At 63.0% G+C, this 56,922-nt stretch carries 52 protein-coding genes and 1 pseudogene (1 of these 53 only partly in view); 23 read left to right on the top strand and 30 right to left on the bottom strand.

Annotated features, from left to right (window positions below):
* Window positions 1-261 carry the 3' portion of a hypothetical protein gene (locus tag PO883_RS25960; RefSeq protein ID WP_289312324.1) on the top strand. 204 nt of this gene lie to the left of the window's left edge, so the window shows 261 of its 465 coding nt (coding positions 205-465); its start codon lies off the left edge, out of view; the stop codon is at window positions 259-261.
* Window positions 262-726, top strand: coding sequence for a hypothetical protein (locus PO883_RS25955; protein ID WP_289312323.1), 465 nt, complete (start codon window positions 262-264; stop codon window positions 724-726).
* A 126-nt stretch (window positions 727-852) separates the two neighbouring features.
* On the opposite strand, the gene PO883_RS25950 is transcribed toward PO883_RS25955, so the two are convergent.
* From PO883_RS25950 to PO883_RS25935, 4 genes are all read right to left on the bottom strand, one after another.
* Complete coding sequence (locus PO883_RS25950) at window positions 853-2,109, bottom strand: IS4 family transposase (protein WP_289312322.1); 1,257 nt, start codon at window positions 2,107-2,109, stop codon at window positions 853-855.
* 268 nt (window positions 2,110-2,377) lie between these two features.
* Window positions 2,378-3,271: a hypothetical protein gene (locus PO883_RS25945; RefSeq protein ID WP_289312321.1), complete on the bottom strand. Its 894-nt coding sequence runs from the start codon at window positions 3,269-3,271 to the stop codon at window positions 2,378-2,380.
* 91 nt (window positions 3,272-3,362) lie between these two features.
* Window positions 3,363-4,424 (bottom strand): hypothetical protein, encoded by a 1,062-nt coding sequence (locus PO883_RS25940; protein WP_289312320.1) that lies wholly within the window; start codon window positions 4,422-4,424, stop codon window positions 3,363-3,365.
* 107 nt (window positions 4,425-4,531) lie between these two features.
* Entirely contained in the window at window positions 4,532-4,939 is a 408-nt protein-coding gene (locus PO883_RS25935) for a hypothetical protein (RefSeq protein WP_289312319.1), read from the bottom strand.
* Window positions 4,940-5,084: 145 nt separating this feature from the next.
* Between PO883_RS25935 and PO883_RS25930 the strand changes: the two genes are divergently transcribed.
* From PO883_RS25930 to PO883_RS25905, 6 genes are all read left to right on the top strand, one after another.
* A complete protein-coding gene (locus tag PO883_RS25930) occupies window positions 5,085-5,354 on the top strand; it encodes a hypothetical protein (protein ID WP_289312318.1) in 270 nt (89 codons plus the stop codon).
* Entirely contained in the window at window positions 5,344-5,790 is a 447-nt protein-coding gene (locus PO883_RS25925) for an SUKH-3 domain-containing protein (protein ID WP_289312317.1), read from the top strand. Before PO883_RS25930 ends, PO883_RS25925 begins: the two co-directional genes overlap by 11 nt.
* Before the next feature lie 99 nt (window positions 5,791-5,889).
* Entirely contained in the window at window positions 5,890-6,570 is a 681-nt protein-coding gene (locus PO883_RS25920) for a haloacid dehalogenase type II (protein ID WP_289312316.1), read from the top strand.
* A gap of 100 nt (window positions 6,571-6,670) precedes the next feature.
* On the top strand, window positions 6,671-7,135 hold the full coding sequence (locus PO883_RS25915) for a hypothetical protein (protein WP_289312315.1): 465 nt from the start codon (window positions 6,671-6,673) through the stop codon (window positions 7,133-7,135).
* Complete coding sequence (locus PO883_RS25910; protein ID WP_289312314.1) at window positions 7,132-8,025, top strand: lipopolysaccharide assembly protein LapB; 894 nt, start codon at window positions 7,132-7,134, stop codon at window positions 8,023-8,025. Before PO883_RS25915 ends, PO883_RS25910 begins: the two co-directional genes overlap by 4 nt.
* The gene (locus PO883_RS25905; protein WP_289312313.1) at window positions 8,025-9,257 is read left to right on the top strand and encodes an ATP-binding protein; all 1,233 of its coding nucleotides are present in this window, start codon (window positions 8,025-8,027) and stop codon (window positions 9,255-9,257) included. The genes PO883_RS25910 and PO883_RS25905 overlap by 1 nt, the downstream gene beginning before the upstream one ends.
* A 55-nt stretch (window positions 9,258-9,312) precedes the next feature.
* Here PO883_RS25905 and leuA read toward each other — a convergent pair whose 3' ends face one another.
* Together leuA and PO883_RS25895 are read right to left on the bottom strand one after the other, a co-directional pair.
* On the bottom strand, window positions 9,313-11,004 hold the full coding sequence (gene leuA, locus PO883_RS25900) for a 2-isopropylmalate synthase (protein WP_289312312.1): 1,692 nt from the start codon (window positions 11,002-11,004) through the stop codon (window positions 9,313-9,315).
* A 385-nt stretch (window positions 11,005-11,389) separates the two neighbouring features.
* Window positions 11,390-11,752, bottom strand: coding sequence for a DUF1428 domain-containing protein (locus PO883_RS25895; protein ID WP_223165024.1), 363 nt, complete (start codon window positions 11,750-11,752; stop codon window positions 11,390-11,392).
* A 294-nt stretch (window positions 11,753-12,046) separates the two neighbouring features.
* On the opposite strand from PO883_RS25895, the gene PO883_RS25890 reads away from it, so the two are divergent.
* Window positions 12,047-12,772: a PEP-CTERM sorting domain-containing protein gene (locus PO883_RS25890; RefSeq protein WP_289312311.1), complete on the top strand. Its 726-nt coding sequence runs from the start codon at window positions 12,047-12,049 to the stop codon at window positions 12,770-12,772.
* A gap of 40 nt (window positions 12,773-12,812) precedes the next feature.
* Here PO883_RS25890 and selD read toward each other — a convergent pair whose 3' ends face one another.
* Together selD and senB are read right to left on the bottom strand one after the other, a co-directional pair.
* Window positions 12,813-13,871 (bottom strand): selenide, water dikinase SelD, encoded by a 1,059-nt coding sequence (gene selD / locus PO883_RS25885; protein ID WP_289312310.1) that lies wholly within the window; start codon window positions 13,869-13,871, stop codon window positions 12,813-12,815.
* A gap of 29 nt (window positions 13,872-13,900) precedes the next feature.
* Entirely contained in the window at window positions 13,901-14,863 is a 963-nt protein-coding gene (gene senB / locus PO883_RS25880; RefSeq protein ID WP_289312309.1) for a selenoneine biosynthesis selenosugar synthase SenB, read from the bottom strand.
* Window positions 14,864-14,899: 36 nt separating this feature from the next.
* Here senB and senA point away from each other — a divergent pair, with 36 nt between their 5' ends.
* A complete protein-coding gene (senA, locus tag PO883_RS25875) occupies window positions 14,900-16,096 on the top strand; it encodes a selenoneine synthase SenA (RefSeq protein WP_289312308.1) in 1,197 nt (398 codons plus the stop codon).
* On the opposite strand, the gene PO883_RS25870 is transcribed toward senA, so the two are convergent.
* The 6 genes from PO883_RS25870 to PO883_RS25845 all read right to left on the bottom strand — a co-directional run bounded on the left by PO883_RS25870 (window position 16,090) and on the right by PO883_RS25845 (window position 26,219).
* Window positions 16,090-16,638 carry a DUF2867 domain-containing protein gene (locus tag PO883_RS25870; protein ID WP_289312307.1) on the bottom strand — a complete coding sequence of 183 codons (549 nt, stop codon included), beginning with the start codon at window positions 16,636-16,638 and terminating at the stop codon, window positions 16,090-16,092. The two genes, senA and PO883_RS25870, sit on opposite strands and share 7 nt — an antisense overlap.
* Before the next feature lie 202 nt (window positions 16,639-16,840).
* Entirely contained in the window at window positions 16,841-19,351 is a 2,511-nt protein-coding gene (locus tag PO883_RS25865; protein WP_289312306.1) for an EAL domain-containing protein, read from the bottom strand.
* The gene (locus PO883_RS25860; protein WP_289312305.1) at window positions 19,348-19,725 is read right to left on the bottom strand and encodes a response regulator; all 378 of its coding nucleotides are present in this window, start codon (window positions 19,723-19,725) and stop codon (window positions 19,348-19,350) included. The genes PO883_RS25865 and PO883_RS25860 overlap by 4 nt, the downstream gene beginning before the upstream one ends.
* Before the next feature lie 12 nt (window positions 19,726-19,737).
* Window positions 19,738-22,662, bottom strand: a complete 2,925-nt coding sequence (locus PO883_RS25855) for a PAS domain S-box protein (RefSeq protein ID WP_289312304.1) — start codon at window positions 22,660-22,662, stop codon at window positions 19,738-19,740.
* A 367-nt stretch (window positions 22,663-23,029) separates the two neighbouring features.
* A complete protein-coding gene (locus tag PO883_RS25850; RefSeq protein ID WP_167086885.1) occupies window positions 23,030-24,436 on the bottom strand; it encodes a DEAD/DEAH box helicase in 1,407 nt (468 codons plus the stop codon).
* 415 nt (window positions 24,437-24,851) lie between these two features.
* Window positions 24,852-26,219, bottom strand: coding sequence for a transglycosylase SLT domain-containing protein (locus PO883_RS25845; RefSeq protein ID WP_289312303.1), 1,368 nt, complete (start codon window positions 26,217-26,219; stop codon window positions 24,852-24,854).
* Between the two features lie 471 nt (window positions 26,220-26,690).
* Here PO883_RS25845 and PO883_RS25840 point away from each other — a divergent pair, with 471 nt between their 5' ends.
* Window positions 26,691-27,260: a DUF1415 domain-containing protein gene (locus tag PO883_RS25840; RefSeq protein ID WP_289312302.1), complete on the top strand. Its 570-nt coding sequence runs from the start codon at window positions 26,691-26,693 to the stop codon at window positions 27,258-27,260.
* A 7-nt stretch (window positions 27,261-27,267) separates the two neighbouring features.
* Window positions 27,268-27,453 carry a DUF1289 domain-containing protein gene (locus PO883_RS25835; RefSeq protein WP_229423505.1) on the top strand — a complete coding sequence of 62 codons (186 nt, stop codon included), beginning with the start codon at window positions 27,268-27,270 and terminating at the stop codon, window positions 27,451-27,453.
* A 59-nt stretch (window positions 27,454-27,512) separates the two neighbouring features.
* Here PO883_RS25835 and PO883_RS25830 read toward each other — a convergent pair whose 3' ends face one another.
* Both PO883_RS25830 and PO883_RS25825 read right to left on the bottom strand, forming a co-directional pair.
* Complete coding sequence (locus tag PO883_RS25830) at window positions 27,513-28,019, bottom strand: DUF1993 family protein (protein ID WP_167086889.1); 507 nt, start codon at window positions 28,017-28,019, stop codon at window positions 27,513-27,515.
* 228 nt (window positions 28,020-28,247) lie between these two features.
* Window positions 28,248-29,072: a hypothetical protein gene (locus PO883_RS25825; RefSeq protein ID WP_289312301.1), complete on the bottom strand. Its 825-nt coding sequence runs from the start codon at window positions 29,070-29,072 to the stop codon at window positions 28,248-28,250.
* Between the two features lie 417 nt (window positions 29,073-29,489).
* On the opposite strand from PO883_RS25825, the gene PO883_RS25820 reads away from it, so the two are divergent.
* Both PO883_RS25820 and PO883_RS25815 read left to right on the top strand, forming a co-directional pair.
* On the top strand, window positions 29,490-32,618 hold the full coding sequence (locus PO883_RS25820; protein ID WP_289312300.1) for an EAL domain-containing protein: 3,129 nt from the start codon (window positions 29,490-29,492) through the stop codon (window positions 32,616-32,618).
* A 69-nt stretch (window positions 32,619-32,687) separates the two neighbouring features.
* A complete protein-coding gene (locus PO883_RS25815; protein WP_289312299.1) occupies window positions 32,688-34,982 on the top strand; it encodes a xanthine dehydrogenase family protein molybdopterin-binding subunit in 2,295 nt (764 codons plus the stop codon).
* 119 nt (window positions 34,983-35,101) lie between these two features.
* On the opposite strand, the gene PO883_RS25810 is transcribed toward PO883_RS25815, so the two are convergent.
* From PO883_RS25810 to PO883_RS25770, 9 genes are all read right to left on the bottom strand, one after another.
* A complete protein-coding gene (locus PO883_RS25810) occupies window positions 35,102-36,088 on the bottom strand; it encodes a hypothetical protein (RefSeq protein ID WP_289312298.1) in 987 nt (328 codons plus the stop codon).
* Between the two features lie 77 nt (window positions 36,089-36,165).
* Window positions 36,166-37,125: a hypothetical protein gene (locus PO883_RS25805; protein ID WP_289312297.1), complete on the bottom strand. Its 960-nt coding sequence runs from the start codon at window positions 37,123-37,125 to the stop codon at window positions 36,166-36,168.
* Between the two features lie 68 nt (window positions 37,126-37,193).
* The gene (locus PO883_RS25800) at window positions 37,194-38,051 is read right to left on the bottom strand and encodes a DUF2059 domain-containing protein (protein ID WP_289312296.1); all 858 of its coding nucleotides are present in this window, start codon (window positions 38,049-38,051) and stop codon (window positions 37,194-37,196) included.
* A gap of 31 nt (window positions 38,052-38,082) precedes the next feature.
* On the bottom strand, window positions 38,083-39,135 hold the full coding sequence (locus tag PO883_RS25795; protein ID WP_289312295.1) for a hypothetical protein: 1,053 nt from the start codon (window positions 39,133-39,135) through the stop codon (window positions 38,083-38,085).
* Window positions 39,136-39,292: 157 nt separating this feature from the next.
* A complete protein-coding gene (locus PO883_RS25790) occupies window positions 39,293-40,447 on the bottom strand; it encodes a tetratricopeptide repeat protein (RefSeq protein ID WP_289312294.1) in 1,155 nt (384 codons plus the stop codon).
* Between the two features lie 32 nt (window positions 40,448-40,479).
* The gene (locus PO883_RS25785) at window positions 40,480-41,517 is read right to left on the bottom strand and encodes a tetratricopeptide repeat protein (RefSeq protein WP_289312293.1); all 1,038 of its coding nucleotides are present in this window, start codon (window positions 41,515-41,517) and stop codon (window positions 40,480-40,482) included.
* Between the two features lie 56 nt (window positions 41,518-41,573).
* Window positions 41,574-42,359: a hypothetical protein gene (locus PO883_RS25780; protein ID WP_289312292.1), complete on the bottom strand. Its 786-nt coding sequence runs from the start codon at window positions 42,357-42,359 to the stop codon at window positions 41,574-41,576.
* Between the two features lie 255 nt (window positions 42,360-42,614).
* Entirely contained in the window at window positions 42,615-42,980 is a 366-nt protein-coding gene (locus PO883_RS25775) for a hypothetical protein (RefSeq protein ID WP_289312291.1), read from the bottom strand.
* Between the two features lie 79 nt (window positions 42,981-43,059).
* The gene (locus PO883_RS25770; RefSeq protein WP_289312290.1) at window positions 43,060-43,482 is read right to left on the bottom strand and encodes a thioredoxin family protein; all 423 of its coding nucleotides are present in this window, start codon (window positions 43,480-43,482) and stop codon (window positions 43,060-43,062) included.
* Window positions 43,483-43,560: 78 nt separating this feature from the next.
* Between PO883_RS25770 and tsaB the strand changes: the two genes are divergently transcribed.
* The 4 genes from tsaB to PO883_RS25750 are packed head-to-tail and all read left to right on the top strand — an operon-like array spanning window position 43,561 to window position 46,613.
* Window positions 43,561-44,268 carry a tRNA (adenosine(37)-N6)-threonylcarbamoyltransferase complex dimerization subunit type 1 TsaB gene (tsaB, locus tag PO883_RS25765; RefSeq protein ID WP_289312289.1) on the top strand — a complete coding sequence of 236 codons (708 nt, stop codon included), beginning with the start codon at window positions 43,561-43,563 and terminating at the stop codon, window positions 44,266-44,268.
* On the top strand, window positions 44,265-44,735 hold the full coding sequence (gene rimI / locus PO883_RS25760) for a ribosomal protein S18-alanine N-acetyltransferase (RefSeq protein ID WP_167086904.1): 471 nt from the start codon (window positions 44,265-44,267) through the stop codon (window positions 44,733-44,735). The genes tsaB and rimI overlap by 4 nt, the downstream gene beginning before the upstream one ends.
* The gene (locus PO883_RS25755) at window positions 44,732-45,670 is read left to right on the top strand and encodes a uracil-DNA glycosylase (RefSeq protein WP_289312288.1); all 939 of its coding nucleotides are present in this window, start codon (window positions 44,732-44,734) and stop codon (window positions 45,668-45,670) included. Before rimI ends, PO883_RS25755 begins: the two co-directional genes overlap by 4 nt.
* Complete coding sequence (locus PO883_RS25750; RefSeq protein ID WP_289312287.1) at window positions 45,654-46,613, top strand: DUF1853 family protein; 960 nt, start codon at window positions 45,654-45,656, stop codon at window positions 46,611-46,613. The genes PO883_RS25755 and PO883_RS25750 overlap by 17 nt, the downstream gene beginning before the upstream one ends.
* Here PO883_RS25750 and lplT read toward each other — a convergent pair whose 3' ends face one another.
* Entirely contained in the window at window positions 46,614-47,876 is a 1,263-nt protein-coding gene (gene lplT, locus PO883_RS25745) for a lysophospholipid transporter LplT (protein ID WP_289312286.1), read from the bottom strand.
* Between the two features lie 127 nt (window positions 47,877-48,003).
* Here lplT and alr point away from each other — a divergent pair, with 127 nt between their 5' ends.
* From alr to PO883_RS25720, 5 genes are all read left to right on the top strand, one after another.
* Window positions 48,004-49,110 carry an alanine racemase gene (alr, locus tag PO883_RS25740; protein ID WP_289312327.1) on the top strand — a complete coding sequence of 369 codons (1,107 nt, stop codon included), beginning with the start codon at window positions 48,004-48,006 and terminating at the stop codon, window positions 49,108-49,110.
* Entirely contained in the window at window positions 49,103-50,479 is a 1,377-nt protein-coding gene (gene radA / locus PO883_RS25735; protein ID WP_289312285.1) for a DNA repair protein RadA, read from the top strand. The genes alr and radA overlap by 8 nt, the downstream gene beginning before the upstream one ends.
* A 61-nt stretch (window positions 50,480-50,540) precedes the next feature.
* Window positions 50,541-50,861, top strand: a complete 321-nt coding sequence (locus PO883_RS25730) for a PilZ domain-containing protein (RefSeq protein WP_289312284.1) — start codon at window positions 50,541-50,543, stop codon at window positions 50,859-50,861.
* A gap of 155 nt (window positions 50,862-51,016) precedes the next feature.
* A complete protein-coding gene (fliD, locus tag PO883_RS25725; protein ID WP_289312283.1) occupies window positions 51,017-52,384 on the top strand; it encodes a flagellar filament capping protein FliD in 1,368 nt (455 codons plus the stop codon).
* An 11-nt stretch (window positions 52,385-52,395) separates the two neighbouring features.
* Entirely contained in the window at window positions 52,396-53,766 is a 1,371-nt protein-coding gene (locus tag PO883_RS25720; RefSeq protein WP_289312282.1) for a glutamine synthetase family protein, read from the top strand.
* 53 nt (window positions 53,767-53,819) lie between these two features.
* On the opposite strand, the gene PO883_RS35210 is transcribed toward PO883_RS25720, so the two are convergent.
* The 4 genes and pseudogenes from PO883_RS35210 to PO883_RS25700 form a co-directional block, all read right to left on the bottom strand.
* Complete coding sequence (locus tag PO883_RS35210; RefSeq protein WP_373890105.1) at window positions 53,820-53,972, bottom strand: gamma-glutamylcyclotransferase; 153 nt, start codon at window positions 53,970-53,972, stop codon at window positions 53,820-53,822.
* 301 nt (window positions 53,973-54,273) lie between these two features.
* Complete coding sequence (locus tag PO883_RS25710) at window positions 54,274-54,873, bottom strand: YdeI family protein (protein ID WP_289312281.1); 600 nt, start codon at window positions 54,871-54,873, stop codon at window positions 54,274-54,276.
* Between the two features lie 66 nt (window positions 54,874-54,939).
* Window positions 54,940-55,116 (bottom strand): annotated as a pseudogene (locus PO883_RS25705) (SRPBCC domain-containing protein); the annotation flags it as partial.
* Between the two features lie 280 nt (window positions 55,117-55,396).
* Entirely contained in the window at window positions 55,397-56,728 is a 1,332-nt protein-coding gene (locus PO883_RS25700) for a serine hydrolase (protein WP_289312280.1), read from the bottom strand.
* Between the last annotated feature and the right edge of the window lie 194 nt (window positions 56,729-56,922).

The raw sequence follows: 56,922 nt of genomic DNA, 5'->3' as shown, positions 1-56,922 counted from the left end.
ATGTTAAAACGCTGGCTAGTGTTGCCTATGTTGCGCTTGGCCGACCGGCTTCAGCGCGTGCAGATCGAGTACATAAAATGCGATCAATGCGATTGGGAGGGAAGAATAGCCAATCCGGTAGAGTCAACGCTGTATATGGGGGCTCCCGAAGAATTAGAGGCACTTCAGCGCGCCTACAATCTTCCCAGGCGTAGCTGCCCCCGGTGTGCGAAGCCGCTGGCTCGACCCGCAATTTGGACGGAAACTTGTTTGGAGGACTGAATGAAAACTTACCCTACATTAGCTTGGCGGCCACACATTGAGGCGACAACTGAATGGATAATTGACCATCTGCGCGCCTACTTGGGCGGAAAACATTTCGCATTGTTTAAATATGGAAGTTGTGTTGTCTGGGAGAGTTCAGAGGAATACTGCGATGCGGAATGTCGAGAGCGACTATTGTCGGTTGTGACACACTATCCCGACTTTAAGGTCAGGCGGCACAGCAGTGGCGATTTCTTGGTGACATTTAGGGGCGGGGTCGGAGGTTTGATGTCTGGAAAGCTGCTTGAGGAACATTTCGTGTCCTTGCGGGAGGACGCTCTTACAATCGGGAAGCTTAAATCCGAAACACTGCATTCGGCGGGGCAGATAGATGCGGATGAGGTAGAATTGGTTGCTGGAATTTATGTTCGAGCGCAACTTTATCGCGATGCCGAGGAATCTGTTATTGTCGCCAGAGTGTAAGAATAAAGAGTGTTAGAGTCACAAGGTAGTAGTTTGGCGTGAACAGCACGATGACTGGGCAAATTCATGATTCTGGCATGCCGGACGGAGAGCGCAATCCTCCCAAGTTAAGGAGTCCGCACCCGCTCAACATGGTTTTTGCGTCATGAATTTGTGCGGCTTCGGTCTGGATTTGCGCGGTTTCGATAGATTTTCTCGATGAAGGTATGTGTGCTTCCCAAGCAATTTGAGCAGTTTGTGCAAGTGCATGGCGATCTGCTTTCCCAGCAATAGTGCCGGCATCACGGGTTTCAGTGCGGTATGGGCGTAGGCGTGGTTGATGCGGTCGACGGCACGCAGGTCAGCCTGGTCATGGGCGGTCAGCGCAGCCAAGGTCTGCAGGTTGTCGCACATGATTTTGGCTGCGACATCCTGCACCACTGCCTGCTGGCTCAACCCGGACACATGCTCCAGGTTGAGCCGGCTTTTGAGCCGTTTGAAGGCTTCCTCGATGCGCCAGCGCTTGTGGTACAGGTCGCCAAAGGCGCTGGCCGGGAAGCGCGCGGTATCGAACAAATTGGTCATCAGCACGCGCACTTTGCCGTTCGGCGCGATGTGGCGCACCAGACGAACCTGCTGCGGCGCGCGGGTAAAATCGTAGTCGGCGGCATCGCGCCGCGACGGCGCTGTGAGCGTGACGACCTGCTCATCGAGGCCGGAGCGCAGAAACGCGCGCACGCAGGCGAAGCCGCCGTTGCCGGCTTTCTCCACCCGCATGCAGAACGAGATGGCGCGCTCGTTGAGCAGGGCGACGAGCCAGCGCGACGGATAGCCCCGGTCCAGCAGCAGCAAGTCCTTGCTTGAGAGACGGTCCAGATGCTGGACCAGCATCTGGCGTTCGCCGCATTCCTCGATGCCGTGCAGCGAGGCCGCCAGCATCAACTCGGCGCCGGGCAGGAACAGGCCGAAGAGAATCTGGTCCGGTAGCGCGGCGCGCGCGAGGCGACTGGCGCGCAGGCCGAAACGCACGGTCGAGGCGTCGGCGGCGATCAGGCGCAAGCCACACCAGCGCGGCACGAACCCGTGCTGCTCGGCGCGCTCGACGAGCCAGTCGTTGAGCGACGCGATGGCGGTCAGGGACAGCTTGGCGCGCGCTTGCGCGAACGCCTGCTCGGACACCATGCGCAGTAATTCGGCCTTCCCCGCCAGACGGCCGAAGAACGTGTCGAGTTCGGCCTGAATGCTCATGCGCATGCCGCTTAGCATGAGCGCCATGAGCGACGGCAACGGCAACTTGCGGCGCCGTGTGAACGCCGTCGGATGTTCCGGATGCCTGGCTGACTCGAGGAATTCGGGTGACTGCAATCGCAAAGCGAGGTCGATAAAAAGGGCAGTAAGGGACATGGTAGCCAGTGAGAAAAAAATCTCACTGGCGGCGCAGTTCACAATTGAAATGTCAAGCTATTTATCGCATTTTCACCATATTTCGAGGAGATTCCTTAACTTGGGAGGATTGTGCTGATACCGGGTGGGCGGTCCAGGCTGATGGCCGATCTGGTGGACGTACTGGCGGCGAAGCAGCTGCCTGATCCCGACGCCGGCCGAGAACAGGGGCCCGTGCGCGCAAGCGCCGGGCCCTTGTTATCTGCGCCGGCAGGGCCAGCGCTTGCCACTACGCGCCGGGCTGGTTGGTGACCAGGTACGTGGCGTACAGTTGCGAACTGGACGAGTCGGTATAGACCAGGCACAACTCGGTATCGGTGGCGGCCAGCGCGGGGACCGAGGTCCCCTGGCCAAGAATCTGCTGGGCGGCAGTCCAACCGGTGCCGTCGGGGAAGGTGCTGACCCACAATTGCGAATTATTGGCGTCGGAATACACCATGTACAGACAGTCCTGGAAGCAGGCCAGCGCTGGAATGGACGTGAATTGTCCATCGATGGTTTGTGCGCCGCTCCAGTTCACCCCGTCAGTCGACGTGGCCCAGTACAACTGTGAGCCGTCGGAACTGGAGTACACCATGTACAGTGTGTCGCCCATGGCAGCGAGCGCCGGTACCGACGTATACTGGTAGGGGATTTGCACCGCTTGTGTCCAGTTGATCCCATCGGGCGAGGTGCTGGCCCAGAGCTGGGAGCTGTTCGAATCGGAGTACACCATGCACAGCGTTTCCCCGAGTGCTGCGATCGCCGGGATCGAGGTTTGTTGTCCGATCTGATTTGCCTGGGTCCAGTTGGTGCCGTCCAGGGACTGCGTCTGATACAGCTGCGGAAAGTCGTCGCCGTAGCCGGCATACATCATGCACAGGGTCTCGCCCAGCAGGGCCAGCGCCGGCACATTCGTCTGCTGGCCGATTTCCGTGGCCTGTGACCAGTTGACCCCGTCTGCCGACAGCGTGGTCCAGATCTGCCCGTCGCCGTTGGAGTCGCTGTAAGCCATGCAAAAGCCGCCTTGCGGCGCTGCCGACAGCGCGGGAATCGAGGTAAATTGGCCGGAGATGGGGACCGGATTGGCAAACAGGATGACATTGTTGGCGCTGCGTTGGGGGATTTTCTCAGGCTTGTTCATGGCGATTCTCCGGTTGGTTGTGACACAGTGGTGGTACGTAAGTGCGCCAGCTGGCGCGTGGCCCTTGCGAAGGGCAAATTCGTGGTCGACTTCATGACTGGGAAAGCGGGATCGGCTCGCCTCCTGCCGGACCCCACACCACCAGCGAAAAATCCTGGCGCGTGGGAGTCAGGTGCGACAGGGGCAGCACGTTGCGGTCGCTCGCATACACGGTCACCGTGTCGGGCGAGGTAATGGCCAGCCCCTTGCCCCATCGAAAACTGCTATTCATATAGGTTTCCGCAAGCGCCCACAGGATCAGGACAATCGCATTGCCCAGCGGCGTCTGCGCGTTGAGCATGTAGCTCAGCAAGTCGGTCAGCGACTGGCTCACGCCCGGCACCGGCATGATGCGATGACCCACTCTGGACAAGGGCAAGCCGGCCGCCAGGTCGATGCTGTACAGGCACATGAGGTTGTTGCTGCCGTCGTCATCGGCGTTCAGGGTGAACATGAACATGCGGCCATCCGTCTGGGTAACCAGCGCCAGGCCGGCACCCGACTCGGCAAACGTGCATGTGTGATAGACCGGGTCGAACAGAATCTGTCCTTGCAGCAGGGTATCGCTGCGGGAGCGGTACAGGGTCAGGCTGTTGCCATTGACGCCAGCGACGATGTAGCGCCCGCCGGGCCCCGCTTCCTTGGTCATGCCCACACCGTTGATGCCTTCGGTGCGCGCGATGCTGCCCAGAACCCGCATCGGCTCGTTGCGCAGGGTCGCTTGCAGGTCGCATATCTGGATCATGGACTGGTCGCCGCTGGTTTCGGTCGGCTGGATGCCCATGGCCATGAAGCTGCCGCAGGCCTGTGACGAGCAGGGATGGCACCAGTCTTTCTCATCGGTGTCGTAGGTGGCGGCGATCGTGCCCTCGGCGCCGGCACGGAGCCGGTCGGCGATCAGGTATCTGCCGCTGGTCGCCCCGGCTTCCAGGTCGGTGTGGGTGAAAATGAGCTTGTCGGCGTAGGCGGCAATGCCCTTGAAATGCGAGAGCACCATGCCGCCGGGTGAGGTGGGATCGACCGGGCAGGCGTAGTAGTTGCGCGTGGCGGCGTCGGGAACGGCATGGAAGGCCGCCAGCACATCATGCATTTCGAGATTGGACGGGTTGATCATGCTGCTCTCCTGGTGGTGGGCGTTGGGCGCTCGGTCGTGAGCGGATGTATCCAGTGTGGCCGTCTCTCGTCTGCGCGATAAGTATCTTTACCGTTACAGTGGCCTTGTTACGGTAACTGGCCGGCGCCGTCGACATGCTGACGCGCGCCCGAGCAGATCTCGGCCGCCAGCAGCTCCTGCAGGGCGCTCGACCGGGGTTCGCAGAAGTCGAATTGACGCGACCAGACAATGCTTGCAGCCGCGCTCTCGAGCAGCCGGGCCACGACCCGCGTCTGCCGGCCCTCCAGCCGCAAGCTGCCTTCGATGGCATGGCTGGCGTGGCGCGGGATGCCGGGCGCGCCATCGGCCGGGCACAGCACAACGTGGCCAAACATACTGACCAGTTGGTGCTGCAGTTGTTCGTGCAGGCCGCGCGTAAACGCTGCGCTGTCGGGGTGCGCGCTCAGGCAGGTCAGCGGTAGCACCGCAATGGCCGGCCCGGCGGCCATGTGGGACAGATCAGGGGGTATCGTCAACGTTGCGGGCGTGCTGACGTGACGCGCTGAACGAGCCGGGACCGAGTACAAGAACGGCACTGCGCTGGAAGGATGGGGAATGTAATGTATCCGTAGCGGCGATGCTTATCAAGTCGCCCGGGTAACCGGGCCACAGCATGATCTGTTGGGGATCTCGCTCGGCGACGGGACCGATGCAGTGGACGTCGTGGCCTTGCCAATCAGGGTGGGCGAGCATGCCCGCGTCGACCGGAATGACGTCCTCGGTCAGGTCATGGCGGGCTTGCAAACCGTGAACCATGCGCTGGGTGAGCGCTACGCGATCTCGCGTATTCTGTTCGTTCCTTCCGATACGCCGTCACCGTCCGTCTATGCATTGCTCACTGTTGGACGGACGGGAGCAAAACGGGTTGTCGAACATGAATATGAGATTTGAAAAACCGACCTTTGATTTGCTGAGAAAAATGGGATGGACTGAGCATCGCGCAGTCGACCCGGCGCCTTTTCTTGCATGCCTGCTCGCGGATGGCTATGAACCTTTTCCGAAGATAAAGCCGTTTTTCCAGCGTTTTGGCGGACTCAGTGGCGACATGCCTGCTTACCGGGTCGCGGGCGCGTTTGACCGCATCGATTTTCACCCCGCGCACGCGATCAGCTGCACATGCCGCGAACAGGTGACAGCGTATGAGGCGCGCGTGCACGAAAAATTGCTTCCGGTCGGAATGGCTTATAACCGGCACATGACCCTGCTCCTGTCCCAGTCGGGCCGCTTGTTTGGCGGCTACGACGATTTTCTCTGCCTGATCGGAAACGATGTGGCGGAGGCGATGAGCAATCTGTTCGAGCGGCGCGACATGCCCGAAGTGTTGTAGCCGGTAGCGCGGCTGTTCGATTCGAACCACCGCGTTTGCCGCGTACGCGTGGATTTTTCTCCGAAAATGCTACATTGGCGCTACAGACGAGGAGCGCCCATGCAAAAAATCCATGCCATTATCTTTGACCTGTACGGTACCTTGTACGATGTGCACTCGGTGGCGCACGCCTGCGAGGAAGCCTATCCCGGCCACGGCACCGCCATCACCCATCTATGGCGCCAGACCCAGATGGACTACACCTGGCTGCGCAGCCTGATGGAGCGCTACGCCGATTTCGAGACCGTCACCGAAGACGCCTTGCGCTTCACCTGCGCCAAGCTGGGCCTGCCACTGCTGCCCGGCACCGCGCGCCAGCTGTGCGACCATTACCTGCAGCTGGACCCGTATCCCGACACGCCCGCCACCCTGCGCCGCCCGCGCGACGCTGGCGTGCCCCTGCTGATCGCCTCGAACGGCTCGCGCCACACCATCAACCAGGTGGTGTCGAACTCGGGCATGAAATGGGCCTTCGACCAGATTGTCAGCGTCGACGACGTCGAGGTCTTCAAGCCGCACCGCAAGATTTACCTGCTGGCCGAGCAGCGCGCCGGCCACCCGCGCGAACACATCCTGTACGTCTCCGCCAATGGCTGGGACGCGAGTGCGGCCAGTTTGTTCGGCTTTCCGGTATGCTGGGTCAACCGCGATGGCGCGCCATTCGACGAACTCGGCGCCACGCCCGCCGTGGTCGTGCCGGACCTGGGCGCGATGGCCGACTGGATGCTGGCACGGCGCTGATGCGCGCCTTGTGCGTGCAACTGGAAGGCGGCGGGAAACTTGCGTATGATGCGGTTTCTGTTTCGCGCCACCACTTTTTACTTACTCCAGACAACACGCTATGCGCGAAAGCCTGCTCATCCCGTCGCTCTCGCCCTCCCGGACGCCCGCGGCGATCCTGTATTCGACGCAATCGAGCTTCTTGCTGGCGTTTTTTGCCGGCCCGTTTGCAATCATCCTGTATTCGGCGCTCAATTCATGGAAGCTCAGGCGTCCGATGGATGCCCTGCTGTATCTGCCGGCGCTGGCGCTGAGCACAGCGTTCTTTGTCGCCGTCCAGACCGGATACGCGCCCTTGATGACGGTGGCCGATGCCATCGGTGCCGGCGGCGAACGTATCCTGTCGCGCGCGCTGGCGATGGCGCTGTTCGGCGTGGTGTACCTGATGCATCGCAAGCAGTACCGCTCCGCCGTCCTGTTCGGCGCCAAGCCGCCCGCCCCGTGGATCCCGGCCATTGCCTGCGGTGCGCTGGCCTACGGCATGACGTGGGTGGTGCTGTATTACGCTAAGGCCTTGTCGGTATGAATGACCATATTGTATTATCGCCGCGCGAGTTCAGCGCGCGCCTGCTCGGCCTGATCGAGCGCAAGCGCTATGCCCAGGCTGGCGATGTGCTGGCCGAGGCCCTTGCGCAGTATCCGGACGACAGCGATCTGCTGTACGGCTCGGCACTGCTCGATTACCTGACCGACCGGCGCGATGCCGCGCGCGCCACCCTGCACAGCGTGCTCAGCCGCGCACCGGACCATTACGCGGCGCGCTCGCTGCTGGCCACCTTGTACCAGGACAGCGAGGAATTGCCGGCGGCCGAAGCGATGCTGCTCGACCTGCTCAAGGATTATCCCGAGTCCGGCCATCAGTACGCGCGCTACGCCATGCTGATGTACCGCACCATGCACCTGGACAAGGCGCAAGCGCTGGCGCACGAAGCGCTGCGCCTCGATCCGGACGATGAACTGGCCCTGATCGCCTGCATGATGGGCGACCTGATCGAGGGACGCCGCGGCGCCGAGCAGGAACGCCTGTCGGTGATGATGAGCCGCCATCCGGAAAGCCTGAGCACGGCGCGCATGCTGATCACGCACCTGGTTCATCGCGGCAAGTACCGCGCCGCCAAGCGCATCGCCATCGAACTGCTCAAGCAGCATCCGGACTCGCCCGAGATCCTCGAACTGGTGGTCGACCTCGATGCCCTGAGCCACTGGAGCATGTTGCCGCTGTGGCCGCTGAACCGCTGGGGCTGGGGTGCGTCGATCGGGCTGTGGGTACTGACCCTGGTCGTGATCAATGGGCTTGGCCGGATCGCCCCGCATGCCGTCGGGCCGCTCAGTATCGGACTGATTGCTTATTGTGTGTACTCCTGGATTTTTCCCTCTTTGCTCAAGCGCTGGCTGAAACGCCGCGCAGGAATTTGATGACCATGACAATGTCGCGTGAACAATACGAAGCCTCGCTGGTAAGCGATCCCTTCAACAGCGCCACCCGGCTCGGCTACGCCCGGCTGCTGCTGGAAGAAAACGATGCCGCTGCCGCGCTGGTGCAATTCGAGCTGGCGGAGCGGCAGTCGCCCGGCGCGGCGGCGCTCTGCGGCAAGGCGCAGGCCTTGCTGGCGCTGGAGCGCAACAGCGATGCGCTGGCCGCGTACGGCCGCGCGCGCCAGCAGGATGGCTTTGCGCCGGTGCCCGCGCTGGAGCAGTTGCAGCAGAGTGCGCGGCCGGCGTCCGGCCCGGCGCTGTCGCTGGTGGGGCAGAGCGCCAATGTGGTGCCGCTCAAGCCGCAGGCGCCCGACCTGGTGCGTTTTTCCGATGTGGGCGGCATGGAAGAGCTGAAAAAGATGCTGCGCCTGCATATCATCGAGCCTTTCCTGCGGCCTTCGCTGTTTGCCAAATTCAAGAAGCAGGGTGGCGGCGGGATTTTGCTGTACGGCCCGCCGGGCTGCGGCAAGACCATGATCGCGCGCGCGATTGCGAACGAGTGCAATGCCTCGTTCGTGTCGGTCGGCATCAGCGAAGTGCTGAATATGTGGATGGGCGAAAGCGAGCGCAACCTGGCGCAATTGTTCGAGAAGGCGAGGGCGCAAAAGCCCTGCGTGCTGTTTTTCGACGAGCTCGATGCGCTGGCGTTTTCGCGTTCCAAGGCGCAGAGCGAGCACAGCCGCACAATCGTCAATGAATTCCTGTCCCAGCTCGATGGCTTCGAGCGCGACAACCGCGACGTGCTGTTCCTGGCGGCCACCAATATGCCGTGGGATGTGGACCAGGCCATGAAGCGCACCGGGCGCTTCGCGCGCCAGTTGTTCGTGCCGCCGCCGGATGCGGAAGCGCGCAAGCACATCATCAACATCAAGCTGCGCGATGTGCCGGTGGAGGGTGTGGATGTGGATGCGCTGGTGGCGGCGACACCGCATTTTTCCGGCGCCGATATCGATGGGGTGATCGACCTGGCCAAGGAAAGCGCGATTCATGACATTCTGGCCGGGAACCCGGAGCGGCCGATCGGGCCGGGCGATATTGCGTATGCGCTCGACACAATGCAGCCATCGACGGTGGAGTGGCTGAAAACGGCGCGCAATCTGGTGCGCTATGCCGGCAGCGACGACAGTTATCGCGATGTGGAGAAGTATTTGAAGAAGACCAAGTTTATTTGATTCCCTCAGTGAGCACGTCGTCCCTTCGCGGGGACGACGTGCGCGATGGCGTCATTCAGCCAGCCACTGCCACCGCCACTTCCCGCTCCGTCCTCACCAGTTGCCGGTTCACCGCGCTCAGCACCGCCTTGAACGAGGCCGTCACGATATTGCTGTCAATCCCCGCCCCAAACATGGTCGGGCCATTTTCCAGCCGCAACTCCACATAACACGCCGCCTTGGCATTCGCGCCCGAGCCAATCGCATGCTCGTGGTAATCCATCAGCTTGATATCCAGTCCCAGCGCGTTCACGAACGCATCGATCGGCCCATTCCCGCCACCCTGCAAGCTCAGGCTGGCCTGGCGGTGCGCCAGGGTGATGTCGATCTGCACCGGCTCATCGCTGCTGCTATCCTCCACCATCTTGTGCGCGCTGTAGGCGTACGGGCTGGTCTGGTCGAAATATTCGCTGCAGAAAATCGCATGAATCTCTTTCGCCGCAATCTCGCGGCCGCTGGCATCGGCCACCGCCTGTACCGCGCGGCTGAACTCGATCTGCAAGCGGCGCGGCAAGCTCAGGCCGAATTCCTGTTCCAGCAAATACGCCATCCCGCCCTTGCCGGACTGGCTGTTGACGCGGATCACCGCATCGTAGTTGCGTCCCAGGTCGGCCGGGTCGATCGGCAAATACGGCACTTCCCACAAGCTATTCGGCTTTTGCTGCGCAAATCCTTTTTTGATCGCATCCTGGTGCGAACCGGAAAACGCCGTAAACACCAGGTCGCCCGCATACGGATGACGCGGATGCACCGGCAACTGGTTGCATTCCTCCACCACTTGGCGCACGGCATCGATGTCGGAGAAATCCAGCCCCGGATGCACGCCCTGGGTGTACAAATTCATCGCCAGGGTCACCAGGTCGACATTGCCGGTGCGCTCGCCGTTGCCGAACAGGCAGCCTTCAACCCGGTCGGCGCCCGCCATGATGGCCAGCTCGGCCGAGGCCACCGCCGTGCCGCGGTCATTGTGCGGGTGCACGCTGATGATCAGCGAGTCGCGCCGTGCCAGCTTGCGCGACATCCATTCGATCTGGTCGGCATACACATTCGGCGTGCTGCATTCAACGGTGGATGGCAGGTTGACGATCATCTTGTTATGCGGGGTCGGCTGCCAGACCTCGCTGACGGCGTCGCAGATATGCTTGGAGAAATCGAGTTCCGTGGTCGAGAACGATTCCGGCGTGTACTCGAATGCCCATTCCGTCTGCGGATGCTGCTTGACCAGCTGCTTGACCAGCTTGGTGCCGCTGACGGCAATCTCGGTGATCTGCTCGCGCGTCATGCCGAACACCACCTTGCGGAACACGGGAGCGACCGAGTTGTACAGGTGTACGATGGCGCGCCGCGCACCCACGCAAGAGTCGACCGTACGGCGTATCAGTTCCTCGCGCGACTGGGTCAGCACGATGATGGTGACGTCCTCGGGGATACGGTCTTCGTCGATCAGCTTGCGCACGAAATCGAAGTCGGTCTGCGAGGCGGATGGAAAGCCGACTTCGATTTCCTTGAGGCCAATCTGGACCAGCATCTCGAAAAAACGCAGCTTTTTGTCGTGGCTCATCGGCTCGATCAAGGCCTGGTTGCCGTCGCGCAGGTCGGTGCTCATCCAGATTGGCGGATGGGTGATGGCGCGGTCCGGCCACTGGCGAGCGGACAAATTGACTGGAGGGAAGGCGCGGTATTTCGACGACGGGTTTTGCAACATCATGGTGTTCTCCTGGGACTACAGCGGATCGGGGGCCGGGCGGCGGTGTGGCGACAGGCTGCCGGGCGGCCACGGAAACGCTAGGCCAGGCAACCGATCAGTAGCTTTAGCAGTAGGAACAAGATGATGGAGACGGGTGCGAACATCGGGTCGGACTTTCCTGGGGTTTTACTGGCTTACAAACGCCGGCGAGGAGCCGGGCGGCGCACTGCGGGTGGATTACGCGCGTGCAGCTAGTACCGTCGCTAGCGATAGCGCGCCAGCGAGCAGGGGGAAAGACGACAGATGCAGGGAGGAAGACATGAGTTCACTGTACGTCAGGCCGCGCCGGCTTGTCAAGCGCTGATGTGCAACGCTTGCAAGCCGCCTCCGCAATGCCGTGACGACGCTACAAATCGAGGAACATGTCGAAGCCGCCGTAAATCATGCGCTTGCCGTCGAAGGGCATGTCGGTCCCTTTCATGAAGTCGGCCATGCGCGGGTCTTTCATGACCTTGTCGTTGACTTCGTCGCGGTGGGCGCGCGATGCGTACACGATCCAGGAAAACACCACCGTCTCGCCGGGCTGCAGGTTGACGCTTTGGGGAAAAGAGGTGAGCTTGCCGGGCTTGACGTCATCGGCGATGCATTCGCGGTATTGCAGCGCGCCGTGTTCGCGCCAGATGGCGCCGCAGGTCGTTGCCATGGCGCGATAACTTTCGATGTTGCTGGTGGGGAGGGGAAGGACGAAACCGTCGACATACGCCATCATGTTCTCCTGGAGATGCACAAGGTGGAACCGCACAATTGATCATACCCGTCCCGTATTCGCAGGCCCGCACCATACCCAAATTATATTACCTGTGTTGCATTTCACCCATGAATGCAGGCTTCGCGCTGAATCGGATTGCCTTTCTGATGCCAGCAGTGCAGTAAATATCTTGTTGTTTGAATAAATGCGCGTGGAAATCTTGTAAAATTGCACGCTATTTACCCACGCCCCGCCGATCTGCCGCAGGGACGGGGGGTGGCCAAGGCGGCGCTTTTAATCACTCAAGGAATGTTTATGCGTTTTGTAACTGTTGCAACGGTTTTAACGATGGCGGGCGCGCTCGCTTGCGCCGCCCCGGCAAGCGCCGGCACGGCCGCATTGGGCCAGAATCTGATCGTCAATGGCGACGCTGAAGCGGGCGCGGGTTCGACCGATGGCAGCACGGTGGCGGTGCCGGGCTGGAATGTCACGGATCGCTTGACTTCGGTCCAGTACGGTGCCGGCGGCGGTTTCCCGACGCCAAGCGACGCCGGTCCGCAAAACCGCGGCAAGAATTTCTTTGCCGGTGGCGTCAATACGGCGGCCTCGCGCGCGGTCCAGGTGATCGACCTGAGCGCGCTGAGTGGCGCCATCAATGCCGGACAGTCGCAATTCGACCTGTCCGGCTGGCTGGGCGGCTATGCCACCCAGAACGATAACGCGACCCTGACCGCCGTCTTCCGCGACAGCACCGGCCAAAGCCTGTTCAGCACCAGCCTGGCGCCGGTCAGCGCGAGCGAGCGTGGCGGCCTGACCGGCTTCGCGTATCGCGCCAGCCATGGCCTCATTCCGGTCGGCACCGCACTGGTCGACATCGTGCTCGACATGCGCCGCGTCGAAGGCAGCTATAACGATGGCTACGCCGACAACCTGTCGTTCTCGGTCACCGCCGTGCCGGAGCCGAGTAGCTGGGCCATGCTGGGCGCCGGCCTGGCCATGCTGGGCTTCGCGGCGCGCAAGCGCCGTGCCTCGGCTGTCTGATGTCTTAGCAAGGCTGGCCCGGGCCGCGCCCGGGCCGGCCTTATTGAGCGACCTGGACGCGCGGCGCGCCCGGCTTCATCTCGCCGATGACGGCGGCGCTCTCGAAACCTTCGCGCGCGAATAGCGCCAGGATCTCGTCCACGCTGCCCGGATCGCACGATACCAGCAGCCCGCCCGAGGTTTGCGGATCGGTCAGCAGCATGTGCTGCGCCTTGCTGATGCTAGGCGAGAGCGTGACATCCTTGCCGTAGGCATCCCAGTTGCGGCCCGACGCGCCGGTAAAATAACCGTCGTGCGCCAGCTGTTCCACCCCCGGCAGCAGCGGAATCTGCGACATGCTCAGCTGCGCCGTCAATTGCGAGCCGCGCGCCAGTTCCAGCAGGTGGCCCAGCAGGCCGAAGCCGGTGACGTCGGTCAGCGCATGCACCCCTTGCATCTCCGACAGCGCCTTGCCCGGCTTATTCAGTTTGGTGGTATTGGCGATCATGGCGGCGTAGCCTTCGGGGCCGAGCACGTCTTTTTTCAGCGCCGCCGAGAGGACGCCCACGCCCAGCGGCTTGCCGAGAATGAGCACATCGCCGGCACGCGCGTCGGCATTGCGCTTGACCTTGGACGGATGCACGAGGCCCAGCACCACCAGCCCGTAGATCGGCTCGACCGAATCGATCGTGTGGCCGCCGGCGATCGGAATGCCCGCTTCGGCGCACATGGTTTCACCGCCGCGGATGATCTGGCCGATGGTTTCCAGCGGCAGTTTATTGATCGGCATGCCCACCAGCGCCAGCGCCATGATCGGCGTGCCGCCCATCGCATACACGTCCGAAATCGCATTGGTGGCGGCGATGCGGCCGAAATCGAAGGGGTCGTCGACGATCGGCATGAAGAAATCGGTGGTGGCGATCAGCGCCTGTTCGTCATTGAGCTTGTAGACGGCGGCGTCGTCGGCGGTTTCGATACCGACCATCAGTTCCTTGGGGACCGGGAAGCCGGTCGAGTTCTTGAGGATCTCGGACAGCACGCCGGGCGCGATTTTGCAGCCGCAGCCACCGCCATGCGAGAACGAGGTGAGTTTGATGGGCGTTTCTGGGGCATTGCTCATGGTCGGTGTCCGTTTCGGTAAAAGGCAGGTCAGAGCAGATTATCCACCAAGTCGAGCACGCTGGCACGCTCGTGCTCTGGCGCGAACAAGGGGGCGCGCGCGTCGCACTGGCGCCGCAGCAGCGCATGGAAGGAAGCGTCGCCGATGCAGCGCTCGATCAGGCGCGCCAGCGCCGGCGCGTCGGCGGGCGCGAAATAGCCCGCGTAGCCGTCGCCCAGCATGCCGCGGTTGCCGCTGATATCGCTGGCCAGCACCGGCACGCCGCAGGTGAGCGCTTCGATAATGACGTTGGCGCCGCCTTCCATGTGCGAGGCGATCACCATGGCGTGGCTGCGCCGCAGGCGCTGGCGCGTGGCGGCATGCGGCATGGCGCCCAGCCAGCGATAGCGCGGGGTGGCGGCCTGGGTGGCCACGGCGAGTTCGCCCAGAATGGGGTCGAGCGCGCCGCCGATATGCAGCAGGCGCGCCTTGGGGGCCGTCACCAGCGCCGCCGCGCGCATGAAGGTGCGCGGATCTTTTTCTTCGCGCAGATGGCCGATCATGACGATGTCGATGAAGCGCCGCGCCGCCGCATGGCGAAAGGGCGTGAGCGCGGGCGCCGACTGGTGGATCACGCAGGCCCTGGCGCGCACAGCGGGCGCCAGCAGGGCCAGCCCGTCGGCCTGCAGCAGCACCAGCCTGTGGGCGTGGGCCAGCGAAGCCTGGGCTGCGGTATCGGTGGCGATGTCGCGATACAGGTCGGTGCCGGTCAATACCAGTACGCGCGGGCGCTCGGGGAAAGCGGCGGCAAAAGCGGCCAGGGGGGCCGCCGAGCGGCGCGCATGCAGGGCGATCATCAGGTCGGGCGCGGGTGCGCTGGTATCCCAGTCGGGGGCGATCGTCACGCGCCAGCGCGCGCGCAGGAAATGCGCCCAGCGGCTGGCGGTTTGCCAGTTGCCGTTGTTCTCCCGCTGCGATGCGGGGCTGACGATCAGCACGCGTGGTCGCTGCACCGCGACTCCTTGAAAAAGTCGTTACAATTGGCTGCTATGAGTTCAATCACCGCATCCTTCCGGCACGCCAAGCCGCAGCAATTGGCCGAGGCGCTGCAAAGTGCGCGCCATTATACGCTCAGCCTGTTCGACGGCTTTGCCGGCGTGGGCTTCGACAGCCTGTCGCGCGTGCCCCATATTGCCACGATCAACCCGCCGCTGTGGGAACTGGGGCACACGGCGTGGTTCGCCGAATGGTTCATCCTGCGCGAGGCGGCGTCCAGCCATCCGGCTGCTGCCCGGCGCGGCTCGCTGCTCACGCGCGGCGACGACTGGTTCGATTCCAGCCTGGTGCCGCACCGCTCGCGCTGGACGCTGGACCTGCCCAGCCCCGGCGCGCTCAAGACCTACTGCCATGAAGTGCTGGACCGTACCCTCGACAAGCTGTCGCGCGAGGCGGGCACGGACGAGGCCCTGTACCCGTACCGGCTGGCGCTGGCGCACGAGGACATGCACGGCGAAGCTTATCTGTATTCGATGCAGACCCTGGGCGTGGCGGCGCCCGCGCAGCTCACGCGCGACGCGGCGGTGCATGCGCAGGGAGCGGACATCGCCTATCCCGGCGGGACCATCGTGCTGGGGGGAGGGCGGGAGGGTGGCTTCGTGTTCGACAACGAGAAACAGGCGCACCCGGTCTACGTGGCACCGTTTCGCATCGATGCGGGATTGGTGACGAATGCGCAGTTTGCCGACTTCGTGGCCGATGGCGGTTACCAGAACCGCCAGTACTGGAGCGCGGCCGGCAGCGCGTGGCTGATGCGCCAGGAGCGCTCGTCGCCGCGCTACTGGCAGCGCGACGCCGACCAGTGGCGCACGGTGCGCTTCGGGCGCCTGGCGACGCTGTCGCCGTCCGAGCCGGTGCGCCATGTGTGCCTGTTCGAGGCCCAGGCGTATTGCGCGTGGGCGCAGCGGCGCTTGCCCAGCGAAGCGGAATGGGAGTACGCGGCGCTGTCGGGGCAGGCGGGGTTCCGCTGGGGCCAGCTATGGGAGTGGACGGCCACGCCGTTCGAGCCGTATCCGGGGTTCGCGCCGGAGCGCTACCGCGAGTATTCGCAGCCCTGGTTCATGACCCACCAAGTGCTGCGCGGGGCGTCGTTCGCCACGCCGTCGCGCTTTGGCTCGGCGCGCTTCCGCAATTTCTTCATGCCCGAGCGCGATGATATGTTCTGCGGATTGCGTACCTGCGCCTATTGATGCGCGCCAGCCTCGGGCCATCCGACGCGCGCCGCGCTGCGCAAACTGGCTTTGACCACGGCGCGGTGAAAGGGCGCAATGATGCGCAGGTAGGTTCGTCCCAGCAGGTTGTGGCAGTGAACCACCGTTGTCATGGTCAGCTCGCGCCGGTTGTCCGGCGCTGATCCGCCCGCGCACACGATCGAGATCCGGAAATCGAGGTGCTTGTCGTCTTCCCCTACCACGATCTCGGTCTCGTTGGTGCTGTAGACTTTGAAGATGCCAACCCGGGAAGGCTCCGTTTCACTGGCGATTTTCGCCAGTTGCGTGGCCGTTTTCAGGCCCAGGCCGACGACGATCATGTCGCGCACGCGCAGGAGGTGTCCGATCCACGCAGGCTGGTGCGCAAAGATGAAACGGGCCAGCACATCCGGGTCGGCCGATGCGCCCGGCGGCAGCCGGATCGCAAAGGCATCAGCCAGGTTCACCGATGCAAAGGTCTGGTTGACGCTGCAGTGCGCGGGGAGCGCAACGGCAGTTGCGAGGGTGAATTCATTCGGCATTCGGGTACTCCCGTGGTTGAACGCGTTAACTCAACATCCAGGTTGACGTTTTGTCCAGGCAAGTGTACCGCGTTTATGTGATTCGGGTGCTATACCGCGCCGCGCTCCCTGCACGCCGCGCCTGGTTCGTCCACGCTGCTGCGAGGTCCGCAACAGCGATACCACGGCCACCAACGGCGTGCGTCGACTGGGCTGTGCGCTGTCATTCGATCGCCATGAACTGGCGGAAGGCATCGCGCACATTATCGCGCAGCAGGTTGTTGTCCCACGGCTTGGTATAAAAACGAAAAATCGCGCCGCAGTTGACTGCCTTCATGATCGATGCCAGATCGGTTTGTCCGGACAGGACGATGCGAAACGTCTTCGGATAGAGTTCCTTGACATTGTCCAGGAACTCCGTTCCACTCATGGCCGGCATGCACTGGTCGCACAAGATCACCTGCACCTCGTTCAAGGCCAGGACGTCGAAGCCTTCGGCCGCCGAGCGCGCGCACAGGATGTGGTAGCCGTCGCGGCCGAACAGATTGACCAGGACGTCGAGCATGAAGGGGTCGTCGTCAATGATCAGCAAGCTCTTTTGGGCTTGCTCGCAGCTCTCCGGCGGCGGCAGGCCTTGGTCTTGCAGCAGCATCTCGGCGACCCGATCGGCGGGCAGGGGACGGCTGAAGTGAAAGCCCTGGATCTGGTCGCAATGGTGGCGCCGCAGATAATTGAGCTGGGCGGCGGTCTCGACGCCTTCGGCGATCACGTCGAGCTTGAGGCTGTGGGCCATGCTGATGATGGCCAGCACGATGGCGGCGTCATCGGGATTGGTGGTGACGTCGCGGATGAAGGCGATGTCGATCTTCAGTTTATCGATCGGAAAGCGGCGCAGGTAAGCCAGGCTCGAATAGCCGGTGCCGAAATCGTCGATGGAAATCTGCACCCCGTGCTGTTTGAGCCTGTGCAAGATATCGGTGGTGCGCTCGGTATTGGCCATCAGCGAGGTTTCGGTCAGCTCCAGGTCGAGCAGGTCGGCCGGGATGCCGTGCCGGGCCAGCCCCTTGATGATGTCTCCGTCCAGGTCGCCTTCCGCAAATTGCCTCCCCGAGACGTTGACCGACACCTGGATCGGGCCCACCGGCGAGCGCAGCCACAAGCCGATCTGCCGGCACGCCTCTGCCACCACCCAGCTGCCCACTTGCACGATCATCCCCGTCTCTTCCAGCACTGAAATGAATTCATTCGGCGCGACCATGCCATGGCCGGGGCGGTGCCAGCGCAGCAGCGCTTCCAGACCCGCGATGCGCCCGCTGTTGAGATGCGCCTTGGGCTGGTAATGCAGCACGAATTCTTCGTTTTCAATCGCCTTGCGCAATGCCGTCTCGAGGGCCAGGCGGGCCAGCACGTTGGCGTTCATCTGGGCGGTGAAGAAGCGGTAAGTGTCGCGCCCGGCGTGCTTGGCCTGGTACATCGCCGTATCGGCGTACTTGATCAAGGTGTCCGGATCGGAGGCGTCGTCCGGATGGGCCGTGATGCCGATGCTGGCGGTGATAGTGACTTCGTGCCCGCGCAGGATAAACGGTGCGCGCAAGACGGCGCGGATCTTTTCGGCGATCAGTACCGCGCCCTGCTGGCCATCCTGCATGATCAGGATCAGTGCGAATTCGTCGCCGCCGAGGCGGCCGATCGTGTCGCGCACGCGCACGCATTGCACCAGGCGGTTGCTGAACTGCAGCAGCAGCTCGTCGCCGATCGCGTGCCCCAGGGTGTCGTTGATATTCTTGAAATTGTCGAGGTCGAGGAACATGACCGCGACCAGCGAGGCGCTTTCGCGCGCCAGCGCCAGGGTGCGCTGCAAGGTGTCGTAAAACAGCGTCCGGTTGGGCAGGCCCGTCAGGGGATCGTGATGGGCCAGGTGGGTCAGGCGCGTTTCCGCTTGCTTGCGCTCGGTAATGTCGCGCACCACCACCACAATGGTCCAGTCGGTACCGGAGCGCATCGCCTGGCTGTGCACTTCCACCTGCACGGTCGCGCCATCCTTGCACGTCATCCTTGTTTCCCGCTGGTCGCGGCTGGCGCCGTCGACGATGAGCGCGTCATACTGGTATTCCAGCGTGGCGCGGCTCGCCTGGACCAGCTCGGTAGGGCCCATGCTCAGCATGTCCGCGCGCGTGTAGCCGAGCAAAGTGCAAGCGGTCTCATTGACCTCGGTAAACCGCATGCTGTTGCGGCTGATCAGCATGATGGCATCGGCGGTGGCATCCATCGCCGTGCGAAAGCGCTGCAGGTCGACCGTGCGCGCCAGCACCTGGCGTTCCAGCTTGGCACTGTGGTCCTGCAGGTCGCCATAGGCTTTCAGGCGCAGCAGGTTGCGCACTCTTAGCCACAGTTCGGCGCGGTCGACCGGTTTGGTCAGGAAGTCTTCGGCCCCGGCATCGAGGCCGGCCAGGCGCGCGGTGCGCTCCATGTGCGCGGTGACCATGATGATGGGAATGTTGGCGGTGGCCGGATCGGCCTTGAGGATGCTGGCGACCCGATAGCCATCCATGCCCGGCATGGTAATGTCGAGCAGGATCAGGTCCGGTGCCGACGCGCCGACGGCGGCCAGCGCTTCCTCGCCGCTGGCCGCGGCGCGGGTGCTGTAGCCCTCGGGCTGCAACAGGACCGCCAGCAGGCGCCGGTTCTGTGCTTCGTCGTCGACGATCAGGATGGTGGGTGCGCGCAGCGTCATGGTACTTCTCCGGGGGGCAGCAAGGCGTTGATCGCCGCATACAATTCCTGATGGCGCAGCGGCTTGGCGATATATGCATCGCAGCCGGCGCTTTCGCTTTTTGCCCGGTCTTCCTTCATCGCCATCGCGGTCAGGGCGATCACGGGAATGGCGCCGGTGCCGGCATCCTGTTTCAGCAGGGCGGTCGCCGCCAGTCCATCCATGCCGGGCAATTGCACGTCCATCAGGATCAGGTCGGGTCTTTCGGTACGCGCCATCGTCAAGCCGCTTTCGGCGTCGGGGGCGCACAACACCGCATGCCCGGCATGGCGCAGCAGCAGCGATGCCAGCTTCATGTTGGCCGCGTTGTCTTCGATGATGAGGATCCTTGCCATGACCGGTCCTCTTTACTGCGAAAGCAGGGCGCGCCGCACTTCGACGACGAAGCGGGCCTGGTCGAGGCCGCGTTTTTCGGCGCGCGGCGGCTCGCCTGCCTGCGCCGCCGCGCCGACCAGGATCGGAATGCGCGCCGTGGCAGGATCGCGCTGCAGCGCCTCGGCCACATCGACCCCGTTCATATCCGGCAGCATCAGGTCAAGCAGGATCAGGTCCGGACGCATATGCCGGGCCAGGAAAATGGCCTCGCTCCCGGTGTAGGCGCGCACGATCGCATACGCGGGACTGGGCAGCAAGCCGGCGATGGCTTCGACCGCCTTGGGGTCGTGCTCGGCCACCAGCACGGTGTGGGTCCGTTCCAGCGATGGCTGCAAGCCCAGGCCGCTCAGCGAGGCTTGCAACTGGGCACGGCTGACAGGCTTTTGCAACATGGCGGCGGCGCCCCCGGACAAGGCCAGGCTGGTATCGGCGATACCGGAAATGACCACCACCGGCACCCGCGCCAGCGCCGGGTTCTCGCGCAGGCGCTGGAGCAACTGCCAGCCATCCATGCCCGGCAAGCCGATGTCGAGCGTGATCAGGCTCAGCGCCTGGCGTGGCGCCAGCTCCAGCGCCTGCTCGGCGCTCGCCGCGCACAGCACGGTAAAGCCTTCCGCTTCGAGCAGCAGGCGCGCCAGCGCCGCGGCCTGGTCGTTGTCTTCGACCACCAGGGCGACCCGTTCTGCCTGGACCGGCGGCGCGGCCGGGATGCTCGCTGGCGCGGGCGCTGGCGGGGCGGCGCCGCCGTGCAGCGCAGGGCGCGCTCCCGGCACCAGCGCGCGCAGCGGCAACCAGACGGCGAAGCGCGATCCTTCTCCCGCGCAGCTGGCGACCGCTACCGTGCCGCCCTGCAGCTCGGCCAGCTGCCTGACCATCGCCAGGCCGAGGCCGGTACCCTCGAATTTGCGCGCCAGGCTGCTGTCGATCTGGCTGAAGGCCTGGAACAGGGTCGCCATGTCCGGCTCCGAGATGCCGATGCCGCTGTCGCTGACGCACAGTTCCAGAAAGTCCTTGTACTCGTTGTCGGCAAGGGGGAAGCTGTGCACCGGCCAGCGCCCGGCAAGCTGGCCGACCGCACGGCGCGCCACGCGGCGCGCGTGCAAGGTGACGGCGCCGCCATGGGCGCTGAATTTGACGGCATTCGAGAGCAGGTTGTAGACAATCTGCCTGGTCTTGCGGATGTCCAGTTGCGGCATGCCCAGGTCGGCGCCGACCTCCAGGCTCAGCGCGATGTTCTGGGCCGCCGCTTTTTCGCGTACGATGGTCAGGCTGTCCGGCAGCAGGGCGTGCAGGTCGACGGCATCGAGTTCGAGCGCCATCATGCCGGCTTCGACTTTCGACAAGTCCAGGATGTCGTTGATCAGCGACAGCAAGTGCAGGCCGCTGCTGAAAATGTCGCCGGCGCATTCGTGTTGCAGTGCGCTGGTCTGGCCGATGAAACCGTCCTTGAGTGCTTCGGAAAAGCCGATGATGGCGTTGAGCGGCGTACGCAGCTCGTGCGACATGGTGGCCAGGAATTCGGACTTCATGCGGCTGGCCCGTTCCAGTTCAATATTCTTCACTTCCAGCGTGTGCTCGAAGCGCTTGCGCTCGGTGACGTCGCGCGCGGCGGCGAACACGCCTTGCAGCTTGCGGTCGCGGTCATGGAAGGTGGCGGCGTTGTACGACACCACGGTTTCGACGCCGTTGAGGGCACGCACGGTGAGCTCGTAATCGGTGACCTTGTTTTCCTGGAGGACGCGCTTGATGGCCGCGTCGGCCTGCGTCTGGTCGGTAAAGAACTTCTTGCTGGGAGCGCCGATCAGTTCATCGCGGGTGCGCCCGGTGAGGGCGACCATTTGCTGGTTCACGTCCGAAATGATGCCTTGCGGGTCGGTCATCATCAGGGCGTCGAGATTGGACTCGATCAGTGAACGGGTGTAGAACTGCTGGTCGCGCAGGCGCTGGTCGAGCAGCGCCTGCGCAGCCTCGACTTGCTTGCGGGCAGTATTGTCGGTACCGATCAGCAGGTAGCCGATGATGTCGTCGTGCGCATCGCGCAGGGCGGTGACCGAGACGATGGCCGGAAAGCGGCTGCCATCCTTGCGCACATAGGTCAGTTCGTAAATATCTTCAATGCCGCGCGAGGCCTTGAACACCAGCGCTTCAAAGCCCGGCGTGATCGGCGTCTCCAGCTCCAGGCTGAGCGCCTTGGCGCGCGCGATCACTTCCTGGGGATCGGAAATATCGGCCGGCGTGATCGTGTTCATCACTTCCAGCGCCGTGTAGCCCAGCATGCGCTGGGCGCCGACATTGAAGATCTGGATCACTCCCTTGGCGTCGGTGGCGATGCTCGAAAAATTGGCGCTGTTGAAAATGGCGCTTTGCAGCGCGCCGGCCTTGAGCAGCGCTTCTTCGGCCTGCTTGCGCGCGGTATTGTCGGTGCCGATGAGCAGATAACCGATGATGGCGTTGTGATCGTCGCGTAGCGCCGTCACCGAGACCACCGCCGGAAAGCGGCTGCCATCCTTGCGGAAGTAGGTCAGTTCATAGATATCTTCGATGCCGCGCGAAGCCTTGAAGACCAGCGCCTCGAAGCCGGGCGTGATGGGCGTGTCCAGTTCCTCGCTGAGGGCCTTGGCGCGCGCGATCACTTCCAGCGGATCGGAAATGTCGGCCGGGGTGATCCGGTTGACGACGTCCAGCGCGGCATAGCCCAGCATGCGCTCGGCGCCCACGTTGAAAATCTGGATCACCCCCTTTTCATCGGTGGCGATGCTGGAGAAATAGGCGCTGTTGAAAATGGCATTCTGTAAAGCGCCCGTCTTGAGCAAGCTTTCCTGGCGCCGGAATTCAATATTGCCTTCTGTGATTAATTTGTGCTCGATCGTGCCAATCTCAAACCCTGGCGTATGCATGTGCGCTTTCGCGTGAACGACTTTTGCTCAGTCTGTGGCACGAAATGGCGCACTCGCAACTGCGAAACAGGCTTGCCGAAGGGCTGAGGAAGGAGCTTGCCAGCACGGCGAGAAATGTACGTACGGTAAAAGTATAGCAGTAACCTATCGTTACACTCATCAAAGTTCTAGCTGAGTAGCAATATAGAAAAAGTTTCGTTGCGTCGCCAGTTATCAGGTCCGGATGCCGGAGAGCGGCGTTTTGACGCCGCTGAAAAAACAACAGCCTCCGCGAGCGGAGGCTGTTGTGTGCGACTGTCCGGCCTGGCCGGTATCGGCAAGGGCGGACGCTGCTTACCCGGGGGCTACACGCCGCCCGGGCCGGCCATTAACGGTCGCCGTACGAGCTGCGGGTGCGCTCGGAAGCGGGACGCGGGTTGGAACCCTTGTAGCCGCCGCCGGTGGCGCCTTCCTTGCGGGGTGCTGCGCCCGGCTTGCTGAAGGTGCGCTGGCCTGGCTTGGCGCCGCCGCGGTTGTCGCCTGGTTTCCAGCTGCCTGGACGGGCTGCCGAACGTGGCGCCGACGCGGTTTTCTTCGGCTCGAAGCCTTCGATCACGTTGACCGGAATGAGTTGCTTGGTGAAGCGCTCGATGCGCTTGACGTTCATGCCTTCGGCATGGTTCACCAGCGAGATCGCCAGGCCATTGCGGCCGGCACGGCCGGTACGGCCGATACGGTGCACATAGTCTTCAGGGAACTTCGGCAAGTCGTAGTTGAACACGTGGGTGATGTTCGGGACATCGATACCACGGGCGGCAACGTCGGTCGCGACCAGCACGCGGACCTGGCCGCGGCGCAGGCCGTCCAGGGTGCGGTTACGCGCGCCCTGGTGCATGTCGCCATGCAGTGCGGCGGCCGAGAAACCGGCGATGTTGAGGCGGTCGGCGATGGTGTCGGCGTCACGCTTGGTGGCGGTAAACACAACAGCCTGGTCCAGCGTTTCGTCGCGCAGCAGATGGTCGAGCAGGCGGTTCTTGTGCGACAGGTCGTCCACGAAGTGCACGCGCTGCACGATGTTTTCGTGCTTCGATGCCGAACCGGCGATCTGGATGATCATCGGGTCGGTCGTGATGCGGCGCGCCATGTTGCCGACCATGCCGTCGAGCGTGGCCGAGAACAGCATCGTCTGGCGGTTGGCCGGGGTGGCGGCGATGATTTTTTCGATGTCGTCGATGAAACCCATGTCCAGCATGCGGTCGGCTTCGTCCAGCACCAGGATTTCGAGTTCCGAGAAATCGATCTTGCCCGATTCCATATGGTCGATCAGACGGCCGGGGGTAGCGACCAGGATTTCCGGGTTGCGTGCCAGCAATTGCATCTGTTTAGGATAAGGCATGCCGCCCAGGATCGACACGGCCTTGATACGGCGGATCTGGGTGCCGTATTTTTCGGTCGCGCTGGTCACTTGCAGTGCCAGTTCGCGGGTCGGGGTCAGCACCAGCATTTTAGGCTGTGCAGCTTTGAAACGTGGACGCTCGCCGCGGGCACGCGCATTTTGCGCTTCCTGGGCTGCGTTCTTGGACGCCTGCGATTGCTCGGCAACGGCGAATTTGTGGAGTGCTGGCAGCATGAATGCTGCGGTCTTGCCGGAACCGGTCTGCGACGATACCAGCAGGTCGCGGCCGCTGATGGCGGCAGGAACAGCCTGCTCTTGAACTGGGGTCGGAACGGTGTAACCGGCATCGGTTACTGCTTTTACGATAGACGCGTGGAGGCCTAATGCTTCAAAACTCATTATGTTCTTTTCTTTCGGTATAGATCAGCGCCCGAGCACATGCTCCGAGCGCAAAATAGCAACGCCAACCAACACAACGAAATGACTCAGGATGAAAGAAATTTCGGCACAAAAGCTTTGCGCCGGGACGGTGTCAGGTGCGACACACAAGGCGGGAGGGCTTTATTGAGGGTATCCGTGGGATACGCCTAGGCTTGCGAAGCTGCTAGTTTTACTTCTTTGTTACTGCCAAGGGCCATCGCTTCAGACTGATTGCGAGAAACGTATTGCAGCGCACAAACAACACTATACAGTAGTTTCACTGTAGTTGTATAGGTAAATCCGAATAGTGTGTATCAAAACGCTGGATTTACCGGGGAAGTCTTGGTAGATAAACCGGCATGGCGGGCGCACCGCAGGCGCCCGCCAGTACGGCTCAGCCGCCGCGCCGTTTGTAGCGCGGGGTGTCGTTGGCTGCGCTCTTGGCGTTGCGGCCGGAGACGCGCGTTTTCAGTTCGGCGACCTTGCCCTTGAGGCGCTGGGCGTTGGTCTGCTTTTCGGCGTGGCCGGCGCGGCGGCCGGCGCGTTCGGCTTCAAAGGCCATCACCGCGTTGTCGACGACGTGCTCGGCGATATCGGACTGCGCCGAGGTCGAGATTTTCGGCACCAGGATGGTGGAACCGGCCTTCAGGCGGCTTGCCGCCGGAATATTGTTAGCCTGGCGAATCACTTCCGGGGTGGTGCCGAAGCGCGAGGCCAGCGACGCGATGCTGTCCTTGGCGCCGGTAATCTTGTGCGTGGTCCAGGTCGACAGGGCGCGGCCCCATTGCGCCAGGTTCAGGTGGAATTTTTCCGCATTCTCCTGTGGCAACAGAATCTTGGTCTGCTCGCCGCCGGTGATGACCGGACGGTTGAATTGCGGATTGAGCGCCTTGAATTCCTCGACCGACAGTTCGGCCAGCTGGGCCGCGATGGTCAGGTCGATGTCGCTGGTCTTGTCGACCGTCGTGAAGTAGGGCGTGTTGTTGATGATCGGCAGCGATACGTGGTACTGGGCCGGATTGGCGATGATGTTCTTGACCGCCTGCAGTTTCGGCACGTATTCGCGCGTTTCGGCCGGCATGTGCTCGTACAGGCTTTCGTAGTCGGTCGGTTTGCCGAGCGCCTGGTTCTTCTTGATGGCGCGCTGGACATTGCCTTCGCCCCAGTTGTAGGCGGCCAGGGCCAGCGGCCAGTCGCCGAACATGCCGTACAGGCGCTGCAGATAGCTCAGCGCGGCATCGGTCGAGGCCAGCACGCCGCGCCGCTCATCCTTGAACATGTCTTGCTTGAGATTGAAATCCTTGCCGGTACCGGGCACGAACTGCCACATGCCGGCGGCGTTGGCCTTGGAATACGCTTGCGGATTGAAGGCCGATTCGATAATCGGCAGCAAGGCCAGCTCGGTCGGCATATTGCGCTTCTCGAGTTCCTGGACCACGTGGAACAGGTAGCGCGAGGCGCGCGCCGAGGTGCGGGCAATATAGTCGGGACGGGTGCTGTACCACTTGACGTGCTTGCTTACCAGCTCGTTTTCGATGTCGGGAATGGCGTAGCCGGTGCGGATACGGCCCCAGACGTCGGCTTCCTTGTATTCATCTGCCTTGACGGCGGGGAAGGGCTGGAGCGGGGCTGGCGCGGGCTTGACCGTCGGCGCGAGCGGCGCAACGTTGCTTGAGACGGAGTCGGCCGCGTAGCTGAGCGCAGGCGCGAGCATCAGAACGAGGGTGGCAAGTGAAGCGGTATTGCGTATCGTTTTTTGCATAGCGTTCCATTGTTGGGTCCGAAAACAGCCGGACAGACGAATAGATAAGGTCGGAGTGTACGTACCACTTATCGTTTGAGTCAAGTCAAATGTCTGTGTGCGCGGCAAATATTTTGATAACACTTTCGGCCAATATTGTTGCATCGGAAAAGACCAATTGCCGGGAGTATGCCTTGAAGGTGCCAGGATGCCATCAGTGTATGGACGGGTTTGCTTCAGGTACTCCCCGGGGGTATGCATGATTTTCTCCTATGGCAGGGATGCACCGGAGAGCGCCGCGCGGGGCCGGCAGGGGCGGGCGCGACGGGCGCGGGAACAATACCAAAACCGGGGCGCTGCCGGCGTGGGCCGCGTTCCTTGTGTCGGCCTCTAAACTACGCCCGCGCGCGGGCGCAGCTATGAGGTGGCGCAAAGAGTGCGTACAATTTGGGTTTCGCGTTCCGCGTTTCTTCTATTAGTGAAAGCATCACCATGAGCACCCCCAATCTGAACGCCGACGATGAGCAGATCATTGCCGCTACCCAAACATGGCTGGAAAAAGCGGTCATCGGGCTCAATCTGTGCCCGTTCGCCAAGGCCGTTCATGTGAAAAAGCAAGTACGCTACGTCGTGTCGAGCGCGACCACGCCGGAAGTCTTGCTCGAAACCCTGATGAATGAATTGCAACTGCTGTCCGATACCGACCCGGAAGAGATCGACACCACCCTGCTGATCCATCCCTTCGTGCTGGGCGATTTCCTCGACTACAACGAATTTCTCGACGTCGCCGATGCCGCGCTGGAAGACATGCAGCTCGATGGCGAATTGCAGGTGGCCAGTTTCCATCCGCACTACCAGTTCGCGGACACCGATATCAACGATATCAGCAACTTTACCAACCGCGCACCCTATCCCATCCTGCACCTGCTGCGCGAAGACAGTATCGAACGGGCGGTCGAGGCTTTCCCGGAAGCATCTGAGATCTTCGACAAGAATATTGAAACCATGGAAAAACTCGGCCATGACGGCTGGGATGCGCTCGATGTCGGCCCCGCCAAGTGAGGGTGCCATGAAGCCGCCTGAACGGCCGGACACGCCCTGTGTCGCGGTCTGCTCGACCACCTTCGACGAGATTTGCCGCGGCTGCGGACGCAGCGTGGTGGAAGTGGCGCACTGGGTGTCGATGAGCGACGCCGACAAGGAAGTGGTGTGGGTCCGCATCCTGGCGCAAGGCTACCCGCGCCGCAATACCTGATCGCTGCCGGGTCGGGGAGCCGCGCGGCTCCCCTTGCTGCATATATATAGGTACGCGGCTTAAAACGCGCCGATGAAATCCTTCTTGCCCACTTCCACGCCGTTATGGCGCAGGATCGCGTAGGCGGTGGTGGCGTGGAAATAGAAGTGCGGCAGCGCGTAGTGCACCAGGTAGACCTGGCCCTTGAACTGCTTGGCGTTGGCGCCGCTGCTGGTGCTGATGTCGCGCTGCGCGCTCGCTTCGATGCCGTCCTGCGGCAAGCCGTTGATGAATGCCAGCGTCTTGGCGATGCGTTCCTTCAGTTCGGCGAACGTCTGCTCGGTATCTTCATAGCGCGGCACGTCCACGCCGGCCAGGCGGGCGCAGCAGCCCTTGGCGAAGTCGGCGGCGACCTGGACCTGGCGCAGGAAGGGGAACATGTCCGGATACAGGCGTGCTTGCAGCAGGGCGGCCGGTTCGATTTTCTTTTCGGTGGCGTGGGCTTCGGCCTTGTCGATGATGGCCGACAGGCTGGTCAGGATCTGCTTGAAAACGGGTACCGAGGCGTCGTACATGGAAAAAGTCATTGGGAATCCCTTTTAGAAAAGTGCTGCGATGATAGCAAGTTGGCGGGATTCGCGCTGAGCGGCTGTCTATTTTTCCATACATCGTTGTGCTTCCGGGTTCTGTCTTCCTAGCGCCCAATCCAGAAAGCGTCCTGGAGGCCTCAGGGCTGGTGTCGATGCAGATCGATTTTTCCTGGATTTGCAGCTTGATGCTCATGGCGTATCTTGTGAGAATTACTTATGACTTGGTCAAATATCCGCGCCGGCGAACCAAACTACCAGCGGCTTCGGTTTAGCATCATTTGTAGTGCTACTTAAATGGACTACCCAGGAATGGCTGATTTCTGGAAGATCGTGGAAGTTGAAATTTAATCCTTCTGGGTAAATTTTCTTTAATGGTGCCTTTTTAAATTCGTTGACGGTCATTTGTAATTCATTAAACATTTTTGTAGAGCTGCATGCCAGAACAAACACCACCATATTCCCAATGGCTATTGTCGTGAGATGTCCATACGTAGTCGGCATGCGAGGCATATAGACATATGAACATACGTGTTTTAACTTAAGGTGGCGAACGTAGGTTTTTGTCCTAGCTTCCGATCTGCCTAGCCATATGTGAGTATTTGGGATGGGCTTCAATTCCTCCATTAGCCAACGAAATTCTTCAGCGGTGGTGGCATAGGGTGGCGGATCGACTAAACCCCTAACTGCTGCTGTCTTTGCACTCCACCGCGACAGTAGAGCACATGCCTCGACGTCTACTTTTACATCCTTTCCTAATACCATGCAGTCTAAATATTTTTCCACAGGCTGCTCAACTTGCACATTTAGCCATCCTTCGTTGCATATTTTACATACGTCATTGATTGTTTGATCGAACGGGCTTTGCGGTATCTTTCTGTTTACGACAATAAATTCTCCGGTTGTCTTATCTACATATTTTTGATTCCAATCCATTTCCCCCCAAGCGTGTGTGAATACCTTATTAAATCGGTTGCGTAAGACGTGCTCTCTAGTGATTTTTACTTCTGGAGGACTTTTGCCGCAAAAAACGCAAACTTTCATAATTTGCACACCTTTTTGTTGGAATTGACCGTAAAATTCTAGCTCACTTTGCTGGTCTTTGCCCTAAATTTGCCTATTTTTATATATTGATAATTAATTTCATTGTGGAATTGTTCGCGGTGGTGACGAGGAACTTCCCTGCGCACACACCGTTTTCCTACGGTTAGACGAATTCTTTGGAATGCCCTATCAGTCTTGCGGAGTAAAATAATAGATTTATTGCAAATTTAACAAGTCAAGTTGACGTATTCTTAGCATAGGAGCTAAGCGTGCTCGCCATCTTTTTAGCTTGTCGTCACTAAAACGCCTCATCCTCCCGTGCTGTTGATGACTTGGCGAGGGCTTCCGTGCATAATTCCGTGTAGAAAACATTTATTATCTAACTTATCATTCAAACATCTTCCCGTATGCTTTCAGACTCGCTGCATGCTTAGCACGGCCTACCAACGTTTCCGTACCAAGCTGAGCCAGCTGTACGGACTGTCGATCTATGGCGCGCTGATGCTGGTCGTTGTCGGCGGACTGGTCATTCCCGCCATCATCGGCAGCTACGTGCTGATCGGAGTGCAGGAGCGGGCGGCGGCCAAGGCGGTGCTCAACGAATCGCTGCGCCGCAATGCCGACATCCTTGCCCTCGGCATGCAGGAGTCGCTCTGGAACATGAATGCCGAGTCGGCCCAGTCGCTGGTCGAATCGGTGATGCGCGATCCGTCGGTGCTGCACATCCAGGTGATCGGCCAGTCCGACGCCCAGTTCATGAACGTCCACTCGGCCCAGCGTCCGGTGGGCCATATCTACCGCGCCGAGCGCGACATCCTGGTGCGCGGCGAGCGCATTGGCGTGGTGGTGGTCGAGATGGACGACGCCCGCAGCCAGCAGGAATTGCGCAGCAAGCAGTCCAACTATGCCTTCGTGCTGGCGTTCCAGCTGGCCGTGTCGCTGGCCCTGATCGTCCTGTTCCTCAACAAGCGCCTGCTGGTGCCGCTGCGCCAGCTGATGAAGTTTTCCGACCGCCTCTCGCACGGCGACTTCGAGACGCGCCTGGACCTCGAAGGCAGCGATGAACTGGGCCGCCTGGCCAAGCAGATGGAGCAGATGCGGGTCGCCATCAAGCACCTGTTCGAGGACATCGGCCGGCGCGAGGAGCGCTTTCGCACCATCGTCACCCAGGTTCCCGGTGCGGTGTTCCGGGTGCGTCCGGGCGGCTCGGTCGATTTTGTCAGCGACGCCATCGAAGACATTTCCGGCTACCCGGCGGCGCTGTTCATGCGCGGCACGACCGACGCCTGGTCGGACCTGATCTGCCCCGAAGACCGGCGCATGCAAAGCCGCACCGTACGCGAAGCGATGAGCAGCGGACGCCCGTACGACATCGAATACCGCATCAGCGACGCCAGCGGCATCGAGCGCTGGGTGTCCGAGAACGGCCAGCCGCAAGCGGGTGCCGTGCCCGAAAAATCGTGGGTGGACGGGATCATTTCGGACATCAGCGAACGCAAACACAACGAGATGCGCATCGAGGCACTGCTGACCGAGCAAAGCGCGATCCTCGACAACGTCATGTTCGGCGTGATGTTCGTGCGCGAACGCCGCATCGTGTCGGCCAATCGCCGCTGCGAAGACCTGTTCGGCTACGCCAGCGGCGAGATGACGGGCAAGCTGGCCGACATCCTGTACCCGAGCCACGACGAATTCGTGCGCGCCGGCGAGCAGCAATACCCGGCCCTGGCCGAGGGCAAGGACTACAACGAAGAACGCCAGTACGTGAAGCAAGACGGTACCCTCTTCTGGTGCCGCGTGAGCGGCTGCGCGCTCGACCCGGCGCGCCCCAACGGCGGCAGCATCTGGGTCTATGCCGACATTACCGAGCGGCGCGAGGCCGAGGAAAAACTGCGCCTGTCGGCCACGGTGCTCGAACACATCGCCGATGCCGTCATGGTGATCGACGTCGACCTGGCCATCGTCGCCGTCAATCCGGCCTTCAGCCGGATCACCGGCTTCAGCGAGCGCGACGCGGTCGGCAGGGATGTGCGCCTGACCCGTTCGCCCACCGAGAACGCTGCCGTGTACCAGCAGATGTGGGCCGAACTGGGCGAGGCGGGTTTCTGGCGCGGCGAGCGCTGGGACACGCGCAAGAATGGCGAAACCTATTTGCAGTGGCTCACCGTGTCGGCGGTGCGCGACGATCAAGGCGTCACCACGCACTACGTGGCCGTGTTCAGCGACATCACCAAGGTCAAGGAATCGCAAGAGCAGCTCGATCACATGGCGCACCACGATTCGCTCACGGCGCTGCCCAACCGCCTGCTGTTCCACGACCGCCTGCTGCACGCGCTCAAGCGCGCCGCGCGCGACGGCCAGCAGCTGGCGGTGCTGTTCATCGACCTGGACCGCTTCAAGAACGTCAACGACACGCTCGGCCACCACGTCGGCGACGAGCTGCTCAAGCAGGTCGCCGCGGCCTTGCAGGGCAAGCTGCGCGAAGGCGACACCCTGGCGCGCCTGGGCGGCGACGAATTCATCGTCCTGCTCGAAAACATCAGCGGCCAGGCCGGGGCCGGCCTGGTGGCCGAAAAACTGATGGCCATGTTCGAGCAGCCCTTCATCGTGTCCGATTACGAGTTGTTCGTTACCGGCAGCGTCGGCATCAGCGTGTTCCCGGACGACGCGGCCGACCTGAATATGTTGATCCGCAATGCCGACGTGGCCATGTACCAGGCCAAGGCGCGCGGGCGCAATGGCTACCAGTTCTATGCGCCGTCGATGACGGGCGAGGGCGTCGAGCGCCTGCGCCTGGAAGCGATGCTGCGCCGCTCGATCGACAGGAACGAGATCTTCCTCAACTACCAGCCGCAGGTGGAAATCGATACGGGCCGCCTGATCGGGGTCGAGGCGCTGGTGCGCTGGAATAATCCGGAACTGGGCAACGTGCCGCCGGTGCGCTTCATTCCGCTGGCCGAGGACACCGGTTTCATCAACCAGCTCGGCAAGTGGGTGCTGGACGAAGCCTGCCGCCAGATGATCCGCTGGGAGGCGGCCGGCCTGCACGTGCCGAAAATCGCGGTCAACCTGTCAGTCAAGCAGTTCGAGCGCGGCAGCATCGTCAACATGGTGGCCGATATCCTCAAGGAGACCGGCCTGGCGCCCCAGCGCCTGCAGCTCGAAGTGACCGAGTCGGTGATCATGAATACCGGCGACGCGCTGGTCTTCATCAACGACCTGCATTCGATCGGCGTGGGACTGGCGATCGACGATTTCGGCACCGGCTATTCGTCGCTGGCCTACCTCAAGCAGTTGCCGGTGCAGACGCTCAAAATCGACCGCAGCTTCATCAAGGATATCTCGACCGACGTGAACGACGAAGCCATCGCGATCGCCATCATCCAGCTTGGCAAGAGCATGAACCTGTCGGTGATCGCCGAGGGCGTCGAGACCGAGGAGCAGGCCGCCTTCTTGCTGCGCCATGGCTGCAACCAGGCGCAGGGTTACCTGTACAGCCGCCCCGAGCTGCCCGAGACAATCCTGGCGCGCTGGCCGGCGCGCCTGCCGGCGTAAACACGCGCCGCCCGCGCCGGGCGGGCGGCATGCTACAGTGCCATTCCCCGCGCACGCCATGAGAATGCAATGACCCAGAGCACACCAAAGAACAAGAACCGCCGCCGTTTCCTGCTTGGCGGCCTCGCTGCCGGCGGCGCCCTGGTGGTGGGCTGGGGCATCCAGCCGCCGCGCCAGCGCCTGCACACGGCGCAGCCCTTGCCGGTATCCGGCGGCGCGGTGGCCCTGAACGGCTGGGTGGCGATCGCGCCCGACGGCACGGTGTCGGTGGTGGTGCCGCGCTGCGAAATGGGGCAGGGCGTGAACACCGCGCTGCCGATGCTGCTGGCCGAGGAGCTCGACGTGCCGCTGGCGCAGGTGCGCATCACCCAGGCGCCGATCGACAAGATCTTCAGCAATCTCGAAGTGCTGCGCGAGAACCTGCCGTTCCATCCCGATGATCGCGGCAGCCTCAAGGAAGGCGCGCAGTGGATGCTTTCAAAAGTCGCGCGCGAGCTGGGGATCATGATGACCGGCGGGTCGAGCAGCATCAAGGATGCCTGGCTGCCGATGCGCGAAGCGGGCGCCGTCGCGCGCGCGATGCTGATCGCCGCGGCGGCGCAGGAATGGGGCGTGCCGGCCGCGCAGTGCAAGGGCAAGGGCGGCTTCGTGGTCCACCCGGGCGGCAAGCGCGCCTCGTACGGCAGCCTGGCCGCGAAGGCGGCGGCGGCCGGCCTGGATATCGCCGCGTCCGACGTGCGCCTCAAGGAGCCCGGCGAATTCACTCTGATCGGCACGCCCCAGGCGCGCCGCGATTCGCCGGCCAAGGTCAATGGCAGCGCCATGTTCGGGATCGACGCGCGCCCGCCCGGCATGCTGTATGCGGCGCTGACGATGTCGCCGGTGGTGGGCGGCACGGTTGCTTCGTTCGATGCCGCCAGGGCGAAGGCGATGCCGGGCGTGGCGGGGGTGGTCGACGTGTCGTCCGCGCTGTCCGGCAAAACCGGCGCCGGCGCGGGCGTGGCGGTGATCGCCAGCTCGTACTGGCGCGCGCGCCAGGCCATCGGTGCGCTGGGCGTCAAGTGGAACGAGGGCGCCAATGCCGGTTTGTCGAGCGCCGATATTTTCAGGCAGTTCGCCAGCGCGCTCGATACCGAGTCGGGTTTCACCTACTACTCGAATGGCGACGTGGCGCAGGCCATGGGCGCGGTCAAGACCAAGGTCGAGACCATTCACGCCGAATACCGCGCGCCCTTCCTCGCGCATGCGACCATGGAGCCGATGAACTGCACCGCGCAGGTCGCGGGCGGCAAGGTGATGCTGTGGGCCTCGACCCAGGTGCCGAGCATCTGCGTCGACATGGCGGCCAAGGTGGCGGGCGTGAGCCGCGCCGACGTGTCGGTCGATGTGCTGCTGCTGGGCGGCGGCTTCGGGCGCCGGCTGGAGGTGGACATGGTGGCGCAGGCAGTGGCCATCGCCATGGCGGCCGGCGGCAAGCCGGTGCAGCTGGTCTGGTCGCGCGAGGACGACATGACGCACGATGTATACCGTCCGGCCGCGCTGGCGCGTTTCACCGGCAGCGTGGATGCCAGGGGTGGCATCGTCAGCTACGACAACAAGTCGGTCAGCGGCTCGATCGGGCACCAGTATTTCCCGCGCAACCTGGGCTTGCCCGGCATCGGTCCGGACAAGACCACGGCCGAAGGCGAGTACGACATGCAGTACGAGATCGACAACCAGCGCGTGGTGCACGTGATCGTCGACAGCCAGGTGCCGCTCGGTTACTGGCGCTCGGTCGGCCACTCGCACAACGCGTTTTTCAAGGAGAGCTTCATCGACGAACTGGCGCATGCCGCCGGCCAGGATGGGGCGCCGTTCCGGCGCGCGCTGCTGGCACGTCATCCGCGCCATCTGGCGGTGCTCGATGCCGCCCTGGCCAAGGCCGGCACGGCGCCGGCAGGCCGCGCGCACGGCGTGGCGCTGCACCAGTCGTTCGGCAGCATCGTGGCGCAGGTGGCCGAGGTGTCGGTGACGGACAAGCAGATCCGCGTGCACCGCGTGGTGTGTGCGATCGATTGCGGCCTGGCGGTCAATCCGAACATCATCGCGCAGCAGATGGAGTCGGCGGTGGTGTTTGGCCTGTCGGCCGCGCTGGGAGGGGAGATCACGCTCAAGAACGGGCGCGTCGAGCAAAGCAATTTTGGCGATTATCCGGTGCTGCGCATCGACAGCGCGCCCGAGGTGGAGACGGTGATCATCAAGAGTGCCGAGCCGCCCGAGGGCGTGGGCGAACCGGGTACGCCGCCGATCGCGCCGGCCGTGGCCAATGCGCTGTTCAAACTGACCGGGCAGCGCTTGCGCAGCCTGCCGCTGCGCCTGGCGTAGCGGGCGCCCGCGTTTAGTTGGGTCGCGCCGGCTTGTGCGTGCGGCACGCCTTCCTGGCATCCTGGCCAGGGCGATGAGGCACGCCTACGCGGCTTTGATTACGGGCGTGCGCAACATGCTCATTTTTTTGCGGGCGCTTTGCCTGCCCTGGCGGCTTTGCGCGGCTTGGCCGGTTTGGCCGGCGCCTCGTCGCTGTCGGCGTTGGCGAGCTGCTTGAACGCGTCGCTCGACTGCACCGACGCGCTCATGCGCGCCATCAGTTCGGCGTCGGCCAGCCCGATCCTGATCCGCTGCGCCGCGCGCGCGGGATTGTTGTGCTCCTCGGTCAGCGCGGCAATCTCCGCCTCGCTCAATTCGACGGCGATCATGCGCGCCTCGATGGCGGCGATTTCTTCGAACTTGATCTCGCTGCGGATCGCTTTGGAGAAGCGCCGCAGTTCCTCGCCGATGCTGGCGGTCGCCTCATCGTTGAACGCTGCAGCCATTTCCAGTCCGCGCGTTTCGATGTCGGCCATGTTCTTGTCGAAGTCATCGCGCGCGCCCGGCCAGCCGAGCATCATGGCCAGGGCCTGCGCCTCTTTCGAGCCGGCTGGCGGCTGGGGCGGCACGACATGAGGCGGCACACTGCCATCCTTGCGTTCCCTGATTTCTTCGATGCGCTTGGCCATATAGGCCGCTACCACGGGCGGCTGTTTCAGCAGCGCCGGCGTGACTTTGTTGATGATCGTCTGGCCGAGCGGGCTGTGCGCCTGCGCGATCAGTTCCTGCACATCGGACTCCTGCAAGTGTTTTTGGTAGCTCTCGATGGCGACCGGTTCGATCTTGTCCCAGGCAACCTGCTGGCGGACGAAGGCGCTGGTGCGCTCGAAGCGGGCCTTGAGTTTCGCCTTTTCCTTGGGATCGCTCTCGTCCTGCCACTGCCTGGCTTCGATCTCCAGCATCGCGTCGGTTGCGGCGACGACCATGCGCGCCGAGTTGGCCATCTCGAAATAGCGGCGCAGGGCTTCTTCGGTGGCTGGCGCGGCGTGGGCGGTTTGCGCCAGGGCCAGCAGGACAATGCATGCCTGCGCGAGCGAGCGCGCGGCGTTGATGAATGGTGTATGCAAAACGTGGTTTCCGGGGTGTCGGTACTATTGAAAGGCGGCCCCCGCTGAAAGCGAGGCCGCCGCTGTGCGCATGCCTGTTATTTGCTGGCGGCCTTCTTGCCTGCCTTGGCCGGCTTGGCCGCGGCTTGTTCGCCCGCGAGCTGTTTCTTCAGCTCTTCCGACTTCAGGGCGGCGCCCGCGCGGCCCATCAGTTCCGCTTCGATCTGCTCGATATTGTGGCGTTGCGCGAAGCGCGCCGGATTCTTGTTTTCGGCCGTGAGCGCGACGATGTCCGCCTCGCTCATTTCCTCGGCGATCATGCGCGCCTGGGCGGCTGCCACTTCTTCAAACTTGAATTCGGTGCGGACCGCGGTGGCGAAGCGGCGCACGCGCTTGGCCAGGTCGGCATTGCCCTGGCTCTCGAACGATGCCGCCTGTTCCAGCGACTTGTCGGCCACCTGCGCCATGCCCTTGGTGAACTGCGCGCGCGCGCCTGGCCATTCGAGCATCATGGCCTGGGCCAGCGCTTCCTTCGAGCCGGCCGCCGGCTGCGGCAGCGCGACGGGCGGCGGTACGCTGTCGTCCGTGCGCGCTTTCATTTCCTGCATGCGCTTGGACACATAGCCATCGATCACCGCCGGTTGCATCTGCAGTACCGGGTTGATCTTCTCGAGGAAGGTTTGACCGAACGGGCTTTGCGCCATGACGATCATGTCTTTCACATCCGACTCCTGCAAGTATTGCTGATAGTCGGCGATGGCCTTCGGTCCGAACACGGTCGCGACGACATGCTTGCGCACGATGCCGTACAGGCGCTCGTAGCGCGCGGTCAGCTTGGCCTTTTCCCTGGCGTCGTTCTCGGCCTGCAAGGCGCCGCCCTCCTTGCGCAGCATGGCTTTGGCCGCCGTGTCGGCGATGCGCTCGGATTTGGCGACCTCGAAATAGCGCTGCAGGCTTTCCTTGGTGGCCGGTTCGGCGTGGGCTGCCTGCGACAGGGCCAGGGTGACGATGCATGCTTGCGCGAGCGAACGCACGATGGTGGTGAACAGTGGTTGCAAGATAGGCTTTCGTGAGGGTTGAAACAAGGTGAATCGATGGGCGATGCCGCCGCCGTGCCGTGCCGCGCTTACATGGTGCCCATCATGCGCCCCTGGAATTCCTGCTCGGCCTGGCGCACCTTGCGCAACTGTGCCTGGCGTTCAGGGCGGCGGTTGTCTTCGATCAGCAAGTTGATCTCGTCGGCGCTGAGCGCATTGCCGAGCATGCGCGCCTTGAAGGCGGTGACGTTGTCGAAGGAGAGGCGTTTTTTCACGCTGGCCACTGCGCGTGCGATCCGGGCCCGGCTTTTGGCGCTTTCGTTCCTGGTGAGGGCGCTGGCCATCATGTCCACGGTGGGCGCGATGCGCCCCTCGAACTCTTCCTTTTCGCCAGGAATGGCGCGCAGGAAGGTTTGCAGCAGCGCATCGTTCGCTCCGGGCGCCGGCATGGCGGGGAGGGGTTTGGGCGGCCCTTTGCGGTTGGTGAGCTCGGACAGCACCGCCGTCATGTATTGCTGGATTGCCGGCAACTGCGCCAGCAGCGCCGGAATCATTTTCTGGTTGCTCACTTTGCCGGCCGGGCTGTTGGCGTGCGCGATCATTTCCTGCACGTCGCTGTCGCTCAGCTCTTGCTGATAGCTCTCGACGGCGAGCGGCTCCAGCTTTTCCCAGGTCATTTTCGTGCTGACCACCTCGTTGAAGTGGTCCATGACCATTTTTTTGCTGGCCTTTTGCACCGGATCGCTTTCCTTGCGCCAGTCCTCCTCGTAGCCTTTCTTGAACGCCTCGGTCGAAATGCTCAAGTGACGTTCGGTGCCGGCGAGCCGGAAATACTCGCGTATGCTCGCTTCGGTGGCCGGCGCCGCCTGGGCGGCCTGGCACAGCACCAGGCTGGCGAGGGCAAGGTGGGTGACGAAGCGGACTGCTGAAGATAAAGATGTGCGCATGAAGGTTCTTTTGCAGGTAGTGGTAGGTGGATTACGGCCGGCGCGCCAGCGCGGTGTCGCGCAGCCACCGGTTGGAGGCGGGAACGAACAGCAGGACCGTCCCGGCCAGCACGATGAACTGGCTCGTGAGCGACAGCGAGCCGTACAGGGTTGACACCACGAACGCCGTCTTGAAGGCATTGAGGGAATTGATGAAGCCGATGACGACCAGCACCAGCCAGATCCAGCGTGCCACGTTCGAGGCGCGCGCGATAAAGTACATCAGCAGCAGCATGATGAGGGTGCCGATGACGAGGCTGGCGTACACGAAGTTCGTCATCAAGCCCGAGGCGAGCGACACGCTCTGGGCGGCCAGTACCTCGGGCATGTAGATCACCGAGAGGACCATGCCGGCCAGCGAGGCGGCCACGCACAGCGCCAGGCCCAGCGTCGCGGCAACGGGACGTGGCGGCAGCGCCATTGCCACAGGCGCCGCCTGCGGCAAGGCGCCCGGCGGCGCGTAGGGATGGTAGGCCTGGCCGCCGGCCGGGGCGGCGCCTTGGTTGGCCGGCGCCGTTGCCGCCTGTTGGCGCGGATTGTTGCGCAGCTCCTTGAGGCGGCGGAACCACGCATTGCTCGACGGCGCGAACAGCAGGCAGGTGAGCACGGCAAACACCAGGTACAGGGCGAATTTGCCCATGGCCGCGTCCGGCGCGTAGTCGAACATCGCGGCCTCCCACATCAGCGCCATCCCGCTGCCGGCCAGCATGCATACCAGCAGCCACACCCAGCGTGCCCAGCCGCGCCCGAAGGCGATCAGCGCCAGCACGCCGCCCATCAGCGCCGCGATGAACAGGATGGTGTTCATGTCGCTGGCGCGCAGGGCTTCGTAGGGAGCTGTCGTTTCCTCGGCCACACTGAGCGTGTAGTTCACCCGGTCCGACAGGAAGGCGAGGTCGATCGCGGCGACCAGCACGATGCACAGGGCGATCAGCATCAGCGTCACCAGCAGCAGGCGCGGGCGCGGCGCGGCAACGCCATAGTTGGCCGCGGCTGCGAACAAGCCAGCGGCGGGTATGAGGTCTGGGGAAGACTGTGGGTTCATGGCGTTCTCGTCGAGAAGGTTGGGGCGGGCGCCGGCATCGACACCGGTGAAGCGCCTGATGGCGCTGTCCGGGACTGGGCCATGATGAAAATGTACACACATCCGCGCCCCAGGTCCATCGGCGCACGCGTGCGCCGGGTTGCGGATGCGAGGAAGATTATTTCAGGAACGTCGCCAGCGGCAGCCGGGTGTCGCAGGCCTGTTTCGCGGCCTTGGCCTTGGCCAGCCACAGCGCCGCTTCGTCGGCATTGGCGGCCACCCCTTCGCCGTGGCGCAGCGCGCGCGCGTAGCGGCACTGGCCAGGTGCGTGCGCCGCTTCGGCGGCCTGCTTGTACAGCGCCACCGCCTTGTCGCGGTCGGCAGCGGCGCCGCGGCCCACGAACAGCATGTCGCCCAGGTTCACCGTGCCGTCCAGGTTGCCGCCCTCGTGGGCGCGCCCGAAATAGTCGAGCGCTTTCTTCACGTCTTTCGGCAAGACCTTGCCGTTCTTGTAGAAGGTGCCCAGGTTGTTGAGCGAGGCCGGATTGCCCTGGCGCGCGGCGCGTTCGTACCAGGCCACCGCCTTGCGCTGGTCGGCCGGACCGCCGCGGCCGAACTGGTACATCACGCCCAGGTGGTGCTGGGCCTGGCTTTCTTCGCCGGCCGCTGCCAGCGACAGCCACTGGCGCGCCTTGGCGTAGTCGCGCGGCACGCCTTCCTCGCCGGTCAGGTAGATCATGCCGAGGATCGACTGGGCACGCACGCTGGGCGTGTCGGCCTGGGCCGCCTGCAGCAGCAGCTTGAGGCCGCCGGGACCGTCGCGCGCCACGTCCAGGCCGAAGAACAGGGCCTGGCCGGCGTAGAAGGCGCTGTTGGCGTCGCCCAGCGCGGCGCCCTGGCGCCACAGGCGCAGCGCCTCGGCCGGGTCCTTGGCCACGCCGCTACCGTTGGCGTGGCGCACGCCCAGCGCCAGGTAGGCGTCCGGATAGTTGGCGGCGGCCGCCTTGCGCGTCCATTCGAGCGACTTGGCGGCGTCGGCCGGCACGCCCAGGCCGTCGCGCAGCATCAGGCCCAGGTTGAACTGCGATTCGCTGTGGCCCTGTTCGGCCAGCGGCAGCCACTGGGTGTAGGCGGCGGCGTGGCGTCCGGCGGTCGAGTGTTCGAGGCCCAGGTCGCGCCGCAGTTCGCCTTCTTCGGTCAGCTTGCCGTTCTGGACCAGCACGCCGTATTGGGGCGTGCTCTTGGCGGCATCCGTGGCCGGCGCGCTGGCGCAGCCGGACAAAAAGAGGGCGACAGCCACGCTGGCGAGGAGGGGGCGGAGGGCGATGTTCATTGGTTGGGCGTCTGCTGGTAAAAGTGGGTGGGTTACTTGCCGAGGCTATCGGCGGCGGCGCGGTCGAGCTTGCGCAGGCGGTCGAGCGCCTTGCGCCGTGCCGGCTGGTCCTGGCGCAGGGTGTGCAGCACCACCAGGCTGGTCCAGGCGTTGGCCGAGCCCGGATCGAGGGCGACCGATTTGTTCAGGGCGATCAGCGCCTTGGCGAAATTGCGTTTTTGCAGATAGCGCACGCCCAGCCCGTGCCAGGCGGCGGCGTAGGTGGGGTCGAGGCGGATCGCGCGCCGGCTGGCGTTGACGGCGTCGTCGATACGCCCGATCGAGGCCATCGAATTGCTCATGCCGTGCCACACGCTCGGGTCGTCGGCGCGCTGGCGCACGGCGGTGCGGTAGACCTGCAGCGCGTAGGCGTACTTGCCTTGCGCATGCAGCAGCGAGGCGAGCGCGACGGCGGTATTTTCGCGCGCCGGCGCCAGTTCCAGCGCCTTGCGGTAATCCTGTTCGGCTTCCGGCATCTGGCCGAGTTTCTCGTGCACGGTGCCGAGCGTGTGCCAGGCGAAGCTGCTGGCCGGATCGAGTTCGATGGCGTTCAGCAGGGCGGCGCGGGCCGGTTCGTACTTGCCGGACGCGGCCAGCACGGCGCCGAGGTTCTCGGCCACGGCCGGCAGGGTCGGGTCGGCCTTGTGGGCGCGCTCGTAGTAGCTGATGGCCGCCTCGCGCTTGTCGCGGCTGTTGGCGATGATGCCCAGCTCGTTGAGGGTCTGGGCATCGTCCGGGGCCAGGGCCAGGGCGCGCTTGAGCGAGGTTTCGGCCTCGGCCGTCTTGTCGAGGTGGTGCTGGGCCTTGCCGAGGTAGTACCAGGCGCGCGCCGAGCCCGGATTGCTGCGGGTCCAGGCGCGCGCCAGCGGCAGTACCTCGGCCCAGCGCTGCTCGACGACCAGGGCGGCGATGGTGCTGTCGCCCAGGCTGTCGATCCGGGCGCGCACGGAGTCGTCCGCGGGCGGCTGGGGTGCGGCGCCGTGGGCGGCCAGCGACATGGCCAGGCAGGCGGCGGCGATAGCGGTTTTCATCAGGGCGGAGCGGGCGGAAAGGAGCATGGTGTCGGCGGCAGTCAGGTGGATGAAGCTCAGGTCGATTCTTCGTTGTCGGAAGTGTTCCTGGAAGCGTTTTTGCGATCCTTCTTGAATTCCTTCTTGAAATTCAGATAAGCGGGCGTCTTCATGATCTTGGCAAACTGCGGATCTTCGTCAAGCGCAAGCTGGCGCGCGTCGGCCCGTACCAGCGTATCGAACAGTTGCTGCTGGTATTTGTTTTTGGTCACCGTATTGGCTTTGAGATACACCGTGGCGCGCGTTTCGTAAAAATTGTCGAGCACCGAGACGTCTTCGATCGGCGAGACGGTCTTGAAGCACTGTTCGATCTGGGCGATGGCTTCTTCGTGATGGGCGACGCTGGTGGCCACTGCGCTTTGTTCATAGGCCAGCATGTTGTGGCAGGCGCGGCGCGCGGCGCGCACCACGTTGAACTCGGCCAGGTAGGGCCAGTCGTTGGAGCCGAGCACGTCGACGCTCTGGCGGCAGGTGGCCACCGCCGCTTCCTGCTCGCCCATTTCGTACAGGACGAAGCGCTTGAAGTCGAGCACGTAGGCCCATTGCGATTTCTCGTCGTAGGCCGGGTCGACCCGGGTCAATGCTTTTTCGAGCTCCTGCACCACTTCCCTGACGCTGGCGTAGCGCTTCTCGCTCATGGCTTTCTGCGCCACTTTCATGCGGGCGTCGAAGTAGTCGTCGAAGCCGGCGCCGCTTTGGGCGAGCTTGGCATCGGCCTTGGCGGCCGCGGGCGCGCCGGCGGCCAAGGTGTGGCCGCTCAGGGCGGCGGTCAGGATCAGGCAGAAGAGTCGTTTAGTGTTCATTCGGGCGCGCAGTGATCCAATCCGGCAGCGGTGTTGCGCGCCGGCAGGCTGTGGCCGGCGTCGCTCCCGATGTCGTTTTAGAAGAGTTTCAATAATTACACGAGGTCGACAGAATACCAGTAAATGGTGCTCTAAGGACAATATTCGTGCAAGTGCAATGTGATACGAGGTCGGGAAGAAGGCCGGGTGCGGCCCTTGGGCGTCAAAAATCCCCGGCTCGCGGGGATGGGGCAGACGGTTCGAGTGGCGGGCCGGCTAGTTGACAAATTTTGCAGCGGCGAAGGCGAGGCCTGCCATGGCGACGGAGAGTCCGGTCAGCGCGATGCCAGTCCTGACGAACCATTTGAGCATGGTTGCCTCAAGTGCCGCTATCGATGCTTTCAGCGAGGATTCCACCGTCGCTATCGATACTTTCAGCGAGGATTCCAGCGTCGCTATCGATACTCGCAGCGAGGCTTCCACCGCCGCCAGGTCTGCCTTGGTGACGTAATTGGAACGAATCACGGCAACATCGCGCTCAACGTTATCAAGACGTTCGAGAATTTTTTCTGTCACCGCCTCAAGTTTGACAATGCGGGCTTCCATGTGGTCCATCATCTGCGCCTTCAAAAAAGTTGTCAACCAAGCTATGCCATGGTCGGCTATCCCTCTTCCGGAGCAGTTAACTTGACTCAAACGAGCGCACTTTGTTTCTTGTGTTTCAGGCGCGCCGCAGCAGCGTGCGCAGGTTGCATTGCTGCTGCCACAGGAGGCGCTCGTCACTGCTGCGCGCCTGGGCAGCCAGTTCTTCGTCCGATTGGGCTACCTGGGCCTGGATCAGCCGTTCGGCCAGGGCCGGGTCGGGCAGCATGGTGCCGAAGAAAGTGACCATGTCATGGCGCTGGATCAGCAGGGTAGGGAAGTTGTCGACATCGAGATCGCCCACCACCTCGGCCTGGTCTTCGATATCGATCCAGACGAAGTGCTTGTCCGGGTGGCGCGCGGCCAGGCCCTCGAAAGCGGCGCGGTACGACGCGCACGTGCCGCACCACGCGGCGCACAGGCAGGCGACGATCCAACGGTCGCCGCCCAGCGCTTGCGCAATGCTGTCGCGGTTGTCGGAATTGAGTGTGTGGCTGTGCATGAGCGGCATTCTACCTCGCCCGACGATGGCCCGCTTGCTAAAGCGCCAAGGCGGCGCAGCGCCGGGTTAAAATACGGCATGTCTATTATTCTCGCTATTGAAACCTCCTCCGAGATGGCGTCCTGCGCCTTGCTGCGCGGTGATACCGTCCTGTTCCGTGAATCGTCCGGCGTGCGCACCCACTCGCAAGCCATCCTGCCGATGGTGCAGGAACTGCTGGCCGAAGCCGGCATCGCGCTCAAGGAATGCGACGCCATTGCCTTTGGCGCCGGTCCCGGTTCGTTTACCGGCGTGCGCACCGCCTGCGGCATCGCCCAGGGCCTGGCCTATGGCGCCGGCTTGCCGGTGCTATCCCTGATGACCCTCGAAGCGATGGCCGTGGCTTGCCGCCAGCAGCATGGCGCCACCGATGTCGTGGCCGTGCTCGACGCCCGCATGGGCGAAGTCTACTGGGCCCAGTACCGCTACGACGCTGGCGCCGCGCGCTGGAACGTGCTGGTCGCGCCAACGCTGTGCGCGCCCGGCGCCGTGGCGCCGCTGCCGGTGGACGGCCCGCTGGCGGCCTGCGGCAATGGCCTGGCGGCCTATCCGGACGCCTTCGGGTTCGCCCAAGCCTATCCGGAGATCATGCCCCACGCCGCCCAGATGGCCCTGCTCGGACGCGGCGCGCTGGCTGCGGGGGAAGCGCTTGGCGCGGCCCAGGCCCAGCCGCTGTACCTGCGCAACAAGATCGCCTACACCAGCGCGGAACGCAGCGTGATCAACGCCGCCAAGGCTGCCGCATGAGCGCGGTGCGCGACGACGATCACCTGTTTTACGCGCCGATGGTGGCGGCCGATATCGACGAGGTGTTCGCGCTCGAAAAGCAGGTGTATCCGCATCCCTGGACGCGCGGTAATTTCGCCGACTCGCTCGGCAGCGGCTACAACGCCTGGGTGCTGCGCGACCGCGACGGCGCGCTGCTCGGCTACTATCTGCTGATGGCGGTGGTGGACGAAGCGCATCTGCTCAACGTGGCCGTGGCCGCCGGACGCCAGGGAGAAGGGCTGGGCCGCTACCTGCTCGACAAGGTCGCCGCCTGCGCGCGCGGGCTGTCGATGGACTCGATCCTGCTCGAAGTGCGCCCGTCCAACCTGCGCGCGCTGGCTGTCTATGAAAAATATGGCTACGCCGAAATCGGCCGCCGCCGAGGCTACTACCCCGCGCATGACGGCAAGCGCGAGGATGCCATCGTCATGAGGTTCGTCTTATGAGTATCAACGCGCGCGACAACGCGTTTTTGCAGGAAATGGGCATCGGCCCGCTGTGGACCCTGCGCGATGCCATGCCGGACGAGGCATTGCCCGAGGAGCTGGCAGCGCCAGCGCAGGAAGCCGCGCCGCAGCCAGCTCCCGTGCCTGTTGCGGCGCCTGCCGCCGCGCCTGCTACCATGCCTACCGCCGTGCCTACCGCCGTGCCTACCGCAGTGCCTACCGCCGTGGCCATGCCCGCCCAGCCAGCGGTGGCGGCCAGGACCGCGCCACCTGCGGCCAGCCCGGCATCGAGCCCCGCCACCGATTCGGCCTGGGGCGAGGAACCGCCCGGCCCGCCGCCGACCGAGGAAGACATCGCCGCCATGGACTGGGTGCAGCTCAAGAACGCGATCGCCAACTGCACCCGCTGCGGCTTGTGCAAGGGCGGCCGCAAGCCGGTCTATGGCAATGGCGCGCAGCAGGCGCGCTGGTTCGTGGCCGCCGGCGCCTCGACCGTCTCCGACGAAAAAGAGCGCCAGCCGGTCTCGGGCGAGCCGGGCAAGCTGCTGGCCAATATGCTGGCTGCGGTCGCGCTTTCGCGCGACAGCAATGTGTATGTGACCAACCTGATCAAATGCCGGCCCACCAGCGCCAATGGCGGCGACCGCGCCCCGAGCGCCGAGGAAGCGCTGGCCTGCCGTCCGTACCTGGACCGCGAACTGGCCCTGTCCGGCGCGCCGCTGGTGCTCACGCTGGGCCAGATCGCCGCCAATGCCTTGCAGGGCAAACCGCTGCAAGAGTCGCTGGCCGGTTCGCGCGGACAGGTGCACGAGGTCGGCGGCGTCAAGCTGGTGGCCACCCTGCATCCGGGCGAGCTGCTGCGGCGCGGCGCCGACAAGGCCCTGGCCTGGGCCGACCTGTGCCTGGCGCGAGCGCACGATGGCCGGCCCGGCTGAGAACTACCAGGCCGGCTTCGAGCGCCGCTGGGGACAGCTGGCGCAGCCGCACGTGCGCGCGCTGGCCTGGCTGCTGCACGCGCCCGACCTGCTGGACCCTGCCGATCCGCACTGGGAAGGCAAGATCGCCAGCCTGGGCGTGCTGCCGGCGGCGGTCGACGCCTGGCTGCTGCGCCTGGATGCCAATCCCGCGCCCCTGTTAGCGGCGCTCGGCACGCGCAATTACACGCGCCTTGGCCTGTATGCCGAAAAGCTGATGGCCTTCTATTTCCAGGAGCATGGCTTGCTGGTGGCGCACGGCTTGCAAGTGCGTGCCAGCCGCAACGACACGGTCGGCGAGTTCGACTTCCTGCTCGACCATGGCGACGGCGGCCTCGAACACATCGAATTCGCCACCAAATTCTATCTGCTCGAAGGGGAGGCGGCATCGCGCTTCGACACCTTTGTCGGCCCCAACCTGGCCGACAGCCTGGGCGCCAAGATGCGCAAGATTTTTGAGAAACAACTGGCGCTGGGTACGCACCCTGCGGCGCAAGCCGTGCTGCCGCGTCCCGTAACGCGGGCGCGGGCCCTGGTCAAGGGCTGGCTGTTCTATCCGGGCGGTGCGGGGCAGGCGATGGAGGGCATCTCCGGCCAGCACTGCCGCGGCTTCTGGTGCGCGCTGGACGAGGTGGCCGCGCTGGCGCCGGATGCCTTCGTGATCTTGCCGCGCCTGCAATGGCTGGCGCCGTTCCGATCGTTGGACGATGCCGGTTTGCTGAACCGTGAACAATTGCAGGCCGCCCTGGCGGACAAGTTCGGCACGGTGCCGATGCCGGTACTGGTGGCCAGCGTGCGCGCGGCCGACGCTGGCTTGGTGGAAACGGGACGCGGTTTCATCGTCCCCAACGACTGGCGCGTGCGCGCCGCTTTCCGCCAGCAAATGAGCGGCCCGCCTGCCTGATCAGTGCTTGTGCTCGCCGATCAGGGCGAGCGAATCGTGCTCGGCCTGGTTCATCTTATGCTTGCGCATGATCAGGAACATGATGCCGGCCACCGACATGCCGAAGCCGACGATCACGATATTGAGTTCCACATTGAGCGTGATCAGGATGGCGTAAATGGCCAGCATGGTCAGGATCGACAGGTTTTCATTGAAATTCTGCACGGCGATTGAATGGCCGGCGCTCATCAGCACGTGGCCGCGGTGTTGCAGCAGCGCATTCATCGGCACCACGAAGAAGCCGGACAGCACGCCGATCAGCAGCAGCAGCGGGTAGGCGATCAAGACCGAATGCACCATGGTCATGCACATGACCACGATGCCCATGGCGATGCCGAGCGGGATCACGGTCAGGGATTTTTTCAGCGGAATCATCTTGGCCGAGGCGGCGGCGCCCACGGCCACGCCGAGCGCGACGATGCCGATCAGGGTGGTGGCTTTGTCGAGCGGCATGTGCAGCGATTTCTCGGCCCACTTGAGCACGATGAACTGCAAGGTCGCGCCGGCGCCCCAGAACAGGGTGGTCACGGCCAGCGAAATCTGGCCCAGCTTGTCTTTCCACAGCAGGGAAGAGCAGTTGGCGAAGTCGGCGATGAGCCTGGCCGGGTTGCGCTCCTGGTGGGCGTACTTGGCCAAGGTGTCGGGGATGCGCAGGTTGAACATGGTGGCCAGCAGGTACACCGCCACCACCACGCACAGCGCCGCTTCGGTGGTGGTATCGATGCCGGTCTCGATCAGCGGCATGTCGATGCCCAGCATGAAGGCCGAGGCCTTGGCGCTGACCAGGGCGCCGCCCATGACGGTACCTAAGATGATCGACATCACGGTCAGGCCCTCGATCCAGCCATTCGCGGCGACGAGTTTCTCTGGCGGTAACAATTCAGTCAGGATGCCGTACTTGGCCGGCGAATACACCGCCGCGCCGAAGCCGACCACCGCGTAGGCGAGCAGCGGATGGACGTGGAAGAAGATCAGGGCGCAGCCGAATACCTTGACCAGGTTGGCGATGAACATCACTTTGCCCTTGGGCATGGAGTCGGCGAAAGCGCCGACAAACGGCGCAAGGAGCACGTAAAAAAGGACGAAGGACAGCTTCAGCAAAGGCGTCAGCGAAGCCGGCGCGCTCATGGAGATCAGCAGGTCAATCGCCACGAAGAGCAGGGCGTTGTCCGCCAGCGACGAGAAAAACTGCGCCGCCATGATGGTGTAAAAACCACGATTCATTCGAGAAGTCTAAAAGCTAGTGTGGGTTGCTTTATACCATGAATGGCTGGGAAGCCAAAGAAATCGGCATGTCGTGGCGGGCTGCGTCCGGTAAAATAGCAGCTTGCCAATCACTCCCATTCGCATCATGCCGCGCCCGCTCATCGCCACGATTCACATAGATTCCATGCAGCATAACCTGATGCGGGCGCGCGACTGCGCACCGCACGCCAAAGTGTGGGCGGTGGTCAAGGCCAACGCCTACGGCCACGGACTGGAGCGCGGCATGCGCGGCTTCGCCGACGCCGACGGCCTGGCCCTGATCGAAACCGAGAACGCGGTGCGCCTGCGCGAACTGGGCTGGATCCGCCCGATCCTCTTGCTGGAGGGGATTTTCGATGCCGGCGACGTTGACTTGCTGGTGCGACACCAGCTCAACAGCGCCGTGCATACGGTCGAACAGATTGCCATGTTGGAACAAGCCACGCTCAGCGGTCCGATCGACCTGCATTTGAAGATGAATACCGGCATGAACCGGCTCGGTTTCCGCCCGGAAGCCTTCGGCGCCGCTTACGCCCGCCTGCGCGCCATCCCGCAAGTGCGCGAGATCACCCTGATGACCCACTTCGCCAATGCCGACGAGCTCGAACACCCGCGCCTGACCGTGCTGGAACAGGTGCGCCGCTTTTGCCTGGGGGCGGACGGCTTGCAGGGCCAGCGCAGCCTGTCGAACTCGGGCGGCGTGCTGCACCAGGCGGCGCTGTCGACCGAATTGTCGAACGACTGGGTACGCCCGGGCATCATGCTGTACGGCGGCACGCCCGGTGGACGCAGCGCGGCCGCCTTCGACTTGCATCCGACCATGACGCTGGCCAGTGAAATCATCGGCGTGCAAGACCTGGTGGCGGGCGACTCGGTCGGCTACGGCAGCGGCTTCCAGGCCGAATGGCCGATGACGGTTGGCATCGTTGCCTGCGGCTATGCCGACGGCTACCCGCGCCACGCCCCGCACGGCACCCCGGTCATGGTCGATGGCATCCTCACCAAGCTGGTGGGCCGGGTTTCGATGGACATGATGGCGGTCGACCTGACCCACGTGCCGCATGCCGGCGTCGGCAGCGCGGTGGTGCTGTGGGGCGCCGGACTGCCGATCGATACCGTGGCCAACGCCGCCGGCACCATCGGCTATGAATTAATGTGCGCGCTGGCGCCCCGCGTGCGCGTCGTGGAAGGCAATCTGGATTTCAATGGCTAAAGCTAAAACGCAATACACCTGCAGCGATTGCGGCGGGATCAGCAGCAAATGGACGGGGCAGTGCACAGCCTGCCATCAGTGGAACACGATGGTCGAGACGGTGCTCGACACGCCCGGCGTGAACCGCCTGTCGCAGCCTCAGCACAAAAGCCTGGCGCAGACCGCGCCGGTGCTGTCGCTGGCCGACATCGAGGCGGTCGACGTGCCGCGTTTCGGCACCGGCATCGAGGAATTCGACCGCGTGCTCGGTGGCGGCCTGGTCTCGGGCGGGGTGGTGCTGATCGGCGGCGACCCCGGCATCGGCAAATCGACCCTGCTGTTGCAGGCGCTGGCCAATATTTCGCATATCAAGAGTACCTTATATGTGAGCGGCGAAGAATCGGGCGCCCAGATCGCCCTGCGCGCGCGCCGGCTCGGCGTCGATGGCAAGGAGCTTAAACTGCAGGCCGAGATCCAACTCGAGAAGATTCTCGGGACTTTGGCCGACCTGAAGCCCGAAGTGGCGGTGATCGACTCGATCCAGACCGTGTATTCCGACGCGCTCACCTCGGCGCCCGGTTCGGTGGCCCAGGTACGCGAGTGCGCCGCGCAGCTCACGCGCGTGGCCAAGCAGACCGGGGTGACCATCATCCTGGTTGGCCACGTGACGAAAGAGGGCGCGCTGGCCGGGCCGCGCGTGCTGGAACATATCGTCGATACGGTGCTGTATTTCGAGGGCGATCCCCAGTCCAGTTTCCGCCTGGTGCGCGCCATCAAGAACCGCTTTGGCGCGGTGAACGAGCTGGGCGTGTTCGCCATGACCGAAAAAGGCTTGAAAGGGGTGTCCAACCCGTCGGCGCTGTTTTTGTCGCAGCACGACAACCAGGTGCCCGGCTCGTGCGTGATGGTGACGCAGGAAGGCACGCGCCCCTTGCTGGTGGAAATCCAGGCGCTGGTCGATACCAGCCACCTGCCCAATGCGCGGCGCCTGTCGGTGGGGCTGGAGCAGAACCGGCTGGCGATGCTGCTGGCCGTGCTGCACCGGCACGCCGGTATCGCGGCCTTCGACCAGGATGTGTTTATCAATGCGGTGGGCGGGGTCAAGATTACCGAACCGGCGGCCGACCTGGCGGTGCTGCTGGCGATTAACTCGTCGATGCGCAGCAAACCGCTGCCGCGCGGGCTGGTCGTCTTCGGTGAAGTGGGGCTGGCGGGCGAAATCCGGCCGGCGCCGCGCGGCCAGGAGCGTTTGCGCGAAGCGGCCAAGCTGGGGTTCTCGATTGCGATGATTCCAAAGGCAAATGTGCCCAAGCAAAAAATCGAAGGCATGACGATTGTGGCGGTCGAGCGTATCGATGAGGCATTTAACAAACTGCGCGAGCTCGATTAGTTAACATCTATTGCTATTTGGCACTATAATGTAAATATATCAGGCATGCCACGGGACCAATGTGTTTAGTGAACAACGACAGTCACAGCGAAAAATATTGAAGGTCAAGGCCATCGTGGTGGTGGACGGCTTTTCGCCGGTCACGGTGCGCACGGTGGATATCGGGTCGAGCGGAATGTGCGTCATGTCGCCCGATCCGGTCCAGGTGGGCGCGGAAGCGCTGCTGCGTTTCGACCTGGTGGTCGACGGCAGCGTGACCGCGATCGAGGTGCGTTCGCGGGCCTCGTACTGCATTCTCAGCCATGGGGACTTCAAGGTCGGGTTCAACTTTCTCAATCTCAGCTTGTCGGGGATGACGCAGCTGGTCAAGTTCATGCGCTGACTGCGCTCGTTGGCCGGGCGGGCATCTCGCTTGAGCCGGCACAAGCTTCTTCCGCGCAGCCCTTGATCTGCCTCAGGACTGCGTCAGGAATTTGAACGTGGTGCCGGAGGCGAGTGTGTTACCTTTACGTTAAACGTAAAAAGAGGGTCATCTTCATGGCGCTGCCCATCAATGCCAATCATGTCTTGAACGGGCTCAACTCGGGCAATGCCAGTTCCGCCGAGATGGTCGGAAGGGTCAGCAAGACCTTGCTGACGCAAAACGCCGGCATCCAGAAACTCAGCGGCCAGCTCATGCGCGACCAGACCCGCCTGTCCGGCCTCGGCCAGCTGCAAAGCGCCCTGGCCAGCTTCCAGTCGCTGACCCAGTCGCTGTCCGGCGCCGGCTTGCAGACGGGCGCCACATCCTCCAGCGCCAACGTACTGAGCGCGCTGACCATGACCGGCGCCAAGGCAGGCAGCTACGCCATCGACGTCCAGCAGCTTGCCCAGTCGCAAACCCTGCTGGCGCGCGCGCAGAAAGAAAAAGACACGGTCATCGGCAGTGGCGCCGCCACCGCCATCAAGCTGGAATTCGGCACCGAGTCCGGCAACGCGTTTACGCCCACCGGCAGCGCCCGTTCAATCATTATCGACAGCAGCAACAATACCCTGCAAGGCATGGCCGACGCCTTCAAGGCGGCGGGCATCGATGCCACCATCGTCAAAAGCAGCGCCGGCTATGCGCTCAAGCTGACCGGGCCGGAAGGCGCGGCCGGCAGCATGCGCATCAGCGCAGGGGGCGATGCAGCGGTCGAGAAACTGCTCGCCTATAACCCGGCGGGCCTCAAGAACTTGACGGCGGGCAGTGCCGCCCAGGACGCCGTGCTCAACATCGACGGCAAGCGCGTCACCAGTTCCAGCAACGTCATCACCGGCCAGATCGGCGGCACGGCGCTGGCGTTGACGGGCAAGGGCAGTTCCAAGGTGGTGGTGGCGCAGGAAAATGGCGCCATCGCCAAGAATATCGGCAATTTTATCGATGGCTACAACAAGGTGGCGTCGACTTTGCAAACGTTGCAGCAGGGCGGCCTCAAATCCGATCCGGCATTGCGCCAGGCACAGGATCAATTGACCAGCATGGTGCGCAGCAATAGCGCGGCGCTGGAAAAAGCCGGCATCACGCTCGATAAAAACGGTGCGCTCAAGCTTGACGCCAAGGCGCTGGAAGCGGCGGTGCTGGCCGATCCTGCTGCGATCAGCAAGCTGTTCACCGATGGCGGCAACGGCATTGCCGACAAGCTCGACGCGCAACTTGGCCAGTTGCTCGGTGCCGGGAGCAGCATCAGCAAGGAAAAGCTGAGTACCGACCGTGGCATCGCCACCCTGACCAGCCAGAAAACCACCCTGACCAACGCGCTGATGGCGCAGGCGACCAACCTGGTCGCGCGCTACACGGAAGTAAGCCAGGGCGGCGGCGCCAACAGCGCCTTGCCCGGCCTGCCGGGAGGGGGCGCCAAGTCGCTGTTCGACTTCATGGCTTGAGGAGATGTGGAATGGCAGTTCGCAAGAACTTTACTTATAGCGATATGGACCTGTGGCTCAACGACCGCCAGGTCACCGAAATCGAGTGCCTGGTGCCGGACCTGACCGGCGTTGCGCGCGGCAAGATCCTCCCACGCACCAAATTCACCAAGGAACGCGGCATGCGCATGCCCGAAGCCGTGCTCGGCATGACTGTCACCGGCAATTATCCAGTCAACGACGTGGCTTACTTCCGCGCCATCTCCGAGACCGACCGCGACATGGTGCTGCGGCCCGACCCGTCCACCATCACCGTGGTGCCGTGGGCGCTGGACCCCACCGCCCAGGTCATCCACGACTGTTACTTTTCCGATGGCAGCCTGGTCGATTTCGCCCCGCGTAGCGTGCTGCGGCGCGTGCTCAAGCTGTATGCGGACAAGGGCTGGTCGCCCAGCGTGGGGCCGGAACTGGAGTTTTACCTCACAGCCCGCAACAACGACCCCGACCTGCCGCTGCGCTCGCCCATCGGCCGCAGCGGACGGGCCGAAACCAGCCGCCAGATCTACAGCATCGATGCCGTCAACGAATTCGACCCGCTGTTCGAGGATATCTACGATTTTTGCGACTTGATGCAGCTCGATGTTGACACGCTCATCCACGAAATCGGTGCCGGCCAGTTCGGCATCGACCTGCTCTCGTGCGAGCCCTTGACCATGGCCGATAATGTGTTCTTCTTCAAGCGCACCTTGCGCGAGGCGGCGCTCAAGCACAATATGTATGCCACCTTCATGGCCAAGCCGCTGGCCAATGAACCGGGCTCGGCGATGCATGTGCACCAGGGCGTGACTGACAGCCGCACCGGCCTGAATCTGTTCAGTACGCCTGAAGGGGCGCCGTCGCCGGCCTTTTATCACTACATCGGTGGATTGCAGCGCTACATGCCGGCGGCGATGGCGCTCGCCGCGCCCTATGTCAATTCCTACCGGCGCATCGTGCGTCACACCACCGCGCCCATCAATGTGCAATGGGGGCTGGATAACCGCACGGTCGGGTTCCGGGTGCCGGAGTCGACGCCGCAGGAGCGCAAGGTGGAAAACCGGGTGATCGGGGCCGATGCCAATCCTTACCTGGCGTTCGCGGTAACGCTGGCCTGCGGCTACCTGGGCATGACGGAGGAGATCGAACCGAGCCCGATGACGGACGGCAGCGCGCACGCGCTCGACTTCGAGTTGCCGCGGGGCTTGCCGCAAGCGCTGCACCTGCTGCGCGCGGAGGACAAGTTGCGCGACGTGCTGGGCGAGCGCTTCGTCGACGTGTATGCGGCCATCAAGGATCAGGAGCACCTCGAATTCATGACGGTGATCAGCCCCTGGGAACGCGAGCACTTGTTGTTGCACGTGTAGGACAGAAGTCGAGCGCCAGTGTACGTCTGCCTGAATTCGACGTGCGGACCGTGCTATGCACGCGCGTCCACATACACCCAAGCTGTTCGTCCGGAGGACAGTAAGGCCGAGACGCGCTTGTAGTCTGATACTTCATACCGATCCGCATGCACGAGTTCATCATTCGTCACCTCGAAGACGGTTCCAGCAACGCGGTTTTCCGCGATGCCCGTCTGTTTAACGATGGGGTGGTGACTCTTCCCACTGGTCTTGACTGCGGGTCTTCAATTTTCACCATTGATGTATGAAAACCTAGCAATTGGTCGGCGCTGCCGTGGAGCTCCCGGCCAAAGGTGGCCAGTTGCACATCACGCTGCTGAAGCGTTCCATACGAAAAGAGAAGTTGCGTCATAGGTGGGCGTTTTTATTAAATAGGTTCGCTATGCTCAACGTTGATGTGAGCGGCTTGGCGTCATGAAGTATGCACCGAAAAGTCCGTCGGCACACCGGCCGTGGCGAGCGCGTCAGTTACCGGTCGTTGAGTCCAAGGCCATCGAGGATCAGCGGCATGCAGTTTTCGACCCGTGACGCTCGGGTTTTCGACTGCTTGGCGCCGCCAAAATGAAGCAGGTAGGCGCGCTGGCGGCCGGGTGTCAATGCGTCGAAGGCAGTCCTGAGCGCAGGCAGCTGGGCCAGCCTGACCTGAAACTCTTCCGGCGTCGGAAACTCGGACGTCTCCCTCAAGGCGACCTTCAGGCCCGCGCGTTCCACCTCGATCGCATCGAGGATGCAGGCCGTCAAGGCCTTGCGCTGCCGCGTGATCTGCGCAAGGCTGGTGAACCTGGCCTGGCGTGCGGACTGTACGTTCTCGGTCTGCATGACCAGCATGCCCTTGGGATCGGCGAGCAGCGCGCCCTTGAAGAACAGAACGGCACAATATTCCTTGAAGCCATGGATGAGGACGATATTCTCGCCCTCATGCGCGTAGCAGGGCTGGCCCCACTTCAATTCCTCCGTCAGGCCGCAGCCGAGCGCGATCGATCGCAATAGCGCGAACTCGTCGCGCCAGCTGGTCGCCCCTTGCAGCATCGCGTCGACCTTCGGATTGGTGCCGGTTTCTTGATTCATCGCCGAATTCCTCCTCGTCACTCCGGTTAATCAGTCTTCCCTGGACAGCACATTCTCCAGTTCCGCCACCGAGCCCCAGTCCGCATTAAAACTGAAGCGGTGACCGGGCACGGGGGCAAAATCGCTCTTCATCAGCCAGGCTTCGATCAGGTGCGGCTGGGTGAGCGCGCGCCAGATCTTTTCGGCCGGATGCGGAAAGTCGCGTTCAACGACAACGGTGCGGGTGTGGGGGACCGTAAGGATTCCTACGTAAAAGAGTAACAGGCGAAAACAGCTCTGGAATCAGAGTATTTTCGCGTCACCGAACGATAGGTAACGCCCACTATGTGGGTGTAAGCCGGCCCCCCCGGAATTTCCGTCATGGGCGGGAAGCCAGCACTGATGCGGGGTGACGTTAAACAGTTGTTTTCCGGCAGCGCCGCCGCCAAGCCGAAAACCACTCTGGAGACGCTTTCCGACGGAATTTTCGGCGCTTCCGGCTTACACCTCCCTTTATGAACCAGTGCCCATGTTTTTGTTGGAATCAAGCTGTCACGCGCGGATTTTCGTTTACTTCGCCATGCTGGTGGAGAACGACTTTGGCTACCGCGCCAACCGTGTCGCGCACGAATTCCATATGGACTAGCGTGTGCTTGATAAAGAATCCGTTGGCCGAATAAGGATGCACAGGCGTGACGTCGCCACCGGTGCGGAGCATCAGCAACTGGCCGCCATCACGCCAGAAAGTGCGTTGCTCCGAAGCGTTAACGGTATACACGCCGACATAGGTGTCGAGCACCTCGGCGTCTAGCTTGATCTCCTCGAAATCCACCAGCGGCGCGCCGATCGCCATCGCACCAATTTTATGTGCAATATATTCCGGATCCACGATACCGAAGTCAGCGTTGCTCAGAACGGCCACGAAAAGCTTGTCTTCCGGCAGGCGCAGCGCGCAGGTCATGAAGCCATTGATGCCACCACTGTGGGCGAGCATCGGTCGCTGCTGTAGTGTGCCGACTTCCCATCCATAGCCGTAACCGCACGCGCTGCCGTCCGCCAGCCGGTAGGACGTGAATGCCTTGTTCCAGTTCGCTGCGCTGATGAGCTTGCCGTTAGCGACGGCGTTTTCCCAGCGCGCCATGTCGTTCACGTTCGAGACCAGTGCTCCGGCCGCGTACACCTGGCTGATGCTCATCGGATCGCATGGAACGAAAACGCCATCGCGGTGGGTATGCCCGGCCGCAACCTGCTGCGGGCTCAGTTCGTGCCCTTCATAGTAGCTGCGGTTCATGCCCAGTGGAACAAATATGCGCTGCTCGACAAACCTGGCGTAAGACCTCCCCGAGACTGTCTCGATGATCGCGCCGAGCAGGAAGTAGCCCGAATTGTTGTAGTTGAAGGCTGTGCCAGGAGCGAACTCGAGCGGATCGTTCTTAAAGCTATCGATCATGTCGGTCACCGTGAGCTCCCTGGCAATGTTGGCATCAAAATCCTCCTTGCTGGTGAAGCTGACAATTCCTGAACTGTGGGTCAACAGGTGTTCGACGGTGATTTGCCGTCCCTGGGCAGGATAGTCGGGCAGAAACCGCATGATCTCGTCGGAGAGGCAGAGCTTGCCTTCCTCAAGCAGCATCAAAATGCAAACGGCGGTGAATTGTTTGCTAATCGAGCCAAGACGCAATGTTGCCTCTGGCGTCATCGGCTCCTGCTTAGTGATGTTGGCCATGCCGTAGGCTTGGCGGAACACCGTCTTGCCATCGAGCGTGACGATGACAGTCGCGCCTGGTTCATCGGCCTTGTAGAACGGGACGATAGTGGCGTCGATAGACGCAGCAAACCCCTTGTCTAGGGCGGTCGGCGCATTGGTCATAGACATCTTGGACATTTTCTTAGGTGATTAGCGCTGATCTGCAAGCTTCGCCGCCCGATGCCGGCAACATGGATTCCGCCCGGATTACTTTCGGGTAGACACCTTTCTTTCGACGCATCCGGATGACGCGAGACATTAGCATCACACATATTCATTATTGTTGCCGGCGCCGTTAGCAGACCGACCATTTCTCCGACTGG

The organism is Massilia sp. DJPM01, assembly GCF_030348125.1.
Taxonomy (GTDB): domain Bacteria; phylum Pseudomonadota; class Gammaproteobacteria; order Burkholderiales; family Burkholderiaceae_D; genus Telluria_A; species Telluria_A frigida.
The sequence above is the reverse complement of the archived record's forward strand: the minus strand, read 5'-3'. Positions and strand labels throughout refer to the sequence as shown.

What these genes read in the sequence shown, in the direction of transcription:
- PO883_RS25955 (WP_289312323.1), top strand. Translation starts at nt 262, where the DNA reads ATGAAAACTTACCCTACATTAGCTTGGCGGCCACACATTGAGGCGACA.
- PO883_RS25950 (WP_289312322.1), bottom strand. Translation starts at nt 2,109, where the DNA reads ATGTCCCTTACTGCCCTTTTTATCGACCTCGCTTTGCGATTGCAGTCA.
- PO883_RS25945 (WP_289312321.1), bottom strand. Translation starts at nt 3,271, where the DNA reads ATGAACAAGCCTGAGAAAATCCCCCAACGCAGCGCCAACAATGTCATC.
- PO883_RS25940 (WP_289312320.1), bottom strand. Translation starts at nt 4,424, where the DNA reads ATGATCAACCCGTCCAATCTCGAAATGCATGATGTGCTGGCGGCCTTC.
- PO883_RS25925 (WP_289312317.1), top strand. Translation starts at nt 5,344, where the DNA reads ATGAGATTTGAAAAACCGACCTTTGATTTGCTGAGAAAAATGGGATGG.
- PO883_RS25920 (WP_289312316.1), top strand. Translation starts at nt 5,890, where the DNA reads ATGCAAAAAATCCATGCCATTATCTTTGACCTGTACGGTACCTTGTAC.
- PO883_RS25915 (WP_289312315.1), top strand. Translation starts at nt 6,671, where the DNA reads ATGCGCGAAAGCCTGCTCATCCCGTCGCTCTCGCCCTCCCGGACGCCC.
- PO883_RS25910 (WP_289312314.1), top strand. Translation starts at nt 7,132, where the DNA reads ATGAATGACCATATTGTATTATCGCCGCGCGAGTTCAGCGCGCGCCTG.
- PO883_RS25905 (WP_289312313.1), top strand. Translation starts at nt 8,025, where the DNA reads ATGACCATGACAATGTCGCGTGAACAATACGAAGCCTCGCTGGTAAGC.
- leuA (WP_289312312.1), bottom strand. Translation starts at nt 11,004, where the DNA reads ATGATGTTGCAAAACCCGTCGTCGAAATACCGCGCCTTCCCTCCAGTC.
- PO883_RS25895 (WP_223165024.1), bottom strand. Translation starts at nt 11,752, where the DNA reads ATGATGGCGTATGTCGACGGTTTCGTCCTTCCCCTCCCCACCAGCAAC.
- PO883_RS25890 (WP_289312311.1), top strand. Translation starts at nt 12,047, where the DNA reads ATGCGTTTTGTAACTGTTGCAACGGTTTTAACGATGGCGGGCGCGCTC.
- selD (WP_289312310.1), bottom strand. Translation starts at nt 13,871, where the DNA reads ATGAGCAATGCCCCAGAAACGCCCATCAAACTCACCTCGTTCTCGCAT.
- senA (WP_289312308.1), top strand. Translation starts at nt 14,900, where the DNA reads ATGAGTTCAATCACCGCATCCTTCCGGCACGCCAAGCCGCAGCAATTG.
- PO883_RS25870 (WP_289312307.1), bottom strand. Translation starts at nt 16,638, where the DNA reads ATGCCGAATGAATTCACCCTCGCAACTGCCGTTGCGCTCCCCGCGCAC.
- PO883_RS25865 (WP_289312306.1), bottom strand. Translation starts at nt 19,351, where the DNA reads ATGACGCTGCGCGCACCCACCATCCTGATCGTCGACGACGAAGCACAG.
- PO883_RS25860 (WP_289312305.1), bottom strand. Translation starts at nt 19,725, where the DNA reads ATGGCAAGGATCCTCATCATCGAAGACAACGCGGCCAACATGAAGCTG.
- PO883_RS25855 (WP_289312304.1), bottom strand. Translation starts at nt 22,662, where the DNA reads ATGCATACGCCAGGGTTTGAGATTGGCACGATCGAGCACAAATTAATC.
- PO883_RS25850 (WP_167086885.1), bottom strand. Translation starts at nt 24,436, where the DNA reads ATGAGTTTTGAAGCATTAGGCCTCCACGCGTCTATCGTAAAAGCAGTA.
- PO883_RS25845 (WP_289312303.1), bottom strand. Translation starts at nt 26,219, where the DNA reads ATGCAAAAAACGATACGCAATACCGCTTCACTTGCCACCCTCGTTCTG.
- PO883_RS25840 (WP_289312302.1), top strand. Translation starts at nt 26,691, where the DNA reads ATGAGCACCCCCAATCTGAACGCCGACGATGAGCAGATCATTGCCGCT.
- PO883_RS25835 (WP_229423505.1), top strand. Translation starts at nt 27,268, where the DNA reads ATGAAGCCGCCTGAACGGCCGGACACGCCCTGTGTCGCGGTCTGCTCG.
- PO883_RS25830 (WP_167086889.1), bottom strand. Translation starts at nt 28,019, where the DNA reads ATGACTTTTTCCATGTACGACGCCTCGGTACCCGTTTTCAAGCAGATC.
- PO883_RS25820 (WP_289312300.1), top strand. Translation starts at nt 29,490, where the DNA reads ATGCTTAGCACGGCCTACCAACGTTTCCGTACCAAGCTGAGCCAGCTG.
- PO883_RS25815 (WP_289312299.1), top strand. Translation starts at nt 32,688, where the DNA reads ATGACCCAGAGCACACCAAAGAACAAGAACCGCCGCCGTTTCCTGCTT.
- PO883_RS25800 (WP_289312296.1), bottom strand. Translation starts at nt 38,051, where the DNA reads ATGCGCACATCTTTATCTTCAGCAGTCCGCTTCGTCACCCACCTTGCC.
- PO883_RS25795 (WP_289312295.1), bottom strand. Translation starts at nt 39,135, where the DNA reads ATGAACCCACAGTCTTCCCCAGACCTCATACCCGCCGCTGGCTTGTTC.
- PO883_RS25790 (WP_289312294.1), bottom strand. Translation starts at nt 40,447, where the DNA reads ATGAACATCGCCCTCCGCCCCCTCCTCGCCAGCGTGGCTGTCGCCCTC.
- PO883_RS25785 (WP_289312293.1), bottom strand. Translation starts at nt 41,517, where the DNA reads ATGAAAACCGCTATCGCCGCCGCCTGCCTGGCCATGTCGCTGGCCGCC.
- PO883_RS25780 (WP_289312292.1), bottom strand. Translation starts at nt 42,359, where the DNA reads ATGAACACTAAACGACTCTTCTGCCTGATCCTGACCGCCGCCCTGAGC.
- PO883_RS25770 (WP_289312290.1), bottom strand. Translation starts at nt 43,482, where the DNA reads ATGCACAGCCACACACTCAATTCCGACAACCGCGACAGCATTGCGCAA.
- tsaB (WP_289312289.1), top strand. Translation starts at nt 43,561, where the DNA reads ATGTCTATTATTCTCGCTATTGAAACCTCCTCCGAGATGGCGTCCTGC.
- rimI (WP_167086904.1), top strand. Translation starts at nt 44,265, where the DNA reads ATGAGCGCGGTGCGCGACGACGATCACCTGTTTTACGCGCCGATGGTG.
- PO883_RS25755 (WP_289312288.1), top strand. Translation starts at nt 44,732, where the DNA reads ATGAGTATCAACGCGCGCGACAACGCGTTTTTGCAGGAAATGGGCATC.
- PO883_RS25750 (WP_289312287.1), top strand. Translation starts at nt 45,654, where the DNA reads ATGGCCGGCCCGGCTGAGAACTACCAGGCCGGCTTCGAGCGCCGCTGG.
- lplT (WP_289312286.1), bottom strand. Translation starts at nt 47,876, where the DNA reads ATGAATCGTGGTTTTTACACCATCATGGCGGCGCAGTTTTTCTCGTCG.
- alr (WP_289312327.1), top strand. Translation starts at nt 48,004, where the DNA reads ATGCCGCGCCCGCTCATCGCCACGATTCACATAGATTCCATGCAGCAT.
- radA (WP_289312285.1), top strand. Translation starts at nt 49,103, where the DNA reads ATGGCTAAAGCTAAAACGCAATACACCTGCAGCGATTGCGGCGGGATC.
- fliD (WP_289312283.1), top strand. Translation starts at nt 51,017, where the DNA reads ATGGCGCTGCCCATCAATGCCAATCATGTCTTGAACGGGCTCAACTCG.
- PO883_RS25720 (WP_289312282.1), top strand. Translation starts at nt 52,396, where the DNA reads ATGGCAGTTCGCAAGAACTTTACTTATAGCGATATGGACCTGTGGCTC.
- PO883_RS25710 (WP_289312281.1), bottom strand. Translation starts at nt 54,873, where the DNA reads ATGAATCAAGAAACCGGCACCAATCCGAAGGTCGACGCGATGCTGCAA.
- PO883_RS25700 (WP_289312280.1), bottom strand. Translation starts at nt 56,728, where the DNA reads ATGTCTATGACCAATGCGCCGACCGCCCTAGACAAGGGGTTTGCTGCG.